The sequence below is a fragment of the Okeanomitos corallinicola TIOX110 genome (genome assembly GCF_038050375.1).
GTDB lineage: Bacteria > Cyanobacteriota > Cyanobacteriia > Cyanobacteriales > Nostocaceae > Okeanomitos > Okeanomitos corallinicola.
The window spans coordinates 230,515-288,185 of the sequence record NZ_CP150886.1 but is presented as its reverse complement, the minus strand read 5'-3'; the positions used below and the strand labels follow the sequence as shown (position 1 = coordinate 288,185).

At 36.6% G+C, this 57,671-nt stretch carries 49 protein-coding genes and 1 tRNA gene (2 of these 50 only partly in view); 23 read left to right on the top strand and 27 right to left on the bottom strand.

The annotated features are described in order from the left end of the window. Window positions 1-220 carry the 5' end (the start) of a Crp/Fnr family transcriptional regulator gene (locus WJM97_RS01220; RefSeq protein ID WP_353931260.1) on the bottom strand. It extends 479 nt beyond the left edge of the window, so only the first 220 of its 699 coding nucleotides appear in the window; its start codon is at window positions 218-220; its stop codon lies beyond the left edge, outside the window. Between the two features lie 612 nt (window positions 221-832). On the opposite strand from WJM97_RS01220, the gene WJM97_RS01215 reads away from it, so the two are divergent. The 3 genes from WJM97_RS01215 to WJM97_RS01205 all read left to right on the top strand — a co-directional run bounded on the left by WJM97_RS01215 (window position 833) and on the right by WJM97_RS01205 (window position 6,847). Beyond that, window positions 833-1,096 (top strand): hypothetical protein, encoded by a 264-nt coding sequence (locus tag WJM97_RS01215; protein WP_353931259.1) that lies wholly within the window; start codon window positions 833-835, stop codon window positions 1,094-1,096. A 156-nt stretch (window positions 1,097-1,252) separates the two neighbouring features. Beyond that, on the top strand, window positions 1,253-5,752 hold the full coding sequence (locus tag WJM97_RS01210; protein WP_353931258.1) for a hypothetical protein: 4,500 nt from the start codon (window positions 1,253-1,255) through the stop codon (window positions 5,750-5,752). 402 nt (window positions 5,753-6,154) lie between these two features. Further along, entirely contained in the window at window positions 6,155-6,847 is a 693-nt protein-coding gene (locus tag WJM97_RS01205; protein WP_353931257.1) for a sugar transferase, read from the top strand. A gap of 94 nt (window positions 6,848-6,941) precedes the next feature. On the opposite strand, the gene WJM97_RS01200 is transcribed toward WJM97_RS01205, so the two are convergent. Continuing rightward, window positions 6,942-10,592, bottom strand: a complete 3,651-nt coding sequence (locus WJM97_RS01200) for a WD40 repeat domain-containing protein (protein WP_353931256.1) — start codon at window positions 10,590-10,592, stop codon at window positions 6,942-6,944. A 449-nt stretch (window positions 10,593-11,041) separates the two neighbouring features. Between WJM97_RS01200 and WJM97_RS01195 the strand changes: the two genes are divergently transcribed. Further along, window positions 11,042-17,665, top strand: coding sequence for a DUF4347 domain-containing protein (locus tag WJM97_RS01195; RefSeq protein ID WP_353931255.1), 6,624 nt, complete (start codon window positions 11,042-11,044; stop codon window positions 17,663-17,665). 84 nt (window positions 17,666-17,749) lie between these two features. Here WJM97_RS01195 and WJM97_RS01190 read toward each other — a convergent pair whose 3' ends face one another. After that, window positions 17,750-18,583, bottom strand: a complete 834-nt coding sequence (locus WJM97_RS01190) for a carbohydrate ABC transporter permease (protein ID WP_353931254.1) — start codon at window positions 18,581-18,583, stop codon at window positions 17,750-17,752. A gap of 144 nt (window positions 18,584-18,727) precedes the next feature. Here WJM97_RS01190 and WJM97_RS01185 point away from each other — a divergent pair, with 144 nt between their 5' ends. Continuing rightward, window positions 18,728-20,380, top strand: coding sequence for a metallophosphoesterase (locus WJM97_RS01185; protein WP_353931253.1), 1,653 nt, complete (start codon window positions 18,728-18,730; stop codon window positions 20,378-20,380). Here the strand turns inward: WJM97_RS01185 and mdh are convergent. The 5 genes from mdh to WJM97_RS01160 all read right to left on the bottom strand — a co-directional run bounded on the left by mdh (window position 20,377) and on the right by WJM97_RS01160 (window position 23,976). Then, window positions 20,377-21,339 (bottom strand): malate dehydrogenase, encoded by a 963-nt coding sequence (gene mdh, locus WJM97_RS01180; RefSeq protein ID WP_353931252.1) that lies wholly within the window; start codon window positions 21,337-21,339, stop codon window positions 20,377-20,379. The genes WJM97_RS01185 and mdh overlap by 4 nt on opposite strands. Before the next feature lie 131 nt (window positions 21,340-21,470). Continuing rightward, complete coding sequence (locus tag WJM97_RS01175) at window positions 21,471-21,686, bottom strand: NAD(P)H-quinone oxidoreductase subunit O (protein WP_353931251.1); 216 nt, start codon at window positions 21,684-21,686, stop codon at window positions 21,471-21,473. A 133-nt stretch (window positions 21,687-21,819) separates the two neighbouring features. Then, the gene (locus WJM97_RS01170; protein WP_353931250.1) at window positions 21,820-22,773 is read right to left on the bottom strand and encodes a DUF4351 domain-containing protein; all 954 of its coding nucleotides are present in this window, start codon (window positions 22,771-22,773) and stop codon (window positions 21,820-21,822) included. Between the two features lie 54 nt (window positions 22,774-22,827). Continuing rightward, on the bottom strand, window positions 22,828-23,661 hold the full coding sequence (locus tag WJM97_RS01165) for a DNA-formamidopyrimidine glycosylase (RefSeq protein ID WP_353931249.1): 834 nt from the start codon (window positions 23,659-23,661) through the stop codon (window positions 22,828-22,830). A 105-nt stretch (window positions 23,662-23,766) separates the two neighbouring features. Beyond that, window positions 23,767-23,976: a photosystem I reaction center subunit IV gene (locus tag WJM97_RS01160; protein ID WP_353931248.1), complete on the bottom strand. Its 210-nt coding sequence runs from the start codon at window positions 23,974-23,976 to the stop codon at window positions 23,767-23,769. Between the two features lie 252 nt (window positions 23,977-24,228). Here WJM97_RS01160 and WJM97_RS01155 point away from each other — a divergent pair, with 252 nt between their 5' ends. Then, window positions 24,229-24,414: a hypothetical protein gene (locus tag WJM97_RS01155; RefSeq protein WP_353931247.1), complete on the top strand. Its 186-nt coding sequence runs from the start codon at window positions 24,229-24,231 to the stop codon at window positions 24,412-24,414. A gap of 48 nt (window positions 24,415-24,462) precedes the next feature. On the opposite strand, the gene WJM97_RS01150 is transcribed toward WJM97_RS01155, so the two are convergent. From WJM97_RS01150 to WJM97_RS01120, 7 genes are all read right to left on the bottom strand, one after another. Continuing rightward, the gene (locus tag WJM97_RS01150; protein ID WP_353931246.1) at window positions 24,463-25,272 is read right to left on the bottom strand and encodes a Tab2/Atab2 family RNA-binding protein; all 810 of its coding nucleotides are present in this window, start codon (window positions 25,270-25,272) and stop codon (window positions 24,463-24,465) included. Window positions 25,273-25,428: 156 nt separating this feature from the next. Continuing rightward, a tRNA-Met gene (locus WJM97_RS01145) sits at window positions 25,429-25,505 on the bottom strand. A gap of 54 nt (window positions 25,506-25,559) precedes the next feature. Beyond that, window positions 25,560-26,513, bottom strand: coding sequence for an asparaginase (locus WJM97_RS01140; RefSeq protein WP_353931245.1), 954 nt, complete (start codon window positions 26,511-26,513; stop codon window positions 25,560-25,562). Between the two features lie 140 nt (window positions 26,514-26,653). Next, a complete protein-coding gene (locus WJM97_RS01135) occupies window positions 26,654-27,154 on the bottom strand; it encodes a CGLD27 family protein (protein WP_353931244.1) in 501 nt (166 codons plus the stop codon). After that, the gene (rsfS, locus tag WJM97_RS01130; RefSeq protein WP_353931243.1) at window positions 27,151-27,612 is read right to left on the bottom strand and encodes a ribosome silencing factor; all 462 of its coding nucleotides are present in this window, start codon (window positions 27,610-27,612) and stop codon (window positions 27,151-27,153) included. Before rsfS ends, WJM97_RS01135 begins: the two co-directional genes overlap by 4 nt. A gap of 190 nt (window positions 27,613-27,802) precedes the next feature. Further along, entirely contained in the window at window positions 27,803-28,189 is a 387-nt protein-coding gene (locus WJM97_RS01125) for a hypothetical protein (protein WP_353931242.1), read from the bottom strand. 346 nt (window positions 28,190-28,535) lie between these two features. After that, complete coding sequence (locus tag WJM97_RS01120) at window positions 28,536-29,330, bottom strand: sucrose-phosphate phosphatase (RefSeq protein ID WP_353931241.1); 795 nt, start codon at window positions 29,328-29,330, stop codon at window positions 28,536-28,538. A 558-nt stretch (window positions 29,331-29,888) separates the two neighbouring features. Between WJM97_RS01120 and WJM97_RS01115 the strand changes: the two genes are divergently transcribed. From WJM97_RS01115 to WJM97_RS01080, 8 genes are all read left to right on the top strand, one after another. Then, on the top strand, window positions 29,889-30,812 hold the full coding sequence (locus tag WJM97_RS01115) for an energy-coupling factor ABC transporter permease (protein WP_353931240.1): 924 nt from the start codon (window positions 29,889-29,891) through the stop codon (window positions 30,810-30,812). Continuing rightward, complete coding sequence (locus WJM97_RS01110) at window positions 30,805-31,464, top strand: energy-coupling factor transporter transmembrane protein EcfT (protein ID WP_353931239.1); 660 nt, start codon at window positions 30,805-30,807, stop codon at window positions 31,462-31,464. The genes WJM97_RS01115 and WJM97_RS01110 overlap by 8 nt, the downstream gene beginning before the upstream one ends. Before the next feature lie 102 nt (window positions 31,465-31,566). Continuing rightward, window positions 31,567-32,331, top strand: a complete 765-nt coding sequence (locus WJM97_RS01105; RefSeq protein WP_353931238.1) for an ABC transporter ATP-binding protein — start codon at window positions 31,567-31,569, stop codon at window positions 32,329-32,331. Window positions 32,332-32,498: 167 nt separating this feature from the next. Further along, window positions 32,499-32,975: a hypothetical protein gene (locus tag WJM97_RS01100; protein ID WP_353933077.1), complete on the top strand. Its 477-nt coding sequence runs from the start codon at window positions 32,499-32,501 to the stop codon at window positions 32,973-32,975. 128 nt (window positions 32,976-33,103) lie between these two features. Then, window positions 33,104-33,760 carry a DUF1361 domain-containing protein gene (locus tag WJM97_RS01095; protein ID WP_353931237.1) on the top strand — a complete coding sequence of 219 codons (657 nt, stop codon included), beginning with the start codon at window positions 33,104-33,106 and terminating at the stop codon, window positions 33,758-33,760. Window positions 33,761-33,901: 141 nt separating this feature from the next. Then, window positions 33,902-35,068 (top strand): hypothetical protein, encoded by a 1,167-nt coding sequence (locus WJM97_RS01090; protein ID WP_353931236.1) that lies wholly within the window; start codon window positions 33,902-33,904, stop codon window positions 35,066-35,068. Between the two features lie 146 nt (window positions 35,069-35,214). Then, complete coding sequence (locus WJM97_RS01085; protein ID WP_353931235.1) at window positions 35,215-35,883, top strand: N-acetylmannosamine-6-phosphate 2-epimerase; 669 nt, start codon at window positions 35,215-35,217, stop codon at window positions 35,881-35,883. 314 nt (window positions 35,884-36,197) lie between these two features. Then, entirely contained in the window at window positions 36,198-36,938 is a 741-nt protein-coding gene (locus WJM97_RS01080) for a hypothetical protein (RefSeq protein ID WP_353931234.1), read from the top strand. Window positions 36,939-37,196: 258 nt separating this feature from the next. Here WJM97_RS01080 and atpC read toward each other — a convergent pair whose 3' ends face one another. Together atpC and atpD are read right to left on the bottom strand one after the other, a co-directional pair. Beyond that, window positions 37,197-37,610 (bottom strand): ATP synthase F1 subunit epsilon, encoded by a 414-nt coding sequence (gene atpC, locus WJM97_RS01075; protein WP_353931233.1) that lies wholly within the window; start codon window positions 37,608-37,610, stop codon window positions 37,197-37,199. A 209-nt stretch (window positions 37,611-37,819) separates the two neighbouring features. After that, window positions 37,820-39,268, bottom strand: a complete 1,449-nt coding sequence (gene atpD / locus WJM97_RS01070; RefSeq protein WP_353931232.1) for a F0F1 ATP synthase subunit beta — start codon at window positions 39,266-39,268, stop codon at window positions 37,820-37,822. Between the two features lie 248 nt (window positions 39,269-39,516). On the opposite strand from atpD, the gene WJM97_RS01065 reads away from it, so the two are divergent. Further along, window positions 39,517-40,473 carry a hypothetical protein gene (locus WJM97_RS01065; RefSeq protein ID WP_353931231.1) on the top strand — a complete coding sequence of 319 codons (957 nt, stop codon included), beginning with the start codon at window positions 39,517-39,519 and terminating at the stop codon, window positions 40,471-40,473. A 226-nt stretch (window positions 40,474-40,699) separates the two neighbouring features. Here WJM97_RS01065 and WJM97_RS01060 read toward each other — a convergent pair whose 3' ends face one another. Next, on the bottom strand, window positions 40,700-41,344 hold the full coding sequence (locus WJM97_RS01060) for a PEP-CTERM sorting domain-containing protein (protein ID WP_353931230.1): 645 nt from the start codon (window positions 41,342-41,344) through the stop codon (window positions 40,700-40,702). A 344-nt stretch (window positions 41,345-41,688) separates the two neighbouring features. Between WJM97_RS01060 and WJM97_RS01055 the strand changes: the two genes are divergently transcribed. Both WJM97_RS01055 and WJM97_RS01050 read left to right on the top strand, forming a co-directional pair. Beyond that, complete coding sequence (locus WJM97_RS01055) at window positions 41,689-42,516, top strand: SirB1 family protein (protein WP_353931229.1); 828 nt, start codon at window positions 41,689-41,691, stop codon at window positions 42,514-42,516. Between the two features lie 140 nt (window positions 42,517-42,656). Next, on the top strand, window positions 42,657-42,950 hold the full coding sequence (locus WJM97_RS01050) for a hypothetical protein (protein WP_353931228.1): 294 nt from the start codon (window positions 42,657-42,659) through the stop codon (window positions 42,948-42,950). Window positions 42,951-42,963: 13 nt separating this feature from the next. Here the strand turns inward: WJM97_RS01050 and WJM97_RS01045 are convergent, their stop codons facing one another. Both WJM97_RS01045 and WJM97_RS01040 read right to left on the bottom strand, forming a co-directional pair. Then, entirely contained in the window at window positions 42,964-43,434 is a 471-nt protein-coding gene (locus WJM97_RS01045) for a cytochrome b/b6 domain-containing protein (protein ID WP_353931227.1), read from the bottom strand. Window positions 43,435-43,547: 113 nt separating this feature from the next. Beyond that, window positions 43,548-44,480 carry a lysylphosphatidylglycerol synthase domain-containing protein gene (locus tag WJM97_RS01040; RefSeq protein WP_353931226.1) on the bottom strand — a complete coding sequence of 311 codons (933 nt, stop codon included), beginning with the start codon at window positions 44,478-44,480 and terminating at the stop codon, window positions 43,548-43,550. Between the two features lie 165 nt (window positions 44,481-44,645). Between WJM97_RS01040 and WJM97_RS01035 the strand changes: the two genes are divergently transcribed. Further along, window positions 44,646-45,062, top strand: a complete 417-nt coding sequence (locus WJM97_RS01035) for a hypothetical protein (RefSeq protein ID WP_353931225.1) — start codon at window positions 44,646-44,648, stop codon at window positions 45,060-45,062. 113 nt (window positions 45,063-45,175) lie between these two features. Here WJM97_RS01035 and larC read toward each other — a convergent pair whose 3' ends face one another. Continuing rightward, complete coding sequence (gene larC, locus WJM97_RS01030; RefSeq protein ID WP_353931224.1) at window positions 45,176-46,468, bottom strand: nickel pincer cofactor biosynthesis protein LarC; 1,293 nt, start codon at window positions 46,466-46,468, stop codon at window positions 45,176-45,178. 124 nt (window positions 46,469-46,592) lie between these two features. Here larC and WJM97_RS01025 point away from each other — a divergent pair, with 124 nt between their 5' ends. The 3 genes from WJM97_RS01025 (at window position 46,593) to WJM97_RS01015 (ending at window position 49,672) form a co-directional block, all read left to right on the top strand. After that, window positions 46,593-47,252 (top strand): L-threonylcarbamoyladenylate synthase, encoded by a 660-nt coding sequence (locus WJM97_RS01025; protein WP_353931223.1) that lies wholly within the window; start codon window positions 46,593-46,595, stop codon window positions 47,250-47,252. A gap of 368 nt (window positions 47,253-47,620) precedes the next feature. Further along, window positions 47,621-48,841 carry a HetZ-related protein gene (locus WJM97_RS01020; protein WP_353931222.1) on the top strand — a complete coding sequence of 407 codons (1,221 nt, stop codon included), beginning with the start codon at window positions 47,621-47,623 and terminating at the stop codon, window positions 48,839-48,841. A 303-nt stretch (window positions 48,842-49,144) separates the two neighbouring features. Then, window positions 49,145-49,672, top strand: coding sequence for a hypothetical protein (locus tag WJM97_RS01015; RefSeq protein WP_353931221.1), 528 nt, complete (start codon window positions 49,145-49,147; stop codon window positions 49,670-49,672). 153 nt (window positions 49,673-49,825) lie between these two features. Here WJM97_RS01015 and recA read toward each other — a convergent pair whose 3' ends face one another. Both recA and moeB read right to left on the bottom strand, forming a co-directional pair. Further along, entirely contained in the window at window positions 49,826-50,902 is a 1,077-nt protein-coding gene (gene recA, locus WJM97_RS01010) for a recombinase RecA (protein ID WP_353931220.1), read from the bottom strand. 246 nt (window positions 50,903-51,148) lie between these two features. Further along, entirely contained in the window at window positions 51,149-52,321 is a 1,173-nt protein-coding gene (gene moeB / locus WJM97_RS01005; RefSeq protein WP_353931219.1) for a molybdopterin-synthase adenylyltransferase MoeB, read from the bottom strand. A 637-nt stretch (window positions 52,322-52,958) separates the two neighbouring features. Between moeB and WJM97_RS01000 the strand changes: the two genes are divergently transcribed. Further along, window positions 52,959-53,417 carry a CBS domain-containing protein gene (locus WJM97_RS01000; RefSeq protein ID WP_353931218.1) on the top strand — a complete coding sequence of 153 codons (459 nt, stop codon included), beginning with the start codon at window positions 52,959-52,961 and terminating at the stop codon, window positions 53,415-53,417. A 117-nt stretch (window positions 53,418-53,534) separates the two neighbouring features. Beyond that, window positions 53,535-54,191, top strand: coding sequence for a phycobilisome degradation protein NblB (gene nblB / locus WJM97_RS00995; protein WP_353931217.1), 657 nt, complete (start codon window positions 53,535-53,537; stop codon window positions 54,189-54,191). 216 nt (window positions 54,192-54,407) lie between these two features. On the opposite strand, the gene WJM97_RS00990 is transcribed toward nblB, so the two are convergent. The 4 genes from WJM97_RS00990 to rpaB form a co-directional block, all read right to left on the bottom strand. Then, window positions 54,408-55,055, bottom strand: a complete 648-nt coding sequence (locus WJM97_RS00990) for a PEP-CTERM sorting domain-containing protein (RefSeq protein WP_353931216.1) — start codon at window positions 55,053-55,055, stop codon at window positions 54,408-54,410. A gap of 622 nt (window positions 55,056-55,677) precedes the next feature. Next, on the bottom strand, window positions 55,678-56,196 hold the full coding sequence (locus WJM97_RS00985; protein WP_353931215.1) for a DUF456 family protein: 519 nt from the start codon (window positions 56,194-56,196) through the stop codon (window positions 55,678-55,680). Between the two features lie 196 nt (window positions 56,197-56,392). Beyond that, window positions 56,393-57,034, bottom strand: a complete 642-nt coding sequence (locus WJM97_RS00980) for a cofactor assembly of complex C subunit B (protein WP_353931214.1) — start codon at window positions 57,032-57,034, stop codon at window positions 56,393-56,395. 66 nt (window positions 57,035-57,100) lie between these two features. Further along, window positions 57,101-57,671, bottom strand: partial view of a response regulator transcription factor RpaB gene (gene rpaB / locus WJM97_RS00975; RefSeq protein WP_353931213.1) — the 3' portion only. The gene runs 158 nt beyond the window's last position; 571 of the gene's 729 nt are visible here — the last part of the coding sequence; its start codon lies beyond the right edge, outside the window; its stop codon occupies window positions 57,101-57,103.

Sequence of the window (57,671 nt, the reverse complement as noted above, 5' to 3'; positions counted from 1 at the left end):
CTTCTAAATTATAAGTACGTATTTTAACCCATCCATTTACGACAAAATAGACTGAACCACCCCAGTCATTTTCCAGTAGTATCACTTGGTTAGATGGGTGGCTACGGGTAACAAGATGAGTAAGAGTTACTTGTACAGTAGATTCAGGCAAACCTTGGAAAAAGGGTGCTGAAGTGATCCAATTGTGGTCGGATGACTGCGAGTTATATCTATCTTCCATTAGGACATATTTATTAAATGCTATTAATAGAACAAACAATTCCAGTGTTTTTAACCTAAGATTTGGAAAAATTACCACTAACCGCAAACAGGAAACTAAATTATGTTACACAAGAATAGGGTTATATAATTTTTTCTTAATCATCTTTACAGTCTCTTATTATTTACTGATAAATTACACCTGTTTTACCTCCCTGTGACTATAACCACATAATCAAGCTTAAAGTTTTGATTTTACACCTGAACCAACTCAAAACGGCAGCAAACCGATGCAAAAGATAGCGAAGCCTCTGGATTAAGTTGTATCTCCTAGTAATTCATAACATAATTAGTAGATTTGAGTTTACTAGTCAATGCTCTTGGGTTTTGAGCTATGCCATTCGGGAGCATCCCAATTTTGAAAAAATAAACTTAGCTACTCCCAAAACTCTCTACAAATCTCTTCCCTTTGTGTACTTTGCGTCCTTTGCGGTTCAATCATATCCAGCCTTGAGGCTTTTTCTTAGTTAGAGCAAAATAAATTTGCACATTTGGGATGCTCCCTGCCATTCATTATTGCTACTCTAATTTAGTTGTGGTCAATGTGAAGTACATCAGCCAGGGTAAAAGAATTATGTTTACCTTGTTTGTGGTATCCGGGCAACCCTTTAGTGTTCTAGAAAAATACTTAAAGATATTTATGGGTCTTTCCATGGGTATTGGTGTCTTTATTAAAAGTGGTGGTAAACCTACTCCTTCAATGTTTAACAGGGATAGTCCCTTACCACCTTGGGCATCGGACATGGCTTTTTACCCATGCCTCACCACCGATGATGATGGTATTTTATATGTAAATTTCGACATAATTACCAGAAACATGATTTGGGAAGTATTTTAATTAAGTGTGAGTCACGGGTTCGGTAGTTAGAAAATCACTAATCTAGCTACGAATAACCCCCAGAGGTGTGAGTAAACAATTTTATGTCTTACTCAATCTCCATGATTTTAAATACAATAAACATCTCAGTACATTTCTAGCTAAGGTACTTATCAAGTGACTTTCAATAAAGATGAAATTAACAAACTGATTGCAGATATTGACCAGTTGCTTGTCAATAGTAGCAATCCCCTGTCCAAACTACTATCTGGTCAGGGAGAAGATGACAAGAATGTTTTACAGCGAGTACGTGCGTTTTTGGTATCAATTGATCAAAGTGAAACACCAGAACCAATACCGGAGGTGACTAATCCTGAGCAGTCACAGACACCACCACTATCATCATTGATTACGCGATATGTAGAGCAAGAACAAAACAAAACTGTTGCTGATAATTATTTACAAGAACAGTTAAACCTCAATATAGAACAATTAAAAGAGCAAATATCAGTAATAATTCAACCATTACAGACAGAAGTCTCAGGTTTATTAGAAGAAAGAACTGCTCTAGTTCAAGAAATTAGGCAATTAGAACAAAAACGACTCCAAAATTATTCTTTAACGCAACAGTTAGCTAACCAAGAACAAATAATTAACGAGTTTATACAAGTTCTGACGAATCGTTTGGTGCCAAATTTAATCCCGTATTTGTCACAAAATGCACCTAGTTCCTCTGGTTTGATTAACAGAGAGAATAGTCAAGAAGTTAATATATCTTCTAATATTCAATCAGTTTTAGAATCAACTCAGGGACTAGAAAAGTTAAATGTTCTGGCTAGAGATTTAGATCAACGTTTACTATCATTGGATGGAACTGTTAATGTTGTATTTCAAGCATTAGAACGTAACATTAATACTTATTATCAGTCTTTATCCCAAGCACTGACTAGAATGCACAGTCAGGAGATGCAAGGTGAACAGTTGATGACAAATTTCTTAAATAATTTGCGTCAATACTTACAAGAACATTCTCCAGATGCTCCACCTTTTGTTTTTGGGGTAGATGTTGGTACAGAAGAAAAAACAGTTGCTCCCAGTGCGGAGGAAGTAGTTTCCCAGCAGACTACAAAAATTCCGGAATCGGACATAGTTGCGGATTTAGATACTGTATTATCAGAACTAACAGTTGAAGAATCATCTCTTGTTGTAGAAGAAAATTTGACTCAAGCTGATGAATCACAATCTCATGTTCAGGAAGAGTTAATTTTAGAGCCGACAAATGAGATTAAAACAACGGAAATTTTTGAGGATTTAGATACTGTATTATCAGAACTAACAGTTGAAGAATCATCTCTTGTTGTAGAAGAAAATTTGACTCAAGCTGATGAATCACAATCTTATGTTCAGGAAGAGTTAATTTTAGAGCCGACAGATGAGATTAAAACAACGGAGATTGTTGAGGATTTAGATACTGTATTATCACAACTTTACTCACCAGAACCGTTAACTACAGTGGCAGAGGATTTACAAGTTTCTGTAACTGAAGAACTAATTTCTGACCTAGCAACAGATACCCAAGAACCAGAAATTATTGAAAATCTGGATATTTTGTTATCACAGTTGACTACACAAAGGCCTTCAGATCCAGTAACAGCGAATTTCACCAGTCCAAATGAACCTGAAGTTGAGAATATTGATATTGATGAAGTAGATGAACTGTATGCAAGTTTGTTTGGTGGTACAGATGCTGTGAGTTCCAGTGCTGAGACTACTGTAGCAGTCACAAATGAAGTTTCTACCGCTGTTCCTGCTGAAAGTATACCCTTATCAGAAACACAGCAACCAGAGGTTAATTTATTAGTTACTTCAGAGTCATCCATACCGGAAAATACCACTGAGTTGGTAGCAGTTACAGAACAAGTAGACTTATGGGAAGAACCCTTATTACCGGAGGATACTCAATCACAGGCGGAATTTGCCAGCACTCCAAAATTGATGGATTCTCATCCAGATAGTAGTGATACAATTACGGTGCTAACTGATTTATTAGTTGAATTTAACGACACAGAACAAGTTACAGAAGTTTTACCCAGTCAGGAAGAGGTAAAACCAAAAATATTAGAAAATCCAGTTGTTACCTCTTCAGAAGAGGAATCAATGAGAGCAACGGATTTAACAAGACCAGGATATATTACAGCTTCACCACAGGAAAATTTACTGTCTTTAGAAAATGAAAATGGGGAAACAGAAGGTATTCCCAATATTGTTTTAGATGAAGCTCAGTTGCAGCAATTGGATCAAGACTTAGCAAGTTTTGATGGGCGGCTAAATTCTCAGTCAGAACAAATAACTAATTTACAAAGTTCTCAAGATTTTGTGGATGACAATACACAGTCAGAACAAATAACTAATTTACAAAGTTCTCAAGATTTTGTGGATGACAATACACGCTCAGAACAAATAACTAATTTACAAATTCCTCAAGGTTTTGTGTATGGTAGTGCGGAGATTGAAAATGTAGAAATGGTGATGGCAGATAGCAGTCCAACTAATGAGAATGTACCATTGGCTGCTGTTGCTGATTTGTATGTTGATGAAACTGAAAAAACAACGGGGGGGGAAAATTTCATATCGGAGTCTGCTGTACCTGTCTCTGAAGATTTAGAGGGTAATTCCAGTGATAATGCTAATTTAGGAGTTATCAATCCTCACTCAGTTTGGTATTTAGGAATTGATTTGGGTACAACGGGGATTTCTGCGGCTTTGTTGGATCGTTCTCAATTGGTTGTTTATCCGATTTATTGGTCAGCAGAAAATAAATCTGGTGAAATTTCTTTTGATCAATCATTTCGTTTGCCGGCAGAGGTTTATTTACCGACTGCTTCCGTTCCCAACTCAGCAATAGATAAGGAAAATCCGGAGCAGACAACACCTGCGGTGGTAGCACAGGATAATAATATTTCTAAGTCAGCACCAAAACAAAATCTTTACTCTACTCATTTAAAGCCTTTTTTACAGGTGGCAATTCCTTATAAAAATAGTCAGCAAAAATGGGAACCTGTGCTGCAATTAAATGAATTTTCAGCAGGGCCTTTGATTTGGGTATTGCGATCGCTCTCTAAATTACTGTTAACTCTCAAGTCAGATCAAATCAGTACCACTCCGGCGTTAATTGCTCATGGTGCGGGGATAGATAATGAAACTTTCCTGACAATTATTAATAATTTGGCTGGTGTGATTTGTACTTGTCCATCTAGTTGGTCTGAACAATATCGCTTTAATGTGCGGGAAGCTATACTTACTAGTCAGCTTGTCTCCCATGCTCAACAGATATTTTTTGTAGAGGAGGCGATCGCTACTTTACTACCAGAACTTGATTTTGGTCATTCTCAATTTGTGCAATTAAATAATGGTGAAGGTTTACAACCTTTAAAAACTAATCCGGAATCATGTATCGGTAGCACTTTAACATTGAATGTTGGTGCAGCTGCTACGGAAATGGCATTGGTTGATTTACCCACAGATTTGAGTGAATTGACACACAAGGATTTCATGCTACATGGTTTTTCCTATGGAGGTAAAGCGATTGAGCAAGATATTATTTGTCAATTATTACTACCACCAAAATCACGCCAACCCCGTGGAACAACGCAAAATGGTAGTCAAGCTACCACCAATCACCCTCAGTCTTGGCAACCTTCTATCCCTGGTTTAGATCAAATTAAATGGTCTAGTTTAAGTCTAGAAGGTTTAGAATTACCACGAGTGGGAGAGCCAGATGTAACTGCTCGTATCCGCTTACAACAAAGATTAGAAAGTTCTTTATTAGGACAGGGTTTGTTAGATGCTGCGTTGGCTTTAAAATTAATTTTGCAACATCAAGAATCTTTTACCTTAGAAATAGCTGATCAACGTTGGTTATTGCAGCGCCGAGATTTAGAAACCCAAATTTTTGTTCCCTATGTGCGTCGTCTCAACCGAGAAGTTAATAAATTATTGGTAGCTCGCGGTGTTCCCACGGAAGCAATAAATCAAGCGATTCTTTCCGGTGGAGTCGCTTCTATCAGTACAGTCAACCGTTGGTTAAGACAAAAATTACCCAATGCCAAAATAGTGCAAGATTTATATTTGGGTAGCAATGGCGCTCCTAATTGCAGTCGGGTAGCTTATGGTTTGACGATGTTACCTCTGTATCCCCAAGTTTTAGAAATCGCTAGACAACAGTACACAGATTACTTTTTGTTTAATGAGTTGCTCAAAATTTTATCTGATAATTTACGTGGTGAAACTACTCGTTCTCTTTCTTTTGGTGAAGTTCTACAGCTATTTGAAAGTCGGGGAATTAATACCCGCATCTGTCAACAAAGGTTACTGGCTTTCTTGGAAGGTGAACTACCAGCGGGTTTAGTACCTGTATTTATCTCAGAAGGTGCAACAGAAACCCAGGCTGATCAATCTTTATACTCTATTTGGTTGACCAAAAAATCTCAAGAAAATCCTGATTATCAGGCGATCGCCTCTACATCACTCTTTGAAAAACAAGGTAATCTCTCTTATCGTCCCAATCTTCAACAACTTATCTTATTGCGTCGTTATCTAGATGCAATTAAAGATAGTGCGCTGCAATCTCTAGAAGAACCATTAGCAGTTAATTTTGCTGTAGCTGCCAATTCCTAACATCATGTTTTCTTCAAAAATACTTCCCCCCTCAGAAAGATATTTATAGGAGCGATCAGAAAATTTACGTAAATTTTTGTTGAAGCTAGATTCATCAATGCCCATTTCCGAGTTAAAACATAACATGATCTCGAATGGGCATTTTTGACAGGACTTACGCAAAATACCTTTCAAATTCTGGTTTTTTCGTGACTTCTGTTTTTACCCTGTCATCTATCTGCTGACAAAAAACATCAAAAATTTAAAATTCATCTATGCAATAAAAAGATTTTATGAATTTTTGCCTTTAAGGCTTTATATACTCAGAAATATTACTTAGAATTGTATTGAATTCAATTTATCCTAGATTTCAATGGTTCAAAATACAACTTCGGCATAAAGTAATACAATTTAAACACAAATATGCAATCATCTACACTAAGAAATAAAGCGATAAAATATACCGTAGCCGATGCGAATATTACCAGTTTATTATCCAAACCTGACACCCATCCATCAGCGGTAAATAGTATAAAAAGATTAATTGATATACTCGGTGCAATCGTTGGTTTAATGATCACATCCTTGGTATTAATCCCCATTGCCATCGCCACTCTAATTATTGATCCAGGCCCCATATTTTATTCTCAAATTCGTTGCGGTCTTAATGGACATACCTTCAGGATTTGGAAATTCCGCTCTATGGTAGTTAACGCAGATAAACTTAAACATCTAGTTAAAAACCAAGCCCAAGGTAATATTTTTAAATCTACAAATGATCATCGTATTACTCCTTTAGGGAAATTTTTAAGACGTACCAGTTTAGACGAACTTCCCCAATTTTGGAATGTTTTAAAAGGAGAGATGAGTTTAGTTGGAACTCGTCCCCCCACCCCAGATGAAGTTATTAATTATGAGTCTCATCACTGGGAAAGATTAAGAGTTAAACCGGGTATAACTGGAGAATGGCAAACTCATGGACGTTCTACCATCACAGAATTTGAGAAAATTGTCAGTATGGATTTGGACTATCAACGCAAATGGTCTATCACCTATGATTTGCAGTTGATTATTAAAACTATTGGAGTAGTTTTAAATAGAAAAGGTGCTTATTAATAATTTGTTAGTAAATAATAAATTTTATAGGGGTTTAGCAGTGCTAAACCCTTACAAATATAGGAAGTAACATAACTTTATTCATAAGAAATTATTAGACATTATCCAACGCACCTAAATCTTGAAGACTATTTTTTTGAGCTTCAGTTATACCTGTAACTCCGGTAATATTCATTCCTTCGTATGGCCTTTTAGGTCTTAAAATATTCACACATTCACCCGTCCTTATATCCCACAGTCTCACTGTTTGGTCAGTGCTACCACTAGCTAATAATTCATGTTCAGAACTAAAATTAACTGACATAACTGCATCTGTATGACCAGATAAAGTTTTCATACATTCTCCATCTGTGATATTCCATAGTTTAATAGTGCGATCATGACTACTACTAGCAATTATTTCACCATCAAAACTAAATGCAACTGAATAAACATAACTTTTATGTCCTTCCAGGGTTTTAAAACACTTGCCAGTTTTCACATCCCATAGTTTTACAGTACAGTCTTCACTGCCACTAACAATAATTTGATTGTCAGGACTAAAAGCAATTGATTTCACTTTATTGCTATGACCTTTTAAAGTTTTGATCAATTTTCGCGTCTTTACATCCCATAAATTTATAGTGTGATCATCACTAGCACTTGCTAATATTTTTCCATCATGATTAAATTTAACATCCCAAATCCAATGGTGATGTGCTTTTAAATTTTCCAAATTTCCACTATGAATATCCCACAATTTTACTATTGTATCTTGGCTTCCAGTAGCTAAAAATTTTCCATCCGGACTAAAAGCCACTGTCCAAATTCCTCCTTGTTCGTCTTTCTTATGATCTTCAAAAGTTTTTAAACATTCACCTGTATTCACATCCCACAGCTTAACACTTGGGTCATCACTAGCACTAGCTAACAAATTTCCATCGGGACTAAATACTACTGACCAAACCCATTTTTTATGCCCCTTTAAAGTTTTCAGCAATTTTCCAGTTTTGACATCCCAAAGCCTGACTGTATGGTCTAAATTTGCACTAGCTAAAAACTGTCCATTAGGACTAAATACTACTGAATAAACCCAATTATTATACCCATGCCAAGTGTGAATACAATTCCCAGTCTTAATATCCCATAATTTTAGAATTTGATTATTATCTCCACTAATAAGAGTCTGAGAATCAGGACTGAAAGCTATTGACCAAATCCAAGTTTTGTGATCATGTAAACTTTTAACACATCGCCAATTATCTGTGTTCCAAAGCTTGATGCTACTATCCAAACTACCAGTTGCTACAAATTGATTATCATCCGTCCAATCAACTGTTTTTACTCCTAAATTATGACCTTGTAAAGTGGCTATAGACTGCCAATTTATGGTATCCCAAACATTGACGGTTCTATCTAAATTTCCACTCACCATTTTTGTCCCATCAGAATTAAAAGCCAAGGAAAAAATACTTGGGCAATGAGCGTCAATTTCTTTAACACATTGTCCAGTTTTTATGTTCCATACTTTTATGGTTTTATCTGCACTACCACTAACCAAAATTTTACCATCCGGACTAAATTTAACTGAGGGAATTGCATTTTTATGTCCTCTCAAAGTTTGTAAACATTTTCCTGTATTCACATCCCAAATTTTAATAGTTTTATCATCACATCCACTAGCTAAAATCTCTCCATTCGGGTGAAAATCAACTGACCAAATCCACTCTGTATGTTCTTCTAAAGAATGAAGACATTGAGTAGTATTTATATCCCAAATTTTAATACTTTTATCTAAACTACTACTCACTAATTTTTGTCCATCAGGACTAAATTGTAGAGACACTACCCACCAATTATGTCTTTTAAAAACTTTATATTTTTGTCTATCATTAACTTTAAATAGATAAATATAACCTTGAGATTCTCCTATAGCAAAATATTTTCCATCGGGACTATATGCTACTGCATGAACACTACCAAATGATTCCATAAACACTGATGTTGATAAATCAGAATAGGAAAAGTCAACACCATGTAAATTAATACATTGAAAATAACCTTGCCATATTTTCAGATGCGAAAAATCATAACTACTCAAATCTGTATTTAGCTGACAAGCTAAATTAATAATATTACCTCCTAAATATCCACTTCTTCCTGTGACTTTATATTTATCTTTTTCTGTTTTCAATATATTTTTTAGTTCTACTTCTAAATTAGATTGACATCCAAAAATATCTAGAATCAGTCTGTCTATAATTGGAGTCAGAATAACTCTTCTTTGACTTTCTCTGACATAATCTTTAGTATGAGCTTGTAACAAGGTGTGACTTTGCAAATGATTAATATTACCTGATTGAATTTCCTGGCAAACTACATCAATCAATTTATCTGTCATATATTCAATCAGCATAGGTTGAAGACTATAATATTCATTTTCTTCTAGGTCTTTATTCTCAATCTTTTGAATGGTTATCTTTTCTTGTAGTGATTGCAATGTTTCTAGTAATAATTTTTTTGAACTTGGAGAAATTAAATAATTTTTGATTTGAGATATGGACATAGGTTCACGATTAATTGCTAACCAGTACATAACCTCTTGTTCTTGTTTATTCAGTCGCTCGAAATGCCAATCTATTAAATCATAAAGTTTTGTAAATGTAGGTTTGTTTTCTGTATATTCTAAAAAGTTAGCAATTTTACCAGAACAAGTATTTTTAATCAGTTGAGACGCTAATTTTAAAGCTAAAGGATTACCATCATAAAAATCTATTAGTTGTTGCCATTCTTGCTCTGAATTTGAAGTTGTAAAATTATTAATAATTCCCTCAAATATATGCTTACCATCTGAAGGTAATAATCCTTGTAATTGTAGAGATTTAATGGATGACTGATTTTTTTCCTCTAAGTTAGTTAAATTTTGCGGTTTTTCTCTACTTGTTAGTAACAAACAGCTTTGATGTTCTTTGGTGGCAATTCTCTCAAATAATTTACCGTAATCCTGATGTTGTTTTTTGTAATCTACCGTGTTTTGATGATTTTTCAAAATAGGTTCTATATTGTCTAAAATGATTAAACATCTACTTTGGCTTAAATATTTTAATAATAAAGTTATTTTTTCATCTATAGTTTCAGGTAAATTAATTTCTTCATAATTAGATAAAAATTGAATCCAATCTGTTAAAATATCTTCAATTAATGGTTCATTTATTAATGATCTCCAAATGATATACTCAAAATTATCTTGTATCTCTTGAGCTAACTTTAAAGATAAATCAGTTTTACCAATACCACCTTTACATAATTTGAGCGACAATCCTGTTTTTCCAATACCTGCAAAACCAAAAATTCCCACTAATTTACATTTATCTGTCAAAATCCATTTTTCTAAGGTTTGTAATTCTGTTGAACGTCCAAAAAAGATATCAACATGAGGTGCATCACCCCAATCTTGATTGATATTGTTCTTGGAATTGGCTATTTCTTGCCAATCTAATTCTAATATTTGGCACAATTGTTGAAAATATTTTTTAGATAATCCTTGTTGTTTTTTTTCTTTATCGGTTTTTATTCCCAAAAATCTTTTAATCGTATCTGTAGATATCTCTGTTTTTTGTTGACATCTAGTAATAGTTGTTCTTTTTTTTAGATACTCAATTACATCATGATCTGTTTTTAGATTATGATTGTTTTTTAATGTTTCAACAGCCTGTTGAATTTGTTTCTTACCTTTTTCAGAAGGTCGGATAGATGATCTAGGCATGATATCCTCTTTAAATGCTACAATTCCCCACATATCCCTTTAGGATAAGCTTTATACGCTTTCTCCTGTATGGTAGCGTGGTTTATTCGGTGGTTATTAGTTTTATAGGATACCTTTCAAATAACGCTTAAGAGTAATTTTTATTTTTTATTTATTTTTTGATGTCAATTTATTAAGTATTTTTTTACACATATATTTTCAACTTTACGTAACTTGCGTATATCATATACCGCAATATCAAGGCAAATAAAGGCAAATAAAATTTTTTTGACTTGCCTAATCAAGTTTTATACACTGACAGAGATTAATAATCTATACACAATGAATCAGATAGTAGATCATCAGCCAGTTTAAATCACAGTTTAACAATCACTGATGGTTGTGTTGGCTTTTGAACTATGCAGTTGAGTTGATCTTGTCTATTTTTTGAGTAAATCAGGGGTATTATCATGTCATTAAATTTACATCAAACCCATAAATTGTTTACGCAAGTTACCGAATCAGTGGTGACTGAATCTCAAACTATTTTAACTGAATTAGCTAATCAGACAGACACAGAATTTTTCAGTATTCTTGAACCTGCTTTTAGAGATAGTTTTAAAACTCTCGATGTATTCGATCTTCTCTTTATTGATTCAACAATAGAAAACTATGCAACTTTGTTAGAAGGAGTATTACCAAACATCAAAGTTTTTATTCTCGATTCTCATCAAGATGGAATTACTCAAATATCCTCTAAATTATCAGAATATAGCCAAATAAATACTATTCATATTGTTTCACATGGTTCACCTGGATGTTTATATTTAGGAAATAGGCAATTAAATTTAGAAAATTTAAGTCAATATCAGGAATTTTTAAAAGATTGGAAGGTTGATCAAATTCTGCTCTATGGTTGTAATGTTGCTGCGGGTGATGCAGGGGAAAAATTTATTAGTAATTTACATAAAATTACAGGAGCAAATATTTCAGCAACAACAAAACCTATAGGAAATAAAAACTTAGGAGGACATTGGAACTTAGAGATAAGTTTTCCAGAAACAACAACAATTAATGTTCCTTTTAAAGAAAAAACTCTAGCTACATATCCAGGAATATTAATATCTACTAACGATGCTTTTAAACTCCATAGTAAACCTGATGCACAACATACTATTTACTTAGATTTTGATGGTCATACTACTTCAGGTACTTATTGGAATACTAGCTATGCAAGTGGGAATAATATTACAACTCCTGCTTATGATAGTGATGGTAATCCTAATAGTTTTTCCAACATCGAATTACAAAATATCATTGATATCTGGAAACGAGTAGCTGAAGCTTTTAGCCCTTTTAATATTAATGTCACCACAGAATTATCTTCTGTTTCTGATTTAATTAAAACCAATAGTAGTGATACTCGATGGGGTATTCGTGCTGCTATAGGAGGTAATGACAGTGATTGGTATGGTGGAAGTGCTGCTGGTGTAGCCTATATTAATTCATTTAACTATAATACAGATACTCCAGCTTTTGTCTTTCAAAACTCTATAACTAGAAGTGCATTTAGTTTTGCTGAGACAATAATTCACGAAGTTGGTCATTCTTTAGGTCTTTACCATGATGGTAATTCCACTAATCAATATTATCCCGGTCATGGTTCAGGATCAATGGCTTGGACTTCTATTATGGGGGGTGGTAGTCAGCAATTTACTCAATGGAGTAAAGGTGAATATTACGATGCTAAACAATGGATTTCAAATCAACCCTCTAATAGTCTTCAAGATGACTTACAAATTATTACCACTAACAATGGTTTTGGTTATCGAATAGATGATCATGGTGATACTAATGCTACAGCTACAGCATTAACTGGCACTAATTTTAGTGATTTTGGCATCATTGAAAAAAATACAGATGTAGATGTTTTTTCTTTCCTGACAGGTACAGGAAATGTTAGTTTTAACATAACTCCAGCTTCTCAAGTTTTTATTTCTAATAGTGGTGGTTATTCTTATGAAGAATTAACTTCTTTAGGTGCTAAATTAGATATTTGGGCTGGAATTTACAATGCACAAGGAAATTTGCTTTATGAATCTAATCCTACAAATAGTTTAAGTGCTAGTTTCAACAACGTATTTTTAAATGCAGGACAATACTATCTATATATAGATGGAATTGGTTTGGGTGATCCCTTGAGTTCAACACCTACAGGTTACACTGATTATGGTAGTTTAGGGCAATATTCTCTGACTGGAACAACAGCAACTTTACCAACAAATCAAGCTCCCACAAATATTACTTTAAGTAATAATAACATTGGAGAAAATAAACCTTTAAATACAATAATTGGTACATTCAATACTACTGATCCTGATACTGGAGATACTTTTACTTATAGCCTAGTTTTAGGAACAGGAGATACAGATAATAGCTTATTTGCTATAGTAGGAAATCAACTACAAACTAACACCAATTTTGATTATGAAACTCAAAATAGTTACAGTATTCAAGTTCGTACAACAGATCAAAATGGTTTAAGCTTTGAAAAAGAATTAACGATTAACATTAGTGATATTGATGAAAATACCAATTTGTTATCTCAATATGCAAGCCGTGTAATTGATTTTAGCTCTCAATATACCAGTACCAGTTGGTCAGCAAATCAAGCATTAGGTGAACCTAATACATTAAGCTATGGAGATAGAAGCACTGCTTGGGCGCCTCTATCATCCAATGGAACAATAGAATATTTAACTGTTGGTTTTGATACTGCTGTTTATGCGACAGGTGTAACTATTCGAGAAACCTATGGTAATGGTTTTGTTACCAAAGTTGAGGTATTAGATTTAAACAATAATTATACTGAAGTATGGGCAGGAGTAGATGATAGTGTACAAGGAACTCCTGTTAATTTTACGGTTAATGTTGCTCAAACAGATTCCTTAGTTTATGGAGTTCGTATTACAGTAGATACAAATCATTCTAGTAGTTGGGAAGAAATTGATGCAGTCCAATTACATGGAACAACTGCACCGTTACCAACAAATCAACCTCCTACAGATATTACTTTAAGTAACAATATTATCGGAGAAAATGCAACTGTAGGTACAATAATCGGCACATTAACATCAACAGATCCTGATGGAGATACGAACTTTACCTATACGTTAATTAATAATACAAATGGTGTCTTTAGTATCAATGGAAATGAATTAATAGTTAATGCAGCTTTAGACTACGAAACCCAAAGCAGTTACACCATTACTATTCAGACAGATGATAACAATGGAGGAGTTTATCAAGAAGATTTTAGCATTAATATTCAGAATCAAATTAATCAAAGTGATTTTGAAGCATTAGTAGCACTATATAACAACACAGGTGGAGAAAACTGGACAAACAACACCGGATGGAATACTTTAACTAACAATAATGTCGGTAATTGGTATGGGGTGACAGTACAAAATGATAGAGTTATTGGGATTAATTTAAGGAATAATAATCTGATTGGGACAATTCCTACAGAAATAGGTAATCTTTCTAATTTACAAACTCTCACATTTGACTTAAACCAGCTAAGTGGAACTATACCTATAGAAATCAGCAATCTTTCTAATTTGCGATATCTCCAGTTGAGCAGAAATCAGCTAAGTGGAACTATACCTATACAAATAAGTAATCTTTCTAATTTACGACATCTCTATTTGTCCTCAAACCAGCTAAGTGGAACTATACCTATAGAAATCAGCAATCTTTCCAATTTACAATCTCTCTCTTTGGGTTTTAATCAGCTAAGTGGAAGTATCCCTACACAAATAAGCAATTTTTCTAATTTACAAACTCTCGATTTGTTGTCAAATCAGCTAAGTGGAAGTATCCCTACACAAATAAGCAATCTTTCTAATTTACGACATCTCTATTTGTCCTCCAATCAGTTAAGTGGAAGTATCCCTACAGAAATAGGTAATCTCTCTAATTTACAAACTCTCTGGTTGCACAATAATCAGCTAAGTGGAGAGATACCTACAGAAATAGGCAATCTCTCTAATTTACAAAGACTATATTTGAACAATAACCAGCTAACAGGAAACATCCCAACCCAACTGGGAGACATCCAATCCTTACAATATTTACTACTACAAAATAATCGCCTCACAGGAACAATACCCGACTCCATAAATAACCGTACTTGGACTTCATTAAACCTAGAAAACCAACCCTATGTATCTCAACCTATAGCAAGCCAAGAAATAGCAGAAAACACAGTAATAAATCTAAATTTAAGTAACAACTTTGCAGACCTAAACAACGATATAATCACATATTCTGCAACAGGATTACCAACAGGATTAACAATAAATTCTAACACCGGAATTATCAGCGGACAAACCACAGCAGGTAGTTATGAAATCACAGTCACCGGAACAGATAACGATGGTTCAATAGATACCAGTTTTACCCTTAATGTAGTTGGTAATACTAACCCCATCAATCAAAGTGACTTTGAAGCATTAGTAGCACTATATAACAGCACAGGTGGAGAAAACTGGAGAAATAAAACCGGATGGAACACTTTAACTAATAATAATGTTGGTGATTGGTATGGGGTGACAGTAGAAAATGGTAGAGTTGTTGGGATTGATTTACGTTTTAATAATCTAATTGGTACAATTCCTTCAGAACTAGGAAATCTTGATGCTTTAGAAACTTTCAATTTGGGTAACAATGAACTAAATATAAGACCCCTTTTATTGAGGTTTAGTAATCAGCTAAGTGGAAATATCCCCACAGAAATCAGAAATCTCTATAATTTACAATATTTAGATTTGAGTAATACTAATGTAGGTGGAGATATAGAAGAAGTAATACAAACTTCTGATGGTTTACAATATTTAGACTTGAGTAATACCAATGTGGGTGGATATGTTCCCAGAGAAATAAGTAATCTTAGAGCTTTACAATATCTTGATTTGAGTAGCACCAATGTAGATGTAGATATGTCTAGTCTCAGAGGAATAGGTAATATTGATTTTTTACAACATCTTAACTTGAGCAGCACCAATATATATGGATATATTCCATCAGACATAGGCAATCTTAGGGCTTTACAATATCTTGATTTGAGTAATACAAACATAAAGGGACCTATTCGTACAAGATATCTTACTGCTTTACAATATCTTGATTTGAGTAATACCAATTTAGGTGGGAATATTGAGGGTAATCTTACATTTTTAAAATATCTTGATTTGAGCAATACCAATACACGTATATATCGGGGTTTTTCCAGAGAAATAGGCAATTTTACAGCTTTACAATATTTAGACTTAAACAATACTAGGATAGGTCAATATATTCCACCAGAAATAGGCAATCTTAGGGATTTACGATATCTTGATTTGGGTAATAATCGGCTAAGTGGAAACATACCTACAGAAATAGGCAATCTTTCCAACTTACAAAGACTATATTTACATAACAACCAACTAACAGGAAATATTCCCACCCAATTAGGAGACATCCAAACTTTAGAATATCTGCTACTACAAAATAACCGCCTCACAGGAACAATACCCGATTCTATAAATAATCGCATTTGGTCAGAATTAAACCTAGAAAACCCACCTTATGTATCCCAAACTATAGCAACTCAAGAAATAAAAGCAAACACAGTCACAAATCTAGATTTAAGCAACAACTTTGCAGACCTAAACAACGATACAATCACATATTCTGCAACAGGATTACCAACAGGATTAACCATAAATTCTAACACTGGAATTATCAGCGGACAAACAACAATAGAAGGTAATTACAACATCAGAGTTACCGGAACAGATAACGATGGTGTAGTAAATACTAACTTTACCCTCAACGTCATACCTGGAAATATCACATATTTTGGTACTGACGGAAATGATATATTTACCTCTGGAAATGGAAATGATTACCTCAATGGAGGGTTAGGTGCAGATACCATTAGTGGTGGTGGTGGTGACGATACCTACATAGTAGATAACAAGAACGATGTTACTATTGAAGAGATAAATCAAGGTAATGACACAGTAGAATCTTCAATTACTTGGACATTAGCAAACAACGTAGAAAACCTGACTTTAACAGGAACATCTAACATTCAAGGAACAGGAAACAATCTTGATAATATCATTATCGGTAACCGTGGCAGTAATAGCCTCAATGGAAAAGCAGGTGCAGATACCATGATTGGTGGTTTGGGTAATGATAAATTCTATGTGGATAATATCGGAGATATCATTATTGAAAACCTGAATGAAGGAACAGATAGCGTATTTACCACTGAAAGTTACACGTTAGCAGATAACCTAGAAAACCTAACTTTACAAGGAACATCTGCAATTGATGGTACTGGTAATAATCTCAATAATCGCATCACCGGAAACAATGCAGCTAATGTAATTAGTGGTGGTGTTGGTAATGATAACCTGAATGGAAAAGCAGGTGCAGACACCATGATTGGTGGTTTAGGTAATGATAAATTCTATCTGGATAATTCTGGAGATATCATTATTGAAAATCTCAACGAAGGAACTGATAGTGTTTTAAGTACCGCTACCCACACATTAGCAGATAACCTAGAAAACCTAACTTTACAAGGAACATCTGCAATTGATGGTACTGGTAATAATCTCAATAACCGCATCACCGGAAACAATGCAGCTAATGTAATTAGTGGTGGTGTTGGTAATGATAACCTGAATGGAAAAGCAGGTGCAGATACCATGATTGGTGGTTTGGGTAATGATAAAATTTATCTAGGTGCTAATGATGGTGCTGTAGATATTGTTTACTATACCTTTGGTGATGGTACTGATACCATTTATCAATTTACCCGTGGTGTTGGTGGTGATAGAATCCAATTTACAGGTATTGATAATATTGATGTTGTCACATCTGGTTCTAGTACACAACTCAGAGTAGGTGATGGTATTGCTAATAATGATGGTTTTGCTTCTGGTAATTTATTAATTACTTTATCTGGTATTTCTGGTTTCACTACTGCGAATGTTAGTGATAATTTGTTGGGTGCTGATTTCTTCTTGAGTTAGTAAAAAAATCGTCTTAAATATTTAGGGTGTATGAGGATATTTTATATCTCATCTGCACCCTAAACTTTCACAAAAATATAATTTTCACCCCTTAACACCACTCCCCGTATCTGTAGGAACAATAAACCTCTGCACAAATAGAAATAATATCAAAACTGGAGCAATTGAAATCACCGAACCAGCAGCTACTAATCGCCAATCTAAGGAAAAAGTACCCGCTAACTTAGCAACTCCTAAAGGTAAAGTATATAAACTTTCATCTTGGATGACAATTAACGGCCATAAAAAATCACTCCAAGCACCAATAAACACAAAAATTGCTAAAGTTATCAACGCTGGTTTAATCGCTGGTAACATGATAAACCACCATAATCCTAACTCAGAACTGCCATCCATCCGCGCAGCTTCTTCTATTTCTTTGGGAACTCCCATAAAGGCTTGTCTTAATAAGAAAATCCCAAAAGCAGAAGCTATACTAGGAAAGATCATTCCTAAATAACTGTTTGTTAACCCTAAATTAACCGTGAGAATATATAAAGGAATCATCACAATTTGAAAGGGAATCATAATGGTGGAAACAATAGCTATAAATATTACATTTTTACCGACAAATGATAATCTGGCTAAGGGATAAGCTGCTAAGGAACAAAAGAACAAATTCAATCCTACAGTTAATACAGAAACAATAATACTGTTATATAAATATTTGCCAAAGGGTAAAGATTCCCACACACGGGAGAAGTTATTTAAAGTTGGTTGAGTTGGTAGTAATTGGGGTGGTGTTTGTAAAAGATTCTCGGTTGGAGATTTTAAGGATGTACTAATTAACCAGAGTAAAGGAAAAAGGGTAAGGATTGCAATTAATGTTAAAACAAGGTAAATGATTAATGTTTGTGTTTTGGATTTTTGGATGTTCATAATTTTTTAGTTTTTTTATTTCTCACGCAGAGACGCTCCAGACGCAGAGAGTAATTGAAATACATGAAGACTAATTTAATCTTTGTATTTTTTTTGGTACTATATTTGACGTTAGTGACTGTACCTTCTTGGGGTAAGACAACTATGATATCACCACCACAATTACTAACAGATCCGTTTTTACAATTACCATCAAAAAGTTCTATCCGGGTGGTTTGGTTTACTGAGTTTGTTGGTGATCAACATTTGGTTGTTTATGGTGATAAGTTTAATCATAGTGCGATCGCTAAAACTACTAAACTTAGTCACACTAGGGAAGATCAACTTTCAAGGGTAGCAGATCAAAGGGAAAACGGGAAAATTTATCAACAACCTATAAAGCGCGATATTTGGAGACATGAAGCTGAAGTTACGGGTTTAATTGCTAATGTCCGCATTCCCTATTATGTCACCAGTATTCGAGAAGATGGGGAAAAAGTGAGTAGTGAAGTTTTTACCCTCGCACCTTCTCCAAAACCAGGTACTCCTTTAAAAATTCTCCTCACTTCTGATCATCAATTAAAACCCATGACGGCCGCAAATTTACAAAAGGTGGTGGAAACTGTCGGAAATGTTGATGGAGTATGGTTTGCAGGAGATTTAGTTAATGTTCCAGATCGCGCTTCGGAATGGTTTGATGATAATCGCGGTAATGCTTTATTTCCAGGTTTGCAAGGCCGCGCTCATTATCCAATGGAACATAATGGGGTAAAAGTAACTTATACTGGCAGTAAAATTATTCAAAATGCACCTATGTTTACTTGTATTGGTAATCATGAAGTGATGGGAAGATATGAAAGAACTGAAAATTTAGATGCTGAATTTAATGATACTATTCCCCGTGCAGTGGCTAAAAGTTTGTATGGAGAAGAGTTTTTAAAAACTAATTCTTTTAATACTAATACCTACGAAGAAATTTTTACTTTACCTGAATCTAAATCAGGTGATAAAACCTATTATGCTGTAACTTTTGGTGATGTGCGTTTGGTAGTTTTGTATATCACGAATATGTGGAGACATCCTCAATTAGAATCTGAAAGAAAAGGTAGATATATAGAACCAGAAAAAGATTTAGAAAATCCTGAAAATTGGGGTTATGGACAATTAATTTATGAACCAGTTTTTAAAGGTAGTGATCAATATAATTGGTTACAACAAGAATTAGCAAGTCCTGAATTTAAACAAGCAAAATATAAGGTTGTCATGTTCCATCATCCCCCTCATACTTTGGGAGATAATATTGTTCCAGCTTACACTAACCCTGTCCAAGTTATCAAAAAAGATGAAACAGGAAATATCCAATCTGTCAATTATGAATATCCCAAAAATGCAGATTATATAATTCGTGACGTGATACCTTTATTAGAAAATGCTCAGGTACAGTTAGTATTTTATGGACATTCCCATTTATGGAATAGGTTTGTTAATGATAGCGGAATGCACTTTTTAGAAACTTCTAATGTAGGTAATTCCTATGGTGCAGCTTGGGGTGAAAGAAAACGAGATATTCCTGCAAATCTCCCAGAAAATGATTACACTAGAATTGGTGATCCTAATTATTTAGAACCTGTAATACCAACTATTTCACCATTGTTAGGTGCAGATGGTAAACCATTACCATATATTGCTAGTAATGATATTACAGTTTTTAGTATTTTTGATACGGGAACAGGTACTATTAGCAGTTATCGGTTTGATACGAGAAAACCTGATTCTGAAGTAATCAAATTTGATGAGTTTACAATGGGTAATTTCTAGTTGTTTAAAATTTCTTGTGCTTTTTTGATATTATTACTTACAGAGTTAGCAGATATTTGCAAAGCTGCTTTTTCTTGATCGTTGAGAGTTACTTCTACAATCTTTTCTACACCACCATATCCCAAACGACAAGGAACACCAATAAATAGATCATTTAAACCATATTCACCTTGCAAATAAGCTGCAACTGGTAATAACCGCGACTGATTTAACAAAATTGATTCTATCATCAAAGATGTAGCAGAAGCAGGAGCGAAAAACGCCCCACCTGTGTGCATTAATTCCACAATTTCTGCACCACCATTTCGAGTTCTTTCTACTAATTTTTCGATAGTTTCTGTATCTAACAATTCTGTGATGGGAATACCATTAACGGTAGCATAACGAGTTAAGGGAAGCATTAAATCACCGTGACTTCCTAACACCATTGCTTTCACATCTGCGGGTAAAATTCCTAATTCTAAAGCAATAAAAGTTTCAAATCTAGCTGAGTCTAAAACTCCTGCCATTCCCATGACTTTATTTCTTGGTAAACCTGTAGTTTGCCAGGTTAAATAAGTCATTACATCTAAAGGATTTGTGACAACTATAAAGATAGCATGGGGAGAATGTGCGATCGCATTTTTAGCAGATTCTACTACTATTTTGGCATTAATTTTTAGTAAATTATCTCTTGTCATTCCCGGTTTGCGAGGAAACCCAGCAGTAATCACAACAATATTTGAGTTAGCTGTATCTGCATAATTATTAGTACCAATAATTTGCCGATTATGTAATTCTAAACCCCTAGCTTCTAACAAATCTAAAGCCAAACCTTGGGGCATTCCTTCCACAATATCTAATAATACTACATCAGCTAAATTTTTCTCTGCAATGCGTTGGGCTAAGGTACTACCAACTCTACCCGCACCCACAACGGTTACACGGGGAGATTTACATAAAACTGGTGAAGAGGACATAATCAGTTATTAATTATTAGGAGTCAGTTATCAGTTATCAGTAGGGGTTTAGCACTGCTAAACCCGTACAGGAATCAGAATTAATATTTTCCTGCTTCCTGTTTACTACTATAAGGATAACTATGCAACTTCTAGTTAAACTCTTCCAATTGTTCTAACTTTAACCAAATGTTGGGAGTTGGTACTTTTCCGAACTTAACTAAAGCATAATCACCTTTAATATCTACAATTTCCCCTTGACTCTCAAATAAATAGGAGGGAAAACGAGTATCACTAGCTTTAGCTTCTACACTATTTTCCAACTTCTCGCGGACAGCGCGAACCATAGTACCTTTTTTAACTGCCATAAGTTCCCCTTACATTTGACAAATGTTATTGTTGATAATTTTATCTTGTATTCACAAAAAATATAACCACCTAATTTTTCGTCAGCGGTTTTAGAGAAGGTTGTTGCTGATAGCTTAATACTTACTTTTGTGATTAGTTGATAGATTGCAGCCAAGTTTCTAAATCTGTCACAGCAGTAAAATCTAACAAAGCTTCTCCCAGTTCCTCAAGTTGTTCAATTGATAATGATTGGATTTGTTGAATTAATGATAACTCAATCTCACCAATTCGGCGATTTAGTTGACGGATAATTAGACTTTTTTCTCCCTCTTGTCGTCCCTCTTGTCGTCCTTCTTGTCGTCCTTCTTGTCGTCCTTCTTGTATTGCTTGTTCTTTAAGTTCTTCTAATTGTTGTTGATACATTTGAGATAACTTCATAATCAACTCCTGATCATCTTTATCAATATCTTCTGTTTGACGTTGACGAGCCGATAAAACAGCAATTAGGTCATTTACTAATTGTATTATATGGGAAAGAGAGGGAGTATCTTTAGATAGTGCTTCCAACTCTTCAACTGCTTGTCGTTGAACTTTTCCTTTACCTAATATCCTCAGAAATAGAGTTTCTGGTGTATTGGGTAGTTGATGAATGGCAATGATTACGGTTTTTAATCCTTCTCCCAAAAAATAAATCCCTTGACACCAGTTTTCTTCATCAACGGTAGTATTAAAACTTGCTAAGAGTTCTTCTGATGCAGTAGGAGAAAAAATCCACAAACGCGGTAATTCTGCTTCATTGATACGGGTATTATTGCGGTTAGATTGACGTTCTATTTCTGCATGGATATCAAATAACTTACCCATACAACTGCGAATTTCACTTTTGGTAACTGCATTACGAAATGGCTCAAATATAGCATAATTCCTGGCCATTTGTCCTAAAATTCCCAGTCTTTCTATATTTTCTGACTGGGGTGAAGGAATAAATAAAACGTCTATTTGTCTGACTTCTGCGGTGATATCTTTACTGGTTTCTACTTGGCCATAGGGTGTTAATAGTTCAGTTAGATATTGTTTAGCAAATTGATCGTGTATAAAGCGCGTCATTAATTTAAGTTTATTTAAGAGGTAACAAAAAATCTACCCTGAACAAAATTACTCCTAATTCTGACACTGATCACAAAAATGACTAGAACGCCCACCTAATTTAATCCGCTGTATCACATTACCACAAACCTTACAAGGTTCACTGGCACGATTATAAACCCAAGCTTCACCACCATAGTTACCATTTACACCTTTGACATTGAGGAAATTACTAAAAGTTGTCCCCCCAACGGCAATACTAGCGGACAAAACATCAATCATGGCAGTTCTTAAAGGTTCTATCTTACTTTCATGTAATTCTGTACAGATAGTAGTTGGTAAAATACCACTTTTAAATAAAGCCTCATCAGCATAAATATTACCCAATCCCGCTACTATAGATTGATCTAATAAAGCTGTTTTAATGGGACGACGGGATTTTTGCAGTTTATTTGCTAAATACTCTACCGTGAACTCTGGGGAAAAAGGATCAACTGCTAGTTTAGCTAAACCTGTAATAATACTTTCTACAGGAACTCCACCAGGAACATACCACATTTGCCCAAAAGTGCGTTGATCTATAAACCTTAGTTCTTGGTTATTCTCAAACAATAATCTAACTCTGGTGTGTTTGTGTAAAGGTTCATCTTGATTTAACCATAATAATTGCCCTGTCATTCGCAGATGCACACCCAACCATGAAGAATTGGTAAGTTCAGCTAAAAGATATTTGCCGCGACGATGCCAGGATACAATAGCACTTCCTTGAATATTTTTGATAAATTCTTCAATAGAAAACGGGTAGGCAATGGTGCGTGGTAGCAACACATCCCCTCCCGTCATTTCTGCGTTTAGGGTTAATTGATTTAAACCCCGTCTTACTGTTTCAACTTCAGGCAATTCAGGCATTTGTAAAATATTGAGTTCTGAGTGGAACTAAGGAGATAAAATCAGCATTTAACAGTGTACTGCTTTTTCTTATCCTTAATACTCAGAACTCAGCAGCAAAAATGCTTATTTTGCTTTAGCTTTAGGTGCTTCCACCTCTACTAATTCATCTAAAGCAAAGTTGTTTGTGTTGATGTTAGAGTAATTGACTTTATCGAAACGGACAATTACGGGGTACTTGATACCGCTTTTGTCAACAGTAGCAACTGTTCCTACTTCTTGAAACCAGTAAGACTCAGGACGGAGAATACGAACTTTAGAACCGCGTTGAACCATGATTATTTTCCCTTTTAACGTTCAATTGAGAATAAATTAGGGCTATGTGATTTCAGTCTAGAACTTTTTGAGCCGTGGTCAAGAATCTGAATAAAATCTTAACGGCTTTGAAACCCACTCTCATTCTTACCCGTTTGATAAGTTTCCGCACTGTTTAGATAACATGATCAAAAAATTTATATCCACACACGAATGTATCGGGAGCTGTTGTATAATGTAGCGAGTAAGTTCTTAATTTATTAGTTTGTCATCATGGAAACATTTACATTTACTGTCAGTTCTATTGCCGGGTTAGTTTTTTCAGAAGCATTTAAGGAGATTGGTAAAAGCATCGGTAAGGCAATTTATAACTTTGTAGGTTTTGCGACTTTTATTGTTGTCAGTAAAGTTAGAGATTTTTTAAGAACATCAGAGGTAATGAGACCTCAGTATGCTTGATACTCTAGCTATAGGTGCATAAAATACTAGCGATCTCTAAATTTGTTTCTAGCAGAGATAGTATTTTTCATCCTGTAACAACCAAAAACCAGTATAAGTAACACCAGAATCATCAGGTTGCAGCAATAAAAAATGCAATCCGTGACTTACTTGTTTTCTTTGCTCATAAATTTGAGCCGCTGCGGTAACTTCTGAATTTTCAAAAGTTGCTAGAATCCATCTGTCCGCTAAATCGGCTTCTAAAATTAAACCATCTGGCGCACCAGCTATGTAATTTAAACTGGCGGGTTTAGCTTCTTGTAACCATCTAGCTAAACGCAGGGATTGCTTACCACCATAAATTATTGTGCCGGGAACAGGAACATTAGAAGCTAAACCCAGATTAATAGGTTGCAGAAATTCCGGCATTTGTAAAAAAGGGATCGGACGTTCTGTAAACTCATCTACAAGATCACCAGCACTAATATTTGCAAAGCGCCATTCTTCACCCCAGAGGTTTTCTGGTAAAGGTACTGGTGGTGGTTGATCAATAACTAAGGGATACTGCTTTTCTTGCAGTAATTTTTTTAATGACAATGTGCGACGGGTAGCTTCTACATTAATACCTAAATTATTGCCAGCTACTGTAATTAAACTTAAAGATTGAGGACGAAAAACCTGGATCACATCTGGTAAATTTTCCGCAGATGCCAGTTTAAGCTTTTCTGTTAACCAACTGGAGTTAGCTTGTGACTGGGGACAGGTAGCTAGATATTCAAAGTCACCAGTTGCGTCACAAATCAATAATTCCCATAATACCTGTCCGGCTGCATCTCGTTGGGGACTACGATAAAAATCAACCTGCCAAACCAGACTCATAATAACTACCTACCATAACTAAATAAAAAAATCTACAGGAAAAATATCAAAAAGACCAAGATTTTTTATATCTTCCCTCAGCTTTGTATCCATAGTAAATGTTAGCAAAACAAATCCCTGTAATCTCGCTTGATCACAGGGACTTACTTTTATATTTGGTGGCGGGAAGTGGATTTGAACCACTGACCTTCGGGTTATGAGCCCGACGAGCTACCAGGCTGCTCTATCCCGCGTTGCCTTTGTCTCTCGACTTCATTTAATATAACTCGAAGTCAAGAGTTTGTCAACTACAAAAGCGATAATTCTCCAATTACCTCCAAACGCTTGTATTTACCCAGGTTCATAAACCTTTCGGCGAGGCTTTGGGCAACACTAGGACTAATCCAGCCCATTTGTTGGAGTATATGAATAGCTACGGCATATTTTGCCCGTTTAGCTCCATCCATGACTTTTATGGCCAATCCCATACCTTCACCGAGTCGGCCTATGCACTGTATTCCTTCTGCACCAGATTTACTAATTAGTTCTCCTGGGGCGAGGCGCATTAATTCAGTGTCAAATTCTCCTTCTCCTGCTACCATAGCTGGATGATTATTCATGGCGCGGACAATGCGTTCCATATCTAAGTTATTGCTGGCAGCGAGTACGGCATACAAAGTAGCTATTTGACTGATCTGCATTAAATATGTGGGTGCGCCGCAGTCATCGTGAACGCTGATAAATTCCGCAGCTGGCATTTTTAGCACTTCTGCCACTTTGCTAAGAATTAGTTGCTGCACTGGGTGTTTACGATCCAGATAGTTAGTTAGAGGCCAATGACGTTGTTGGCATACGGCTAACATTCCTGCGTGTTTCCCAGAGCAGTTATATTCTAAGGTACTGCGCTTACCTTCAGGAATAGGACACTGTAGAGTGGTAGGGTCAAGATCAGCACGCCAGAGGATGTTAAATACTTGGCGAACTTGATCCATATTGCCTTTGTGGGAACTGGTGATAATTGCCAGATCGCGATCGCTCAGATCGTACCTTTCCAATGTGCCTGTACTGGTGACAGCTAGGGCTTGAAATGGTTTCAGGGCTGAACGGACAAATGCAGCGGTTTCAGCGTTGCCAGCAACAGAAAGGATTCTTCCCCGGTCGTCACTAATTACAGCTTGGACTATATGCCGAGATTCAATGATACCTTCCCGCAGCAGCCGGACTTCCAGTGCTGTGGCTTGGGTTCTTTTTCCCATTGTCATGGGTTTATATCTATTGTGTAGGTTGTCAGTTGTCAGTGGGAATAGGCAATAAGCAATAGGCAATGGTTTATTCTTCTTGGTTCAGATTTCCAAATGGCTAATGACTAATGACTAATGACCAATGACTAATTCAATTCAATTCAATTCAAATGCCAAATTATAGTACCAGTAAGATACATAAAAGCCAAAGCTGCAAAGGTAATCTGCAAACGTTGGAGAATAGGTTTAATTTCGTAGGTGACAATTAAGCGATCGCGGGTGATCACTTCTAGGGGTTTTGTCCAGGTTTGCCCATCATACCAACCAGATTCTTCATAGAAGACTGTGGCATTATCAAGGCGATCGCGGACATAAAACCAGCCTAGATACAACCGCACCAACACCAGCACTACCATGACACTAGCAGCGGCTGATCCACAAAGAATAAAATGAACAATATGTTTTTGTGGAGGGAAACTAGCCGCTGTTACAGGCCCTGCCACTAGCCATGACCAACCCCAAATCCAGAAAATCTTGGTCAGATAATTGCGCCAACTGGAAGTGGTATGTCGAAAAAACCAAGAATTTTTTAACTCTTCATACTCATTCAGTGGCTGTTGTTCTGTAGGGACGGGACAGTTAGAAACTGAGGTTCTGATCATCTTGGGTTATCCTCACCATCATCAGAGTTTGGTAATGGAATGCGTTCGGCATGAACCCAGAACGCTTCTAAATTATAAAACTCTCTTTCCTTGGGCATCATGATATGGACGATCACATCACCATAGTCCTGCAATACCCAACTGCCTTCTGCTTTCCCTTCTGTCCTCAAAGGACGACGTTGTAGTTCCGTTTTCACCTTATCTTCTATGGCTGCGGAAATTGCCCTTACCTGTACCCGAGAATAGCCCGTCATCATCACAAAATAATCAGATAGGTAAGAAACTCCTGCTAATTTGAGCAATAAAATCTCCCCAGCTTTGCGTTCTGATCCAGCAGCAGCAATAGTTCTGGCTAATTGTTCACTGGTATCATCTGTTTGGATCATGGTGCTATTTACAGTCCTCTGTGTTTGTGCCACAGAAGCTAATGGTAAATTTCCTTGGAAATAATCTGTCATTCAACCTCAGTGCTAATTTCCTTTGATGATTGATTACAAATTGTCTGGTGCAATTACAAACAATTCGCAATTATGTGAGTAGGTTTTCTTGAATACTAACAAAAAAATGGTGGTTGGTGATTAATTACTCTTGTCGTCTTTCCTGAAGTATATTTAAAGGTCATCCTGAAAACGTATTGTTACCAAAAACCTATATAGTTCCAAAAAACATAGACAAATATCTCATGGCTTTCGTTTGCCGGGAATAACCCCGACTTTCTCGGACTACAACGCCACGCCACTTGCTACAAGTCGGGAAACCCGCCCAACGCAGTGGCTCCTCTATCCCTAGACTAAATGCTGTCGGGACTACTTTTCGTAAAATATTCAAACTACCATTGACATCAGCATGAATCAATAAACCATTACCTGCTCTATAAAGTTTAGTTTTGATTCTGCGACCACTAAATTTCACTTCTTTCGAGTCAACTTTGCCATAAGTAGGAATCACATCTTGGTCTAAAAAAGAAGCTACAGAAGTGTAGGACTCCTCAGAAACTAACACCTTCATCCCTACTAATTTCGCTTTATAACTCAACTGCTGTACAAATCGAGTATGAGGAATACAAACAAAGTTTTGATTATTTCTACTGCCTAAATTCCCATTCTGTTTCCAGAATAGATTTTGACCTATTACTAAAGTGCCAATCCCACAGAGTGTGACTTAACTGGTCATTCCCAAATATCTGCTTTAGAAGAGTTATACCAATTCTGTATAAAGATGCGCCAAATTTAGAAAGGAACAAACCACAGAGGTACAGAGAACACAGAGGAGAAAAAGCATTGTTTAAAAATTCGGCGCGGCCTCACAAAGAAATGGTATTAGGATCTGCAAGGGATTAAAAAATAAGCTGGTTGAATAAAAAAAACTGAATTATGAACTTTTATGCTTCCAAAAACCCAAAATGCCCTAAACCTTCTTCAATTCCAGCCGCAAACCCAGTTTTTGCTAAGTAACGATTTTTGTTTGGATTTGCTTTGTGCCACTCCAGTAATTCCTGTTTGGCATTGGCGACAATAATACCTTTTTCTTCCCTGTTTGCAAACAGAGCAATATCATTACCAGAATCACCACAAGCAATAGTTCGTGCTACATCTATTTCTAATTTTTCTCGGACAAAGGTCATTGCCATACCTTTATTGGCTTTACGTGGCACAATGTCTAAATTATTATAGTTTTTATTATCACTGTAACTATAAATAACTTGAATATCTAATCCACTATTTAGTAAAGAATCCTCTAACTCTGATACTATTTGTGTAGTATTTTTTTCCAAGAAGTAGCTAATTTTAAAAGGTCTTTGCTCACTGTCTGGCTGTGGTATTAATTTGGGAAAATTTTCAGCTATTTTGACTACTATTTCTGTATCCCAACTATCAGATAGATACTTAGACCAATTATTATCTATAATTAGTTGATTTTGATGACCATAAGAGTAAACTTCTGTACCTACAGCACAAATAAGAATATCTGGTTTTATAAGTTCTGCTTGTTTTCGTTTTTGGTTCTGTTCTAACTCCTGATACAGATGAAGCGATCGCCCTGTAGAATAAACAATTTTTGTACCGTGTCTGTTGCGGTGGAGTTCTAAATTATGCAAAAGCTTTTCCATGGAATGATCATCACCCACTAATGTGTGGTCTAAATCAGTGATAAAAAGGAATGTCTGTGCATTCATGCAATTTTATTTAACTCCGCTACGACTTGCAAGATTAATTTCTTTTTAAAATCATATGTGCTACCAGCGTTATATTACCACAACTTGATGAAGAATTGAAAAAATCGCCACTCAACTAAATATCAATACCTTACCTTAAAACTATAGATATAAATGGTTTGAGAAAATTCAGTTTTACTAAACTTTGACGAAATTGATCAATTTTTTTGAGAATTTAACTAGAAATTATTACTAATCAGCTTAATCTATTGGTAAAGTTTTTACACCTTAAATATCTTTAAAACTGTAATTTTAATGAGATATAAATATAGCCAGATGATAGATTTCTTATGTAAAATTTTTTCATAAATTTAATATAAATATACAAATATTTATGTTTGCACAAAAAAGTATACTTTTGAATTTATTTTGTATTATAAAAATAATCTAAAATAGTGCCAAAAAAACCATAAATGAGGCATTCTAAAATATAGAAGGTTTATGATGATAAATTTGAAATTGTTCCAGTAAGGGTATTACTGGAATTACAGTCAAGAAAACGTAAAAACAGGGATTTTCATGCACATACCAGATGGATTTATTTCTGTGCCAGTGGCAGCAGTTACAAGTTTAGCTAGTGGAGGAGCTTTATTAGTTAGTTTTGGGCGATCGCAAACAGCATTCGGTATTCGTCGCGCTCCAGTACTGGGTTTAACTACAGCCTTTATTTTTGCAGCCCAAATGATCAACTTTCCCGTAGCGGGAGGAACTAGCGGACACCTTTTAGGAGGCGCATTAGCAGCTATTATTTTAGGTAGTCCCTGGGCAGGAATGTTATGTATTGCCACAGTTTTAATTATTCAAGCAGTGCTGTTTGCTGATGGTGGTATTACTGCCTTGGGGGCAAATATTTTAAACATGGGAGTGATAGGGGTTTGGGTGGCTTGGTTATTAACCCAGACTTTACAAAGATTCTTAGGTGGTTCTAAAGCACGTTTACCCCTAGCTGCTGGAATAGCAGCTGGTGTCAGTGTAGTAGTAGCAGCGATGGCCTGCGCCATACAATTGGCAATTTCAGGAACAGCACCAGTTAACCTAGTTTTAGCCTCCATGGCTGGTGTACATATTTTGATCGGCGTGGGTGAAGGATTAATTACTGGAGGTGTGTTAGCATATTTAGCCACAGCCCGCCCAGATTTATTACCAGGTGAAGAACAGAAATTTCGTGGCTGGCTAACGCCTGTAGTCGGTATTTTATTAGTTGCTGGTGTATTGTCCTTGTTTGCTTCTGCTTGGCCTGACGGTTTAGAAAAAGTAGCAGAAAATCTGGGTTTCATTGATTTAAGTGAACAAGTACGAATAGTTGTACCTACACCTTTAGCTGATTATGGTATCCAAGGTTTAGGGCAAATTGGGACGAGTATTGCAGGTTTAGTCGGTGCTGGGGCTTGCTTTGCAGTAGCCTTTGGAATTGCCAAAGTTATGAAACCTAAGAATGCTTAAAATTTCCTTACCATTACGTTTACAACTGTCCTTAATTATCGTCATTGGGGCAGCTTTTTTAAAACATTATGCCTGGTATAACTTACTGGTGTATGGGGCGATCGCTCTTTTATGGATGGGAATATCAAGGGTTTCTATCCGTAAATTAGGGGGTTTACTGGGTGCAGAAGTAATTTTTCTATCATTAGTAGCCTTACCTTTGGGATGGGAAAAAGCGAGTTTTTTGATGGTGCGATCGCTAATTTGTTTAATCATCATGAATAGCTTTTTACTCACTTTACCCCCCCACAGTTTTGGTATTGCTCTTAAAGGTTTACCCTTACCCATACCATTAAAAGAAAATTTACTTTTAGCAGGGCAATATCTAGAAATATTACTTTCAGAAGTCACCAGAATGCAGCGCAGCGCCCAATTAAGAGGACTAAATGGTGTTGGGGGATGGTTACGCTATGCAAGTGCAGCTATGATTGGAGCTTTATATCTTCGTACCTTAGAAAGAGCAGAGAGAGTATATGGCGCAATGGTAACTCGTGGTTACAACGGGCAACTACCCATAGATTCTACCCTTACCGCCAAGGAACGTTTTACACTAATTGCAGTAGGGATAGTCGTTACCTGTATAACCTTGAGTTCTTATACTATGCCCATTTAAATAAATATATTGTTTGTTTAGATTGGTAATTGGTGATTCGGATATTATTATTAATCTTTCCCTGTTTCCTGCATCCTGACTATTAAATTTGAGTGGTGAATCTTGACATCCTTAACATCTAACCCCCAAAACTATCGTTCTCGTCCTCATCATGCTATTGTTGAGGTCAAGAATTTGGTCTATGCCTATTTACACCAACAACCAGTATTAAAAGATATATCATTTAGCTTAAATTCAGGCGATCGCGTGGCCTTGATGGGTGCAACTGGTTCAGGAAAAAGCACCCTTTTAGAAAATTTGATCGGCTTAAAACATCCCCATAGTGGCACAGTGACAATTAATGGTATTCCAGTAGAACCAAATACCTTATCCAAAGTACGTCAGCACATAGGCTTTACCTTCCAAGATGCCAACGATCAATTATTTATGCCTACCATCCTGGAAGATATCACCTTTGGACCTCGCAACTATGGTATTTCTCCCGCAGTAGCCAAGGATAAAGCACAAGAATTATTAGCAGAATTTGGCTTAGAAGCTTATGCTCACCGTTCAGCCCATGAACTTTCAGGAGGACAAAGACGTTTAGCAGCCTTAGCCTCAATATTAGCCCTAGATCCGGCAATATTGATTTTAGATGAACCAACAACCGGACTAGATCCGGCATGGCGACGACATTTAGCCCAAGTATTATTAAAATTACCAGTACAGGTGATGTTAATTGCTTCCCACGATTTACAGTGGTTAGGCAGAGTAACCCAACGCGCTTTAGTTCTATCAGAAGGCAAAATTCAAATAGATAGCGAAATTAAACCTCTGCTACAAGATGGGGAAACCTTAGATCAACTAGGATTACCAGTAGATTGGTAACGGCGGCAGTCGGTAGGGGAAGATAGGGTAATGGTGAGTTGGGGAGTTAGGGTGATGAATAACCCAATGCCCAATGCCCAATGCCCAATGCCCAATGCCCAATGCCCAATGACTAAAGACTAATTATTAGTTACTATTAATGGGATTTTCATCCTATTAACATCTTGATATTTATTGTGCGTAAGTATACAGTTATTGCTCCCATGAGCCTGAGTATTGCTTTATTCGTCACCAGTTGTAGTGAAAGTAAAATTTCCCAGTGTCAACGACTGATTACATCTGTAAATCAAGGAACATCATTAATTGAGAACAATAAAGGTACACAAGTGACAACAAGTTTGAAACTTGCCAAAGACTTGGAAAATGTTAATAAATCAATTGAAAAACTAAAATTAACAGATCCCGAACTTCAGAAATTTCAAACCAACTTTGTAAATTTATTTGATCAACTTAGTCAAGCGATCGCCAAAGCAGGTAAAGCCTTGGGTGCAACAAAAAATGCAGAAGCTTCTAACACTGGGAGACAAAAAATTCACAGTGCCAGAAAAGATATTGAGTCCATACTGACAGCAGCAAAAACCACTGGTAAAGAATCAGATAATTTCGGGAATCAGCTAAATCAGTATTGTAGTCAACCCCAATAAATCTAAAATTCAAGCATTCTAGAATTCAGGATTTTTAGAATTTATATATCCCCGACTTCTTCAAGGATTCGGGGTTCTAGTTTTGAAATAAGTTGATGGCAGTTATAAATCCATAAAAGTGATTGATTATGAAAGTAGAATTAATTGAATTACTCACTAGAGTCATCCAAGTATTACAAATCAATATGCGCTGGATGACATGGAATTTATTTTTAGCTTTTATACCTTTAGCTTTAAGTGTTTGGTTATTTAGAACTAACCGTGGACGCTCTTGGGTATGGTGGTTAGGTTTTTTAGTTTTCTATGCCTTTTTGCCTAATGCGCCTTATTTATTAACTGATATAATTCATCTCATAGATGATATTCGTAACATCCAATCAATTTGGATGATTACATTAGTCTTAATTCCTGTTTATTTTATAGTCATTCTTGCTGGATTTCAAGCCTATGTTATATCTCTAATTAACCTAGGCCATTATTTACACCGTATTGGTCAAAGTAAATGGATTTTAGGTATTGAATTAATTACCCATGCCCTTAATTCTATAGGTATTTATTGGGGGCGGTTTTTACGTTTTAATAGCTGGGATTTTGTCACTCAACCAGATGCAATAATCACTAAAGGTATTGAAGAAATTCTTGGTAAACAACCTTTAGTAATTATAGCTATTACCTTCATTATTCTTTGTGGATTATACTGGTTAATCAAACGGGTAAATCTAGGTTTTGTCAATCAAAATACCAAGCATCAATCATATACTAATCATATTCATCATTCTAGCTAATTTAAACATTGATAAATAAAATCTCTCCAAAGAAGTAAATAAAACAGCATAATTCTGATCCAAAGAAAGATGCAGACTCACCAAGTCAGGGGTTGAAATTATTATATCTTCTCAAACCTCTTGATAGGAAAAAATAATAATATGACATCCTTATCTATTGATGCACTAAAAACCTTAGCAGAAAATCCCCAAACCCCTTCCCTATCTATTTATTTACCCACAAAAAAAGCAGGGGCAGAAATCCGCCAAAATCCCATTCGGTTTAAAAATTTAATCAAGGAAGCACAGGAAAATTTAGAAGCGATGGGGTTGAGACATACAGAAGCAATCAATTTTCTGCAACCTGCGATGGAATTAGCTCAAGATGATTTTTGGGAACATCAAGATCAAGGATTAGTAATTTTTATTTCCCCTAATTTATTTCGTTACTACTGTTTACCAACTGAATTTCCAGAATTAGTGGTAGTTAGTGAGCAATTTCATCTGAAACCACTACTGCATTTTATTAATAATGAAGGTAAATTTTTTGTTTTAGCATTAAGTCAAAAAGATGTGAAGTTTTTTGTAGGTACAGCCCATAATCTCAATGAGATTGAAGTCGAAAATATGCCCCATAGTCTCCAAGAAACTATATTAGAAGATGAGTTTCAAAACGGTGTACAACATAGAGTAGGAACAGTGAGAGGACGAAGAACAGCGGCTGAACATCCAGGATCATTTCATGGACAAGGTAGTCCTGATAGAGAAAAGCATGAAGCAGATATTTCCAACTTTTTCCGCATTATTAATACAGAATTAATTAAGAAAATAAGTACAGAAAAAGCCCCTTTAGTTTTAGCAGGTGTAGAATATCTTTTACCCATTTACCAAGATGCAAATACTTATCCCTATCTATTCACAGAAAGTATTACTGGTAATCCAGAAGTTATGACTTGTGAACAGTTACATCATCAAGCTTGGCAAATTGTAGCCCCATTATTTGAGCAAGATAAAAAGTTTGCTATGGAACGTTATCAACAATTAGCAGGAGAAGGAATAGAAAAAGCTGTTAGTGATATTAAAACAATTGTTCCCGCAGCTTATTATCAACGAATTGATTCTTTGTTTGTGGCTGTAGATCAGCAACAATGGGGAAAATTTGATCTAGACAATACAACTTTAGATTTACACAAGGAACCTGAACCAGATGATAAAGATATGTTAGATTTTGCTGCTATTCATACTTTGTTAAATGGTGGTAGAGTTTATACTCTGACATCTGAGGAAATGCCAAATGGAACAAATGTGGCGGCAATTTTAAGATACTGATGTATATCTGCTAATTAAAATTTAATTAGCATCAATATGGCGGGTATCTTGCCCGCACCACACTTTACATTTCATTACATTTTTGTATTCATAGATTAGATTATTATTAGATAATTTTTAGACTAAATTTACCCAAAATCTTCCCAATGCTGAACTTAGAACCAGGATTAATAGTTTCCTGTCAAGCACCCGTAGACTCGCCATTACATGATCCTGATATCATTGCCGCAATGGCACAAGCCGCAGCTAATAATGGTGCTGTAGGTGTGAGAATTGACACCCCCATTCATATCCAAGCAGTGAGAAAAAAAGTTAAACTGCCAATTATTGGACTATGGAAGCAAGTTATAGCAGGTTCTGAAGTTTACATTACCCCCCAGTTTCATCATGCTGTCGCGGTCGCTGAAGCGGGAGCGGATATCATCGCTATAGATGCAACCACCAGAAAACGTCCTGGTAATGAAAAATTAATTGATATTATTAACCGCATTCATCAAGAATTGCATAAGCCAGTCATGGCAGATGTAGATACATTCGATGCAGCAAAATTAGCTGTAGAAGCAGGTGCAGATATTGTTGGTACAACTCTTTTTGGTTACACTAGCGAAACCAAGAAGTTTACCCCACCTGGATGGGAACTACTCACCCAAATAGTAAAAAAATTAGATACCTTTGTTATTTGTGAAGGTGGTATTTCTTCGCCAACAGAAGCAAAAAAAGCATTAGATTTAGGTGCAAATGCTGTTGTGGTTGGCACAGCAATAACAGGTATTGATTTACAAGTTCAAGCTTATAAAACAGCCCTCAATTGTTAAATTCGTGATAATTTTTCTACTACTTTTGACGTTTTTATGTTGTAGTTAATTCAACGGATATGATGTTACCAAAAATTAGGCTATAATCCCAACTGCATAAATCCTGTTTTTGTCATCTGCCACATTCAGGATACTTTATTACCCGCTTTATGCTTAAATCCCAATTGCATAATTCCAAATTAAAGATGAAAAAATTAATTTTTTGGTGTTAAATGTTGAGTATTGCCTAAATTTGTTAAATTAAACCCACAGCAATAATAAACTGTGGTCATAATGTGGTCATCGGAATTAATGTAGGAGTGAATGAGAATAGTATGTTTCTACGTAAAAATCTTTTTTGTTTACCCAGTCTAGCAACTCTAGCTGTTTTGGGTAGTGGACTCTCTGCAATTGCAGAAACAACCCAACCAGCACAAATGGCTGAAAACCAGGAAAATATGGAAGCAGTACAACAGTTTCCTGATATTGCAACGAACGAAACAGATCGTACTATTGTACCTGTTCCCGGAACAGCGGCTACTTCATCAATGATGTTGATTTCTGCAAACCCAACTTCTGCTTCTGAGTCAGCATCCACTCAAACGCTACCAGAAAATCAAATTGCTCAATCAGATATTGGTGTTGGTAGACCTACTCGTGGTGGTAGTAGTTATGTTGGTCTTGCAGGTAATATTGGTTTAAGTGGTGGAGAATCAGCTTTAGCTGATGGTAATTTCGCAGTTATCAGTAAGATTGGTTTTACCCGTTCTTTATCGGTTAGACCATCTGCTGTTTTAGGAGATGACACAACATTTTTGATTCCTCTTACCTATGATTTCTCCTTTCAATCCATTGGAGATCCATTTAGTGAACGTTTACCTATTGCTCCCTATGTAGGTGTAGGTGCTGCTATTAAAACTGGTGATAATTCGGAAACTGCGGTGATGGTGACAGGTGGTGTTGATGTACCTCTAAATAATAGATTTACTGCTACTGCTGCTGTTAACGCCGGATTTTTTGATCAAACTGATATCGGTTTATTAGTTGGCGTTGGTTACAACTTTAGCGGTTTTTAGAAACTTGATTTAACTATTTTTTATGATTTAAGAGCTATGAGTTATTTAATTCATAACTCTTTTTTTATGGTTGGGGTTCAGAATTGAACGCAGATAAATGCAGATGGTCAATTGATGATTTGCGAGATTTTGGTTAATTTTTTGGTGGGATTAAAGGAACAATTACTGATTGTTTATTTTCTAAATAGCTAATATCTACAAATAAATAAGGGTAGGCTTAATTACCCACCCTTATAAATTTTAATTTTACGGTATAAATTACACCGAACCGCCGGCTGCTTGAAAGCGAGCGCGGGCGCGTTTAAAGGCTTGATTAGCCTGAATTTGTGCTTGACGATCTTCTGAGGAAGTTTGGTTTAATTTGGTTTGTGCTTCGTTGTAAGCTTTGCGGGCTGCTTCTAAATCAATAGCATCACCACGTTCAGCACCATTAACAAGAATGGTAACTTCATCTTCGTCAACTTCAGCAAAACCACCTAAAAGAGCGATCGCTTGCCAGTTAGAATTTTTATCAGCACGAACACGCATTACGCCTGTATCTAATGCTGTTAACATAGGTGCGTGTCCAGTTAATACGCCCAACTGACCAGTAGTGCTTGGTAGAACTACCTCATCAGCTGAAGCATCCCAGACAGTTTTATCTGGGGCAATTACACGAACGGTCAGAGTCATAATTCTTTAATTTCTACTTAGTAATTAGGTGACAGTTGACAGGTGACAGGTGACAGACTTGAGGTGAAAGGTGACAGGTGAGCCACTGTGGTGGACGGGTTTCCCGACATAAACAAGTGGCGAACCCCGAAGGGGTGACAGGTGACAGTATGAACTGTTTTCTGTTACCTGGTCTCCATTACCTGTTCCCTATTCCCTGTTCCCTTCTATTAGCCTTTGAGCTTTTCAGCTTTAGCGATCGCTTCGTTGATATCGCCTACCAAGTAGAAAGCTTGCTCTGGCAGATCATCCAATTCGCCAGCTAGAATTCTTTGGAAACCTTTGATGGTGTCTTCCAATTTCACATACTTACCAGGAGAACCGGTAAATACTTCAGCTACGAAGAAGGGTTGAGATAAGAAACGTTCGATTTTACGAGCGCGTGCTACGGTCAGACGGTCGTCTTCAGACAATTCATCTAAACCGAGAATAGCAATAATATCTTGTAATTCTTTGTAACGTTGTAAGGTTGATTGAACAGCACGAGCAGTATCGTAGTGTTCCTTACCAACGATGTTGGGTTGCAACATTGTCGAAGTAGAACCCAGAGGATCAACCGCAGGATAGATACCTTTAGATGCCAAACCACGAGACAATACTGTTGTACCGTCTAAGTGAGCAAAGGTAGTAGCAGGTGCGGGGTCAGTTAAGTCATCCGCAGGTACATATACAGCTTGAATAGAAGTAATAGAACCTTCAGTTGTAGAGGTAATCCGTTCTTGTAAAGCACCTACGTCAGTACCGAGAGTAGGCTGATATCCTACAGCAGAAGGCATCCGACCCAAGAGCGCAGATACTTCAGAACCAGCTTGTACAAAGCGGAAAATATTGTCAACAAACAAAAGTACGTCTTGCTTGTTTACATCACGGAAGTATTCAGCCATGGTCAAACCAGACAAACCAACCCGCATTCTCGCACCGGGTGGTTCATTCATTTGACCATAAACTAGAGCAATTTTAGATTCATTGAGGTTATCTTTGTTGATTACCCCAGATTCCATCATTTCGTTGTAGAGGTCATTACCTTCACGGGTGCGTTCACCTACACCAGCAAATACAGACACACCACCGTGTTGAGTAGCGATGTTGTTGATCAATTCCATCATGATCACGGTTTTACCAACACCAGCACCGCCAAATAGACCAATTTTTCCACCACGACGGTAGGGAGTTAACAAGTCAACAACTTTAATCCCGGTTTCAAATACAGAAGGTTTGGTTTCCAATTCTGTGAGTTTGGGAGCATCACGGTGAATGGGGAGAGTAGATTCAGCGTTTACAGGGCCTCGGTTGTCTACGGGTTCGCCTAAAACGTTGAAAATACGACCTAGAGTAGCTTTACCTACGGGTACGCTGATAGGAGCGCCAGTATCAACAACTTCCAGACCACGGGTTAAACCGTCAGTGGTACTCATAGCTACGGCTCTAACTTGGTTATCGCCTAAAAGTTGCTGTACTTCAACGGTGAGGCTGATTTCTTGCCCAGCTTCGTTAGTACCATTGATGGTCAAAGCATTGTAGATTTGGGGTAATTTACCGCCAGGGAATTTAACGTCTACAACCGGACCAATAATTTGGGTAATGTAACCTATGTTTGTTTTTTCTGCGGTGGTGACCATGCTGCGCCTAATGTAATGAAGCTAGTTTTCAGTATCGGTCGTTAAAGACCAGAAGATCAAGCAATATCATCTCTAAGGTTAGCACTGAACGACCCCTTCTTTGCCTTAAATTCATTATTAAGACTTGATCCAAAATTGTCAGAAGTGGCTATAGCTTGCGTGACGACGTAGGAGTCATACGCCACGCTGCGCGAACAGGATACTCAAGATTAAAGGATGAACAGGATGAAAGCAGGGATTAAAATCTAATGACTCGGTTTATACATGATCAATTCGCCAAACAATATCTAACGGAACTATTAACACCTTATGGGCAAGTAGAAACCAGCAAAGATATCACCGCAGAAGTCAGACAAGTTGACGTATTATTTATTCCTTCACCCCAACCAACAAAAAGTCTAGAAACCCTGGGAATAATAGGGAAAATGGCTACAAGTTATGCCATATTTGAACCATTCCGTAACCCTGTCAGCAAGAGTGAAATTCGCAGTTGTATGGGTAAACTGTTTGACATTCATGCAGAACTAGAAAGGCAAGCTAAACGCAATGATACGCGAATCAATGAAGCTGAATTGCCTTATCTGTGGATTTTTACGCCTACAGCATCAGTAGAAATACTAGAGAGCTTTAATGGTATTGTAAATGAAGATATATGGGGGAAAGGCATCTATTTTTTGCCAAAAGGATTAAAAACCGTAGTTGTGGCAATTCATCAACTACCCAGTACACCCGAAACGCTGTTTCTGCGGATATTAGGAAAAGGAAAAGTACAAAGACAAGCAGTGGAACAATTAGAAGCACTAGCAAATAATAGTCCATTTCTTGGGGATATTATAGAATTAGTACATAACCTAATTGCTGTATTATCGGCTCGTCAGCGTCAAGAACAAGATATTGATCAAGATGATCAGGAGTTAATTATGAAACTATCAGAAATGTATCAACAACAATTAGAAGAACTTAAAAAACAAGGACTTCAAGAAGGACGACAAGAAGGACGACAAGAAGGACGACAAGAAGGACAACGAGAAGGTGTAGAAAGAGAACGACGGGCTATGATTGAAAGTATTTTACAAGTGCGGTTTGGTGCAATTGATTCACAGTTAGCAACAATTATCAATCCTCTCATTGCTATGAATAGAGAAGAATTTACTCCTTTGCTTTTACAATTATCTCGTGAGGAGTTATTGGCTAGATTTGTGTGAATTTGGCAGAATAAAAATGAATAACGATCAGGTAAGGGTTTAGTAGTGCTAAATCCCTACATACTTTTCCCTTCCACTTCGCTCAGGGAACGGGAGCGTTTTTGTAATGAGTGTCATTTTAACATTATTAAATAGAAGAAATTGGAAGTCTGTGGTATTAAAAATAAAAATGCCATGTCTAGATTTGACAAGGCAGGGATTGAATTATATTTAGTGATAAATTAATTTATGCTTTAACTGCGGTTTTGCGTTTGCGAAGAGAGGTAACGCCAAAAGCACCTAAACCTAAGATACCAATCAGGGAAGCAGGTTCGGGAACGGCAGTAGCAGTAGCATATTGATAAACAAGGTTATCAACGTATAATTCATTCCCATTAAGAGGTGTGTCAATGGTAGCATAAGCAATTGAATTACTCCCTGCATTTAAACCAATGAAACCATTTGGAAAACCACCAGCACGAGGCAATGTTGTCCAGTCTAGAGTAAGGTTTTCAATTAAATTATTGGCGTTGTCAAAGATGCTAAGAGTAATGTCAGCATTATTGGCTAAAAAATCAAGACCAAAAGCAGATACTGGATTAAGAAAATCAAAACGGATTACCGATGCGTCTGCCCCATCATAATAGGTATTTCCACTGACTGAACCAATCGAACCAACAGAAAGTATTCTACCATTTGTTACGGTTACATTACCATCAGTAGCAACTGTGCTGTTTGGTGCAGAGCTTTCAAAATCAAAATTAACTGCATCAGCATTAAAATCAGAACGATTAATACTAGCAGCTTGAGCGTTTCCTACTGCACCCAGAGTAACTACCGCTGCACCTGCGGCAGCCATTGATAATTTTTTCAATACATTCACTGTAGTCATAATCTTATTTCCCTGAAAAACGAGTTTTTTCTTGCCTTCAATGCCACTGATAGTAATACTGGCTTCTTATGCCTGTAAAGCAGTTTTTACCAACTTCACAGAACATTTACTGAAAGAAAAGCTACTACTTTCCGGGGCGGTAGCGTTGAAATACTTACTTGACAAGGCTTGTATACTCATCAGTCAGCATATCTAACCAATATTTATGTTTAAAGTTATCGTGAAGCTAGTATAAATATTGATTTAATCAACGCTATGAAAAAGCTATTGATTGTTGGTGTTTTCTGCTCCAAACGCCCGCAATTACCTTAAAATAGTAATATGTCGCCTCATCCCTATTGCTTATGAACTTCTCGTCAGCACGTCAATATTTTTACCAAGAGATTCAACAACCTGACGAGTCTATCAACTTGGCTAAAGCTGCTTTATATATTTCCCAAGAAGAATATCCAGATATTGATCCGGAAGAATACTTAAATGCCCTTGATACAATGGCGACAGAATTAGAAGAACGTTTACCATCTTCCCGTTATCCTCTGCGGATAATTCAAAGTATTAACCAGTATTTATACGACGAATTGGGTTTTACCGGCAATAAAGGCGATTATTATGATCCGCGTAACAGTTTTTTCAATGATGTTATAGAACGCAGAACTGGGATTCCGATTACGTTAGCTTTAGTTTATATGGAGGTAGGAAAACGGATTGATTTCCCGATGGTGGGAATAGGAATGCCAGGACATTTTTTAATTCGTCCAGATATTGCAGATATAGAAATTTTTGTGGATGCTTTCAATGGTGGTGAGGTGATGTTTCCTCAAGACTGTCAGGAAAGGTTATCACAAATTTATCAACAAGAGGTAACTTTACAACCTGAATTTTTAGCAGTTGTCAGTAACAAGCATTTTTTAGCTAGGATGCTGACTAATTTAAAATATATTTATTTACAAAAGCAGGATTTAGAAAAAACTCTATCTGTGGTAGAGCGAATTTTATTGTTGTTTCCTGGTGTGAGTTTAGAAATCAGGGATCGAGGTTTACTGTATTATCAACTTGGTCATTTTACCCAAGCTGTGGAAGATTTACAAGGTTATCTCAGTAAAGTTCCTGATGCTGAGGATGCTCATGTAATTCAGCAATTACTTGGTAAGTTAGGTGACAATAATGATTAGTTGCTAATTTTGGGAATATCCAGAATTTTTAATTGGGTGTAGGTAATATTTAATTCCCGAAGATAATTATAATTACAGTTGCTATGTCTTTTGATATGTGAGTATTATGTAATTCATAAGTTTTTTTTATCTCACATATTATGAAATCTATTCTGCAAAACTACGTAGAGAAGGAAATATGGTTGCTAATACGGGACAAATGGTACTTTGCTAGGATTATGAAGGTTGCAGATGATTTATTGTGGTTTAAACATAAAACTCACAACAAAGAGACAGAAGAAGATACTTTATGGGAAATGGTAGTTAATATCAATGAAGTTATTGGCATTGATAAAGTGATATCGGTGATGAGTAGAAAACCGGATGTATTTATGTCTCGGTTATTGGAAGTAGACAATAACACAAATAATCATCAACAAGACCACGACAAATGATGAACTAGGTGATTCATTGGTTACTAGATAAATTATTTTTGGGTGTGATAGCTTTGGTAAATCTGCGCCAGAGCGATCGCACCACTTTTTTTTGTTGGATCGTATGTAAAATAGTAAAAGCCAAAAATGTGTATGCTAACCAAAAATGTAAATTTCTACCAATTTCCACCATGTCTGAATTTTCGGGGAACATATCAGGTAAAAGAATTCCAAAAACTTTGACATTATTACTTTTATAGGAATTGGAAAGTAAGAAACCAGTCACAGGAACAACCCACATAAAGATATATAAACTGGTATGAAGGGTGACAGTTTTTATCCATTCGCGGGTAAATTTGGGAAATCTTTTTGTATATTTGCGCCACCAAACCCGCAATAATACTAAAATTCGCCAAGTGAGAATGGCCATTGTTAAAGCACCAATGGATTTATGAAAATCGTAAAGAGAAGGACGCATAAAAACCCCATCCTCTAACCTGGACATTAATGTTCCAGTGAAAAACAGTATTAAATAACCAATTGACATCCACCAATGGATAGACATTAGATGTTTAAAGGCGGAATTTTTTCTAGGTTTAGAGTGTGTATTCATAAACATTAACTAAAAAGACGTTCATCCAGGGAAGCTAGACCAGCACCAGAAATTTCAGCAAAAATGCTAATGAGACGATAAAGCGTGATTGAGCTAATTACCAAAGCAGCAGGAAAACGATGTTGTAAAATAGCGATTGCCGTAGCTTCAAATACCCCCAAACCACCAGGAGCGCCTGGTATAACTAACCCTAGTACCCAAGCAAAACTAAAAGCACCCAGTAATAAAGGTATCTGACTCCAGCTAAACGAGTGTAAAGCAAACATTGTTAGTATAAACCCAGTTCCGCGTAACAGCAGAAAAATTAATTCCCCCAACAAAGGAAGTAAAGGGTAGCGTGCAATATTTAAAACAATTATAGACTGATTCTCAGATTGGGAATTTTGATTATTTAACCTGTTATTTTTAAATTTGGTTAAAAATTTAATTATAGGATTTAGAACCAAAGGATGTACAGCAGCAAGTAAGAGAAATAAACTAATAAATTTTATAAAACTTATCCAGATATTAGTATTGTTAAACGCTAATTGACCAGCAAATAAAATCACCATAATTAAAGCCGCAGCAGCCATCAGTAAGGGTTCTAGTAAAACACTTAAAGTCGCAGCACCAGGATCAACATTAGCATTTTTAGCTGCTAAAATTCGCCCATAATAATGCCAAACATTACCAGGTAAATATTTAGCGACATTTGTTTTCAGATAAACCTGAATAAATTCCCCAGGTGATACAGACTGATTTAATTCTTTTAAAATCCATGTCCACATCCAGCCAGCCCAAATGTGAGCCAATAAGGTTACACCTGTAGCAACTGCTAAAACTGACCATCCTGCGGCATCAATACGAATAGAACTTACTTCTAACCAATTATCCTTTAAGGCTGTACCTACAAAAAATAGAGTTCCTCCGAGAATAAACCAGCGTAAAATTTTTTTCATTTTTAGTCAGATATGAAGATGAAAATTACCCAAATGATTATATTAAATTATATCTATCTCTGGGTAGAAAAACTAAATTACCAAGAAAGAGAAAATGTCACCCACGGTAGAGGTAGATTTATATAAAGAATATTACACTTGATAGGAGTCGTGTAGGAGAAAAACATGAAAAAAGTAATTAATTGGTTTCAAAGTTTGCAACTAGCAAAAATTATAATTGTCTTTTTGGCAGCTACATTTATGTTGTCAATTCAAGCCTGTGATGGCTCTAGCGTAGCTAAAGAAGCACCCAAAAATGCCGAAATGCCCAAAGTAGTTAACAATTATTCTGAAAGCAAAAACTTGGGTGAAAAGTTACAAGATTGGGGTAAAGACATGGGAAGTTCAGCAGAACAGTTAAAAGAAGATGTCACCCAAGGAACAAAAGAAAGTGTAGAAAATCTTCAGCAAAATATCAAAAGTACAAGCCAAGACCTAAAGAAAACAGTAGAACAGGGAACAGAAGATATTGGTAAAAATATTCAACGCCAAGCAGAAGATGCTGGAAAAGCAATAAACAAGACTTTAAGAAAAGCGGATTAAATTTAAAACTATTAAAAACAGGTTTCAGTATTTTTTGATTCTGATCCCTGTTTTTCTAAAATAATTAAAAATTGCTAAATACTTAACACAAAAATCATATACACACTCCGATTTTATGGTTGATATTGTAAATTAAGATTGTACCAACTCTGTAGAGCTAAACGGTGAATTTCCCGCCAAGGGATATTATTTTTTCGCGCCAATGCTGCACAATCTTCATATTCTGGCTGTACGTTGGTAATAAATTTTTCTGTATCATTTCCTTGCCATGCAACCTTAATCCCTACTTGACCATAGGGGGTTTCCAATTGTTGAATTTCTCGTTGTAAAATACTGCGTTGTTGAGTGGTGCGACGAACACCCAAAGTTGTAGTTTCACGGAATAAAATTTCCTCACAACTAGATAAATCTTCTGGATAGCAAATTACAGTTAATAAAATTCCCGGTCGTGATTTTTTCATCCCTATAGCTTGAGTAAAAACATCCACCGCACCAGCAGCCAATAAAGTATCAAAAACATAACCGATAGCTTGGGGGTTTAAATCATCAATTTGGGTTTCTAAGACAGAAATGGTTTCTAAATGGTGTAAATTTTGGTGATGATGGTGAAGAACATTGGTAGCTGTAGTGCTGACATGACTGTGATGAATAGAACTTTCACCAATCCAGAGCCGTAGTATATTGGGAATGGGTAAGTCAAGAGAACCTGCTCCTAGTCCTACTCGTTTGAGAGTCATGGGTGGTGGTGAACCAAAACTGCGAACTAAAGTAGTGGCGATCGCTGCCCCAGTCGGTGTGACCAGTTCCCGATCAATGCCATTGCTATAAACTGGACAACTCCGCATTTCCCATAACTTGAGTACAGCAGGAACTGGTACAGGCATTTGCCCATGGGCAGCGCGAACAGTTCCCCCACCAGTAGGAAATGGTGAACAGTATATTAAAGGTAAACCTTCTTTATTCGTATTTATACCTAGCCAATCTAAACCCAAACAAGTCCCCACAATATCCACAATTGCGTCTACAGCACCTACTTCATGAAAATGAACTTTTTCCGGTTCAATGCCATGTACAGCCCCTTCTGCCACTGCCAACTGGCGGAAAACCGCTATACTCCAGGCAGTTGCTTGTGATGGTAAATTGGCTTTGAGAATCATCTCCTCAATTTCTGGAAGGTGACGGCCATGGTGATGGTGGTGATGGTGTAGTAAATCAACGTGAATTTTAGTGGCTTGCTGAGTTTGTTTTTGGACAAGTTCTACTCGTAATTGATATTCCTGTTCAATTCCCAAACCATTGAGTTTCTCTACCAGATACTCTAAGGGAACACCCAGACTTACCAAAGTCCCAAGACACATATCACCTGATATTCCGGTAGGACATTGAAAATAAGCAATTTTACTCATAAATTATTTATTGGTAATGGGTAATGGGTAATGGGTAGTTGGAAATACTATTCACATTATTTAACCTATCACCAATCACCAATGACCTATCACTAATCCCTTGTCACCTGTCTCCAGTTAGATCATGGCCAAAATTTTTGAAATTCATCCTGATAACCCACAAAACCGACGTATAGAGGATATAAAGTTGGCGCTTTCTAGTGGCGCTATCATGCTCTACCCTACTGATACAGTCTATGCTATTGGTTGCGACTTAAATGCTAAGTCGGCAGTAGAAAGAGTCAGGAAAATTAAGCAGTTAGCGAATGATAAACCACTAACGTTTTTATGTCCCTCTCTTTCTAATGTGTCTACTTATGCCTTCGTAAGTGATACAGCTTATCGGATTATGAAGCGTTTAATACCAGGTCCCTACACTTTTTTGCTCCCCGCTACTAAGTTAGTACCGCGACTGGTACAAAATCCCAAGCGCAAAACCACAGGAATCAGAGTGCCAGATCATGCGGTATGTTTGGCATTACTGGCAGCTTTGGGTAATCCGATTATCTCGACTTCAGCCCATTTACCAGCCTATGACCTAGACGATGAAATGGAAGAAATGGATTCACAATCTATTTTGTCAAGGGTAGAGCTATTTGACCGTTTGGATAATTTGGTGGACATTATTATAGACACAGGTGAAGAGCCTACTCCTCAAGTGTCTACCATTTTAGACTTAACAGATGAAGAGCCAATCATTACACGGAGGGGTTTAGGTTGGGAAGCAGCCGCCGCATGGGTATAATACAGTTTTTCTGATATAAACCTCTGTTTCGTACATTTTGATAAACACACTTCAATTTTGAAATTGTCATACAAAAAAATGCTGGGATCACGGGAAAAGAGATGGCAGCAAATCTTGCTGTTTTTAGGATTTGGACTAATTTTAGTACCTTCTCCAAACCGTTATCTCAATTTTGATCTAACTATTGATCAAACAAGCGACACACTTGACAAGCCCTTAACTTCAGAAATTTTCTACAGTTTTATATGCCTATCGTATTTGCGGCAAATCTTGATGGATCTAAATCAGCAAGACTTTTCCCTGATTAATGGCATTAAAAACTGTTTCTGCATTTTAGTTAAGGTGCAATACCAATTCCAGGAAAAGTCATGAAAGCTAACTTTATCAATCTGCCAAATTCTACAGCTGCTTTTGATAGTGATGTTTCACATGAAAGTTCATCAGATCAAAGTTCTGATACTTTAATGCAACTGCTTTGTCAGGAAATGCAAGCTCAAATGAAGGCTCCAAATAAGTGTGTGCAATCTGTAGCGCAGCGCATAACTAAAGAAGTCAAAAGGATCTGTGATAAAAGTTCTCGTATCCAGACTTCAGGAGAAGTCAGGTCTTGGCAGATTACTTTAGCAAGACACCGTTTACAAAAATGCTTGCGTTACTATCAATTGGGTTCACGACAAGGACGGGTAGAATTACACAGTAGTTTAGGTGCTATTGTTTATCGTCATGTGACGATTGCCGGTTCTGAGTTGGGTTTTGAAGCTCGTTATAATCTGATTGAGGATTTTCTCCAAGCTTTTTATATCGAAGCAATTAAGGCTTTTCGGCGAGAAAATGAGTTACCGGAAGATTACACTCCACGGACTCAATTACAACTGGCTGAGTATATGGCTTTTACTGAGCAGTATGCTAAACGTCGGATTAATTTACCTGGTGGTGCAAATCAACAGTTGATTGTGTTACGCGCTCAAGGTTTTGCTCGTCGTCAACCCCAGGAAACTACTGTTGATATTGAAATGGCGGTTGATTCTGCTAAGACCGAAGAAGCGGAGTCTTATCAACGCAATTTAGCGGTACAGCAAATTAGGTCACAAATGGTGGCTAAATCGAATTTTGACCCCTCGGAGGAGTCGGAACGCGATCGCGTAATTACGGAGTTGATGAAATATCTTGAGTCTCAAGGTCAAGCTGATTGTATGAATTATTTGTCTTTAAAATTGCAAGACCTTTCTGCACCAGAAATTGACCAAATTTTAGGTTTAACCAGTCGTCAACGGGATTATTTACAACAACGTTTTAAGTATCATGTTGAGAAGTTTGCTAAACAGCATCATTGGCAATTGGTACATCAATGGTTGGGTGCTGGTTTAGAACATAAATTAGGTTTATCTTCTCAGCAGTGGGATGTGTTCTGGAATCAATTAACTGAACAACAACAACAAATCTTTAATTTAAAAACGGCGATGGAAAATGATCAGGCGATCGCTAAGGCTGTACAATGTACACCTAAACAGCTACAAAAACGCTGGACTCAAATGCTTGAATTAGCATGGGCTATCCGCAACGGCAATGTTGAAGTTAAAACCAGCTAAATTTAAGGTGCAATTTTTAAATTTATTTGCATACCTAGCCACCTTACATACATTTTCTTACACAACAGCAATCTACTCTATTTCTCCCAAAATAACGGGAGATTTAGAGAAAGTTTATCTCCCTTGAAAGTTTACAGTTTGATCATAAATATTTTATTTTTAAGAAATTTTCTACTGTCAAAATTAACTACTATTAACTTTTAGGATTTTGTCAAATTTTCGTAAGTCTTAAACCTTTTTTATTTTTCAACCCAGCATAGAATTAATAAACTATGATAAAAATAGATTAGGCATTAACTGATAATGAATATTTCATCTGTCAGGTTTTTTCTCACTTCTTTTTGGTTAATATTTGGCTTTTTAGCTACAAGTTTAGCTGAGGATGTTGCAGTTTTAGCAGCAAAACCAGCAATTTCTCAACCTCTTAAAACTAAAAATTTTACTGTTGGTAAGGCTGAATTTGGTGTCAGAATAGTTGACTCTCAAGGGAAAGCTAATTTTTTTCCCACTGTCAAAGTGCCTTTAAAAAAAGGTGATGCTTATGGCTGGAAAATTGAATTAAATAATTATCAAGGTACGGTTAAATGGAGAGAAGTATTAACTTTACCAAAAGCACCAGAAACTTGGGCTACACCAGAACAAAAAGATAATTTCTCTCTATCTGGGAATGGTAAAACAGCTATTACCAAACGTACCCAAACAACTACTAATGGTGTGATTGAAAATTACTGGCAGATAGCTCCTGGAGATCCCCTTGGTCAACATAAAATTGAGGTTTACGTTGATGATCGTTTAATAGCTACTTTTGAGTTTGAAACGGTGGAATTTTAGATGTAAGAAATCAAGAAGTCAGAATATATTATCCTTGCTCTCACACTCTGTATGGGAATGAATATAAATATAGAGGTACAACCTCCATATAGCATTCCCAGTCAGAGATTAGGAAAGATCAACTAGATAATAAGATAGATGTTGAGAATGAATTTAATCTTCTTCTAATTCTTCTTCTTCCTCTTCATTATCTTCGTTTGTTTGTTTGACAGAGTTAGCAGAAACTACAGCCCCTTTATCTAGCTTTTCCAACACTTGCGCTTGAATTTTATCGGTAAATTCTGAGTTTTCTTCTAAATATTTAATGGCGTTATCTCTACCTTGGGAAATGTTGTCACCGTTATAGCTATACCAAGCCCCTTTTCTGAGCAGGATACCTGTTTCTTCTGCTAAGTCAACTAAGCAACCTAATGTAGAAACACCTTTACCAAAAATGATGTCAAATTCGGCAATTCTAAAAGGTGGTGCAACTTTATTTTTGGCAACTTTCACTTTAACTCGATTACCAAATTCATCTGAACCTTTTTTCAAAGTTTGAATTCTACGAATATCCAAACGCACGGAAGCATAAAATTTCAAGGCGTTACCACCAGTTGTGGTTTCTGGACTACCGTAAGTAACACCAATTTTTTGCCGCAATTGGTTAATAAAAATAACTGTGCAACCTGATTTACCAATATTACCTGTAATTTTACGTAATGCTTGGCTCATCAATCTGGCTTGTAAACCCACGTGAATATCACCCATATCACCTTCAATTTCGGCGCGGGGTACTAGGGCAGCTACGGAGTCAACGACGACAATATCAACTGCGGCAGAACGTACTAGCTGATCAACAATTTCTAACCCTGCTTCGCCTGTATCCGGTTGGGAAACAAGTAAATTTTCAATATCTACACCTAAAGCTCCTGCATAGGTTGGGTCTAAGGCGTGTTCTGCGTCAACAAAGGCAGCTATACCACCATTTCTTTGTACTTCTGCGATCGCATGAAGCGCTACTGTAGTTTTACCAGAACTTTCGGGACCGTATATTTCTATTACTCTTCCTTTGGGTAAACCACCACCCAAGGCTAAATCCAATGTTAGCGCCCCTGTGGAAATTGTCTCTACACGCATCCGGGTGGCATCACCCAAACGCATTATCGCTCCTTTACCAAAGCTGCGCTCAATCTGGTTGAGTACCATACTAAGTGCTTTTTGCTTACCAGTATCTGCTGTGTTGGCTGCCATTAGAGTCTCTAAATATAGGATTTAAGGAAGTTTGCGCTGGGAATTTTACTAGAACAGATATACTATTTTAACCGGAAAATCTGCAATTGGTAAGATTTGGGAAAAAAGTTTTGGTAGTAGGTGACAGGTGACAGGTGATAGGTTACAGATAGTAGTCAGGATTCAGGATTCAGAATATTTATTTATCTTTATTTATCTTTATTCCTGTTCCCTGTTCTCTGTTCCCTGTTCCCTGCTCCCTACTATTTAATACTGTGGCACAGAAGAATCTATTTCCTGACTCCAAGCATTAATTCCACCTTTGACGTTAGTTCCAGTAATACCCGCTTCTTTGAGGATAGCGAGAGCTTTGGCAGAACGTCCGCCCATTTTACAATGTGCAATTAAACGGTGTCCGTTGAGTAGTTCTTTTACCTTGGTGACACCATCACCATCTTCAATCTCTGGTAAAGGTACTAACACAGAACCAGGAATTTTGGCAATTTCATATTCGTGAGGGTTGCGGACATCCAACAATACAAAATCCTTTGCACCACTATCTAGTAATGCTTTTAATTCCTTGACTGTCATTTCTGCTATTTCCATTTGCTGCTTCGCTTCCGCTGCTTTAGCTTGGGGGATACCACAGAATTCTTCGTAGTCTATGAGTTTTTCAATGACTGGACGAACGGGATTAGGACGCAGTTTTAATTCCCGGAATTTCATGTCTAAGGCATTGTAGAGCATTAAGCGTCCGCTCAGGGTTGTGCCTTGGCCAATAATAATTTTGACTGTTTCTGTTGCTTGGATCACACCGATAATTCCCGGTAAAATCCCCAGGACACCACCTTCTGCACAGGAAGGTACCATTCCTGGTGGTGGTGGTTCGGGATACAAATCACGATAGTTGGGACCACCTTCGTAGTTAAATACCGTTGCTTGTCCTTCAAATCGGAAGATTGAACCGTATACGTTGGGTTTGTCTAATAGTACGCAAGCATCATTAACTAAGTACCTTGTGGGGAAGTTGTCTGTTCCATCCACCACTACATCATAGGGACGAATTATATCTAAGGCGTTTTCAGCACTCAGACGAGTTTCGTATAAATCAACCTGACAATGGGGGTTAATTTCGTGAATGCGGTTTTTAGCTGATTCGATTTTGGGTTTACCTACCCAGGATGTACCGTGAATAACTTGACGTTGTAAGTTGGAAGTATCAACTACGTCAAAATCAACAATACCAATGCGGCCTATACCTGCTGCTGCTAGATATAACAGTAGGGGTGAACCTAGTCCACCTGTACCGATACACAATACGCTGGCAGCTTTGAGGCGTTTTTGTCCCTCTAGTCCCACTTCTGGCAAGATTAAGTGGCGGGAGTAACGTTCATAGTCGTCTTTCGTCAACTGGATTTGATCCAGATTGGGATTTAGCATAATAGTCAGATGCAGAATCTCAGAGTATTAATATTAACTTAAAGTTGATATATTTATACGTCCAATTGTTTCTGATGGCAATTTCTGATTTTTCGCAAGACTCCAACTGTACGGTTCACTAGCTTTTCCATTTTGCAGGAATGTTATCACATAAGAGTATTATGGCCAAGCATACATTTTATTTTACTCTCAAGGTGTGGTGGTGGGATGATTGAGATAGAAATTTTGACACTCTCTGAACTAAATCTACGGAGGTTCTTTGTTTAGGAAGTTCACACGGATGAATCAGTAGATTTGATGATTCTATGCAGCTACCCATAAAAAATTTTGGTTTTATTTACTTGAGAATCAACTAAGATTTTGCTTTATTTATTTTATTATAAAAATAATATTTAGACTTTTTTATTTTAACCTGACCTAATCAATAAAGTATTTTGCTAGTAAATGATCTACAAATATTCATCACAAATATTTACACCTCAACTTACACCTCAACGCTGAAAGCTAAAACCTGCTCTATATTTTATCTGTCAATATTGAATAATATCAAGTAACAATCTATTAAAAATAATTTATTTATTGGGAATAATTTCTTACAATAATTAAAAAGACTTTTATAAAAGGTGTAAGTAAAAAAATGCTTAAAACAGTTGCTGAAGTAATGAGTAGCGATCCTATCCTAGTTAATCCTAAAACTCCTTTAAAAGAAGCGATCCAGATTTTGGCAGAAAAAAGGATTAGTGGTTTACCTGTAATTAATGATGCGGGTAAATTGGTAGGTATTATCTCAGAAACAGACTTAATGTGGCAAGAAACAGGAGTTACTCCCCCTGCTTATATTATGATTTTGGATAGTGTAATTTACTTACAAAATCCTGCAACTTATGACCGGGATTTACATAAAGCATTAGGGCAAACTGTAGGGGAAGTGATGAGTAAAAATCCTCTGACTATTACCCCTGATAAATCCGTTAAGGAAGCTGCAAAAATGATCCAAGAACATAAAGTTCATCGTCTCCCAGTGCTTGACAATACAGGTAAAGTAATTGGTATTCTGACTCGTGGTGATATTATTCGTGCAATGGCTGCTGAGTAGGGAAGTTGAGGAGATGGGGAGAAGTTATCAATTACCAACTAATACGAACGGTAGGGGTTTAGCATTGCTAAACCTCTACAAACTGACTAACAACTGATAATAACAAAGGACTATTACATGAGTGTATCTGCTGAATCTGTGAAAGAATTACTGAGTTCTGAGAATTTAGGCGATCGCCTCCGTGCAGTTAATCAAATTCGGGAACTAGAACCAAAAACTGCGTTTGAATTAATACAAATCGCTATTAATGATAAAAATTCCCGTGTCCGTTATTCTGCTGTCAGTCAAATGGACACCCTGGGAGGACAGGATTTAGATTTATCCTTGCAGGTTTTACGGGAACTACTTAATGATCCCGAAGCGGATGTGCAAGCAGCAGCAGCAGACTGTTTAGGGGCGCTGAAATTACACACGGCTTTTGCAGACTTAGAGCAACTTTACCGTAGAAGTGGGGAATGGCTTGTACAATTCAGTATTATTGCTACTTTGGGAGCATTGGGAGATCCACGGGGGTTTGAGTTACTCAAAGAAGCACTAAGTTCTGATAATGGTTTAGTGCAAACTGCTGCTATTAGTTCTCTAGGTGAGTTGGGAAATTTAGCAGCTGTTCCCCTGTTAACACCCTATGCAACTAACCCAGATTGGCAAGTTCGTTATCGAGTAGCTCAAGCTTTAGGTAATTTAGGTGGTGCGGAAGCTAAATCTGTTTTAGAAACTTTGGTTAATGATGAGGTGGAAGCAGTAGCTAAAGAAGCGAAAAGAGCATTGGAATAGATATTAGATCCCCGACTTTTTTTATCATCTCTATCAATTCTGAATTGATGTTAGAAGTCGGGAGATTCATTGCGATTTCAAGAATGAGAACAAGCTTATAAATTATGGTTGTGAAAAATTGAATAGCTACAAATAAAAAAAGTTGACCTGGTTGGTAAACTCGCATTCCCACCAGGTCGAATATTCAGATTTTGATATTAAAAGCAGTTGTTAAAATTATGCTTTTACAACTTTACGACGACGAGCTACGGTCATACCAGCAGCTACTAGACCTAAACCTAACATTGTGGTAGGTTCGGGAACAGCAGTTGCAGCAAAGCTAACACCAGAATATGTCAAACCTGTAATAGATCCACCACTAGCTAATTGTGCATCTAAAGTAGCTTTGTTACCAAACTTCTGTAAAGTTAAAAACGCTTGTCCTTTGGAAAGTTCTCCTGTTGCACTCTTGAAGATACCATGTGCTGTTATTTGGATATCAACAAAAGCATTATTTTGCGAAGTTACGTAGTCAGCAGCAGTTAGTTCAAAGGTGTTCAAGCCATCTGCAATACTACCAGCATCAATTCCTAAATCTAACCAAGGATTATCTGCACTATTGCCACTAAAACTAATGATGTTTCCTATATCGCCTAATGTAAAGCCTGTGAAAGAATCAACAGTACCATCGTCTATTATGTCAAAAGTTGTTGGGTTGTTGAAGGTAAGTGAATCTAAAGACAAAGTAGCATTACCATTACCCGAAAGAGCAAAGTCACCTATAAGTGCAGCAGCTTGAGCAGAACCAGCAGAACCTAATAAACCAGCAGCAGCAACTGGTAATACAGCAGCGATTCCTAATAGTTGTGATTTGAAGTTAAACATTATAGTTCTTAGCTCCGATTAAAAATTTGTGAAAAAATGATTGTGTAACTCGTGTAGAACAGCAAACCTATAAAGTTGTGTAGCAATTGAAAAAATAAACGGTCTTAACTGAGTGAAAGTCTTTTTGTGTTTTAGTTTAGAAACTAAACTATGATTGCTGTGTTAACACGGTAGGCTAATGTAGCCGTTTGCTTGAGTTCCTTGTGTGTTCCTTACATTTCAATAATTACATAGTCAGTCAGTGGTTGGCAATATACACACAGGCATCTTGATATAATCTTTATCGAGAGTTGTATTCTCTTGATGACATCAGGAAATCTGAAAAGTGCCGATTTGACTGGAATAGAGTTATGGCAGGTGACAGAGCTAGAAGTTTTTCGGTGTCTAAGTTTTAGTTCTGCTTAATGTCCTAACCGCCTTGTCCATTGCTATAAATTATAGTGGTTAAAATAATTCACGTATTTATACTAATTCAGTATGTTCAACATTAAGCAAAAAGATTGTACAGCAAAGGTTTCGTGAATTATCACTTATATTTTTTTTAACTTCTAGAATAAATTCTTAGTTATATGAAGTTTTTATGAAGAAAAAATATAAAAATGCTGGATTTTACGTAAAAATACTACCCACCATAGACCTGCGTCCATGTAGTCCATATAAAAACTACTACCGCACTTACAGCGAGAATACCCTGAAGTAAATTGCCTATCAATGTTCCTACGGTGATACCTATTCCAGCTTTGACAGCTTTACCTAAGTCTCGTTGATAAATATACTCACCAATAATTGCTCCTAACAAGGGGCCTAGTAAAACTCCTAATAGTGGTCCACCGAAAGGTAAGGTAGGTAATAATCCGAAAAATCCCAGAAATAACCCGACAAACGCCCCAATTTGTCCCCATTTACTTGCACCGGCTTTTTTTGCTCCTATGTAACCAGCCAGGAAATCCACACCTATACTTAGGAGTAAAACAATTACTGTGACAATTAAGGGTATTTTAATAGCAGCAAAGGAACTACTGATAATTCCCCAGATGATGATAGCCCCTAATATTAAGCTACTACCGGGAATAGCGGGAACTACAGAACCAATTACACCCAATAGCATTACAGCTACTAATAACCAATAAATAATTTGCATAATTTTCGTAGTGAAAGGTATTTTTGTGTCTGATTTCTATAGTTTCTGAACAGGCATATAATATTCTTATCTTCTTCTTATCTTCAGCAATGCTCAAACCTTATCCAAATTAGATATACAATAGCTTATATATATTATAGTTTATTAAACCGACATCAATAACACCCCTCCTAGCTTGCGGGGAGGGGTACTGGATTTACCCATTACGAAGTGTTACAGATAATTTATCAGCTATACCCGCAATCCAATTTTCATCTTGTTTTGTATAACTACGGGGAGCATTTGCTCCTAAAATTAATACCCCTTCTTTACCAAGAGGTTGACAAATTACACCTTGGGTATTTTCGGGTAAATAATCAAATTCAATTCTGCCGGGATAAACTTTTAATGCTACTAAATAAACTGGTTTTTGTGTTTCCAAAACTCTTTTTAATATCGCACCTGGTACTACTTCCGATTTAGAAGCCAGAATACCGCGACGTAACAGAACTTTACCTTCGTAATAAACTACAAGCGATCGCGTTACAGTATTTGTTAACAATAAACGAGATGCCCAAGCTAATTCTATTTTCACGGTTTCTGGTAAATCTGGATCTAAAACAAAACCTTCTTCTCCCATAAGTTCTACTGTTTCCGGGGTTTTAGGTTGTACTTGCTGCCAAATTAAACCAGTTAAAATTAACACTGCACTTAAAATCACTCCCAACACATCACCCCGTGCTTGGGAGTTTGTCAATTCCGGTGTTAACACCCGATTTACAAACAACAGCACAGCCCCTAAACCCCCAACAACTAGAGGTAAACGCCGTAAAACTCGATTAGGATCAGATTTTGTCATTGGTCATTGGTAAGAATAAACTTTTGCCTCTTGCCTTCTTACTGTCACCTGTCACCTGTCACCTACCTACTCTTCTCCTGGCTCTAATATACGTTGAAAAAGATAACCAGTGCCTCTAGCAGTAAGTATAAGTTCTGGGTTACTGGGGTCATCTTCTAGTTTTGCCCGTAACCGGGAAATATGTACATCTACTACGCGAGTATCTACGTGACGTTCTGGTGTGTAACCCCAAACTTCTTGTAAAATCTCGGAACGGGAAAAAGCCTCTCCAGAGCGACTGACCAATAGTTCTAATAAGCTAAATTCCATCCCAGTTAAGCGGATGCGTTCATCACCTTTGTAAACTTGGCGTTTATTTGTATCAATTCTGATATTACCAACATGAATTACACCAGAACTGGGAATACCAGTTGCGCCGATTTTATCTACTCTGCGTAAAACTGAGCGAATACGAGCTTCTAATTCTTTGGGAGAGAATGGTTTAACTACGTAGTCATCCGCACCTAGTTCTAAACCAGTGATCCTATCGGCTACATCACCCAAGGCGGTTAGCATGATGATAGGAACGTCGGATTCTTTGCGTAATTCTTGACAAACGCCGTAACCATCTAGTTTGGGCATCATCACATCCAAAACT

Excerpts from the sequence above, each read along its gene's own strand:
- atpC (WP_353931233.1), bottom strand. The coding sequence starts at position 37,610 with ATGACTCTGACCGTTCGTGTAATTGCCCCAGATAAAACTGTCTGGGAT.
- larC (WP_353931224.1), bottom strand. The coding sequence starts at position 46,468 with ATGAGTAAAATTGCTTATTTTCAATGTCCTACCGGAATATCAGGTGAT.
- WJM97_RS00990 (WP_353931216.1), bottom strand. The coding sequence starts at position 55,055 with ATGTTTAACTTCAAATCACAACTATTAGGAATCGCTGCTGTATTACCA.
- WJM97_RS01020 (WP_353931222.1), top strand. The coding sequence starts at position 47,621 with ATGAAAGCTAACTTTATCAATCTGCCAAATTCTACAGCTGCTTTTGAT.
- WJM97_RS01110 (WP_353931239.1), top strand. The coding sequence starts at position 30,805 with ATGCTTAAAATTTCCTTACCATTACGTTTACAACTGTCCTTAATTATC.
- WJM97_RS01215 (WP_353931259.1), top strand. The coding sequence starts at position 833 with ATGTTTACCTTGTTTGTGGTATCCGGGCAACCCTTTAGTGTTCTAGAA.
- WJM97_RS01025 (WP_353931223.1), top strand. The coding sequence starts at position 46,593 with ATGGCCAAAATTTTTGAAATTCATCCTGATAACCCACAAAACCGACGT.
- WJM97_RS01120 (WP_353931241.1), bottom strand. The coding sequence starts at position 29,330 with ATGAATGCACAGACATTCCTTTTTATCACTGATTTAGACCACACATTA.
- WJM97_RS01065 (WP_353931231.1), top strand. The coding sequence starts at position 39,517 with ATGACTCGGTTTATACATGATCAATTCGCCAAACAATATCTAACGGAA.
- nblB (WP_353931217.1), top strand. The coding sequence starts at position 53,535 with ATGAGTGTATCTGCTGAATCTGTGAAAGAATTACTGAGTTCTGAGAAT.
- WJM97_RS01050 (WP_353931228.1), top strand. The coding sequence starts at position 42,657 with ATGAAATCTATTCTGCAAAACTACGTAGAGAAGGAAATATGGTTGCTA.
- WJM97_RS01115 (WP_353931240.1), top strand. The coding sequence starts at position 29,889 with ATGCACATACCAGATGGATTTATTTCTGTGCCAGTGGCAGCAGTTACA.
- WJM97_RS01170 (WP_353931250.1), bottom strand. The coding sequence starts at position 22,773 with ATGACGCGCTTTATACACGATCAATTTGCTAAACAATATCTAACTGAA.
- WJM97_RS01150 (WP_353931246.1), bottom strand. The coding sequence starts at position 25,272 with ATGAGTCTGGTTTGGCAGGTTGATTTTTATCGTAGTCCCCAACGAGAT.
- WJM97_RS01090 (WP_353931236.1), top strand. The coding sequence starts at position 33,902 with ATGACATCCTTATCTATTGATGCACTAAAAACCTTAGCAGAAAATCCC.
- recA (WP_353931220.1), bottom strand. The coding sequence starts at position 50,902 with ATGGCAGCCAACACAGCAGATACTGGTAAGCAAAAAGCACTTAGTATG.
- WJM97_RS01040 (WP_353931226.1), bottom strand. The coding sequence starts at position 44,480 with ATGAAAAAAATTTTACGCTGGTTTATTCTCGGAGGAACTCTATTTTTT.
- WJM97_RS01165 (WP_353931249.1), bottom strand. The coding sequence starts at position 23,661 with ATGCCTGAATTGCCTGAAGTTGAAACAGTAAGACGGGGTTTAAATCAA.
- rsfS (WP_353931243.1), bottom strand. The coding sequence starts at position 27,612 with ATGACAGATTATTTCCAAGGAAATTTACCATTAGCTTCTGTGGCACAA.
- WJM97_RS01080 (WP_353931234.1), top strand. The coding sequence starts at position 36,198 with ATGTTTCTACGTAAAAATCTTTTTTGTTTACCCAGTCTAGCAACTCTA.
- WJM97_RS01190 (WP_353931254.1), bottom strand. The coding sequence starts at position 18,583 with ATGAACATCCAAAAATCCAAAACACAAACATTAATCATTTACCTTGTT.
- mdh (WP_353931252.1), bottom strand. The coding sequence starts at position 21,339 with ATGTCCTCTTCACCAGTTTTATGTAAATCTCCCCGTGTAACCGTTGTG.
- WJM97_RS01175 (WP_353931251.1), bottom strand. The coding sequence starts at position 21,686 with ATGGCAGTTAAAAAAGGTACTATGGTTCGCGCTGTCCGCGAGAAGTTG.
- WJM97_RS00980 (WP_353931214.1), bottom strand. The coding sequence starts at position 57,034 with ATGACAAAATCTGATCCTAATCGAGTTTTACGGCGTTTACCTCTAGTT.
- WJM97_RS01185 (WP_353931253.1), top strand. The coding sequence starts at position 18,728 with ATGATATCACCACCACAATTACTAACAGATCCGTTTTTACAATTACCA.
- WJM97_RS01205 (WP_353931257.1), top strand. The coding sequence starts at position 6,155 with ATGCAATCATCTACACTAAGAAATAAAGCGATAAAATATACCGTAGCC.
- WJM97_RS01035 (WP_353931225.1), top strand. The coding sequence starts at position 44,646 with ATGAAAAAAGTAATTAATTGGTTTCAAAGTTTGCAACTAGCAAAAATT.
- WJM97_RS01160 (WP_353931248.1), bottom strand. The coding sequence starts at position 23,976 with ATGGTTCAACGCGGTTCTAAAGTTCGTATTCTCCGTCCTGAGTCTTAC.
- WJM97_RS01045 (WP_353931227.1), bottom strand. The coding sequence starts at position 43,434 with ATGTCCAGGTTAGAGGATGGGGTTTTTATGCGTCCTTCTCTTTACGAT.
- WJM97_RS00985 (WP_353931215.1), bottom strand. The coding sequence starts at position 56,196 with ATGCAAATTATTTATTGGTTATTAGTAGCTGTAATGCTATTGGGTGTA.
- moeB (WP_353931219.1), bottom strand. The coding sequence starts at position 52,321 with ATGCTAAATCCCAATCTGGATCAAATCCAGTTGACGAAAGACGACTAT.
- WJM97_RS01140 (WP_353931245.1), bottom strand. The coding sequence starts at position 26,513 with ATGACAATGGGAAAAAGAACCCAAGCCACAGCACTGGAAGTCCGGCTG.
- WJM97_RS01200 (WP_353931256.1), bottom strand. The coding sequence starts at position 10,592 with ATGCCTAGATCATCTATCCGACCTTCTGAAAAAGGTAAGAAACAAATT.
- WJM97_RS01195 (WP_353931255.1), top strand. The coding sequence starts at position 11,042 with ATGTCATTAAATTTACATCAAACCCATAAATTGTTTACGCAAGTTACC.
- WJM97_RS01015 (WP_353931221.1), top strand. The coding sequence starts at position 49,145 with ATGAATATTTCATCTGTCAGGTTTTTTCTCACTTCTTTTTGGTTAATA.
- WJM97_RS01055 (WP_353931229.1), top strand. The coding sequence starts at position 41,689 with ATGAACTTCTCGTCAGCACGTCAATATTTTTACCAAGAGATTCAACAA.
- WJM97_RS01095 (WP_353931237.1), top strand. The coding sequence starts at position 33,104 with ATGAAAGTAGAATTAATTGAATTACTCACTAGAGTCATCCAAGTATTA.
- WJM97_RS01000 (WP_353931218.1), top strand. The coding sequence starts at position 52,959 with ATGCTTAAAACAGTTGCTGAAGTAATGAGTAGCGATCCTATCCTAGTT.
- WJM97_RS01135 (WP_353931244.1), bottom strand. The coding sequence starts at position 27,154 with ATGATCAGAACCTCAGTTTCTAACTGTCCCGTCCCTACAGAACAACAG.
- WJM97_RS01085 (WP_353931235.1), top strand. The coding sequence starts at position 35,215 with ATGCTGAACTTAGAACCAGGATTAATAGTTTCCTGTCAAGCACCCGTA.
- WJM97_RS01060 (WP_353931230.1), bottom strand. The coding sequence starts at position 41,344 with ATGACTACAGTGAATGTATTGAAAAAATTATCAATGGCTGCCGCAGGT.
- WJM97_RS01155 (WP_353931247.1), top strand. The coding sequence starts at position 24,229 with ATGGAAACATTTACATTTACTGTCAGTTCTATTGCCGGGTTAGTTTTT.
- atpD (WP_353931232.1), bottom strand. The coding sequence starts at position 39,268 with ATGGTCACCACCGCAGAAAAAACAAACATAGGTTACATTACCCAAATT.